We start from the raw sequence: 53,816 nt of genomic DNA, 5'->3' as shown, positions 1-53,816 counted from the left end.
GATCTGCTGCTGCTGGACGAGCCGCTGTCGGCGCTTGACGGCGGGCGCCGCGACGAGGTGATGCGCCTGCTGGAAGAGCTGCGGGCGACGACCTCGACGCCGATGATCTATATTTCGCACGCGGCCGAAGAGATCCGCCGCCTTGCCGACAGCGTGGTGACACTGCGCGGCGGACGGGTGGTGGCCGACTGCGCCGCTGGGCCGTCGCCCTGCGGCGGGCGCCGGGTGGCCGGGGCGGTACGATGGGTCTAGCAAGCCCGCGCCCCCGCGTCTGCGCGGCCGCTCGCCGGGCGGTAAAACGTGCTAGGCTGATGCCATGGAGATGATCGTCGCCCAGCGTCAGACCCAAGGTCTGGCCATGACTGCGAAAATGCAGGCTGCCTTGCGCATCCTGCAGATGACCAATCTCGATCTCTCCGCCCATCTCGCCGAGCAGGCGCTGGAAAATCCCTGCCTCGAGGTCACAATGCCCGATGCCGCACCGCCCCTGCCCACGGGCGTGGCCGGCGGTGCCCGCGCGCAGGATTGGGACGAGATCGCCGCGCTGGAAAGCGGCAAGCCCAGCCTTTACGCCCATGTCGCCGACCAGATCGCGCTGGCCTTTCCCGATGACGGCCCGCGCCGCGTCGCTATGGTCTTTGTCGAGGCGCTGGAGCCCACGGGATGGCTGGGCACGCCGGTCGAGGCGGTTGCCGCCTCCGCCCGGGTGGCGGTGCCGGTGGCCGAGGCGGTGCTGACGCGCCTGCATCAGCTTGAGCCTGCGGGGCTCTTCGCCCGCAGCCTGGCCGAATGCCTGAAATTGCAGGCCGAGGACAAGGGCCTGCTGACGTGGGAGCTTTCGGTCATCCTCGACAACCTCGCGCTGATCGCCGAGGGCCGGATCGACGACCTGGCCGAGATGTGCGACGGCACGCCGGCCGATGTGCGCGCCGCGCTGGCCGCGATCCGCGGGCTCGACCCCAAGCCGGGGCTTGCCTTTGCCGCCGCCGAGGCGCCGATCCTGCCGCCCGACCTGCGCGTTGTGCGCCGCGCCGATGGCTGGACGGTGGAGGTGAATCGCGGCAGCCTGCCCAGCTTGCGGATCCGCGAGGGGGCATTGACCTGGGCCGATGCCGAGGCGCTGGCCTATATGCGGCGGGCGCGCTCGTCCGCGCGCTGGCTGAAGCGGGCGATCGAGCGGCGGCAAGCCACGCTGCTGGCCACCGCCGCAGTACTGGTGCGCCACCAGGCGGCGTTTCTCGACGGCGGGCCGCGCCACCTGCGCCCGCTGACCGCCGAGGCCGTGGCCGAAGAACTGGAGCTGCACCCCAGCACGATCAGCCGCGCCGTGGCCGACCGGCTGATCGAGACGCCGCGGGGCACGCTGCCGCTCAGGGTGTTTTTCAGCCGCGCCGTCGCGCCGGGAAATGCCGAGGGCCCCTCGCAGGACGCTGCCATGGCGCTGGTGGGCGATATCGTGGCCGGCGAGGACCGGTCCAAGCCTCTCAGCGACGCGGCCATCGTGAAAAAGGCCACCGCGGCCGGTGTCCCGCTGGCCCGCCGGACCGTTGCGAAATACCGCGATCTCCTGGGGATACCGTCGTCCTATGACCGACGGCAGGCGGCGGCGTTGACGGCCTGAGCGTCAGAGGTGCCGCTCGATGATGCGGCCCAGATCCACCCGTGCGCCCAGCCGGCTGGCCAGCAGGTAGACGCCGCCGAACTTGCGCTGCATGAACAGCGTGTCCATCGGCGGGATGTGCCAGAAATCGCGGTCGGCGCCCAGCTCCATGCCCGCGTCGCGCATCCGCATCGCCAGGTCGTTTTGCGAGAAGTCGAAGACGCCGGGGCGGCGCAGCGGCTCCATCGACATCTCGAACATGTCGATCATCGTGTTCTGGTGCCGGGGCTTGGCGGTCTCGTCGAAAAAGCCGATTCCCATGATCGCTGCGCGCACCGCCTCGCGGTCGCCCTCCAGCCCAGCCCGCATCAGCCGGCTGAAGCCCTCGGAGATCTCCGGTGCGAATTCGCGCGTCGCGCCGAAGTCGAGCAGCAAGATCCGGCCGGTGTCCGGGTCGTAGCGGTAATTGGCGAAATTCGGGTCGGTCTGCATCAGCCGGAATTCGAACAACTCGCGGAACAAAAGCTCGATGAGGTGGGTCATCACCCGGTCGCGGGTGCCCTGGGGGGCGTCGTGCAGCGACTCAACCGGCACGCCCTCGACATAGGACATCGCCAGCACGTCGCGTGTGGTGAAATCGGCGTGCCGGCTGGGCACGACGAATTCGGGCGCGTCCGCCAGAAGCGAGGCGAAGCGTTCCAGGTAGTGCCCCTCGCGCTGGTAGTCGGCCTCTTCGTGCAACTGGCGCCTGGCCTCGTCCAGCATCGGCGCGATGTCCAGCTCTTTCGGCAGCACGCCGGACAGGCGCATCAGCGAGGCGACATTGCCCACGTCGCTGTCGATGCTGCGGCGCACGCCGGGGTACTGGATCTTGATCGCCAGGTCGCGCCCGTCCTTGGTCTGCGCCCGGTGGACCTGCCCGATCGAGGCCGCGGCGATCGGCCGGACGTTGAATTTTGAAAACCGTTTCAGCCAGTCGTCGCCCCAATTGGCGTTCAGCACGGTCTTGAGCTGGCTGGCAGGCATGTAATGGGCATCGGCCCTGAGCCGACCGAGGATTTCGGCGAGTTCCGGGGGCAGCATGTCGCCCGCATCCATCGAAATCAGCTGGCCCACCTTCATCGCCGCCCCGCGCATATGGGCCAGCCTGTCGGCCAGCTTGGCCGCGTTGGCCGGCGTCAGCACCAGATCCGACATGTTGGGCCGCTTGCCCTGGGCCATCTGGCGCGCGCCGTTCAGCGCCACGCCGCCGGCAATGTTCGAGGCGAGCCCCCCGAACCGCGCCAGCCGCGAAATGCGGCTGCTGGGAACGGGCAACGGGCGGGAGGAGTGTTTTTCCTGGGTCACGGGGGCGCGGGCTCTTGCTGAGGGGCGGACGAAAACGCTTGGCGGGGGCCGACAGCCCCCGCCTTGCAACGTCAGGTAGGTGCGCCCCCGCCCCACGACAATGTCGCAATGGTCGCAGGGCGGTTTCGGATCACGCCAGCAGGTCGAACACCTCGCCGCCGATCTCGATGTTCAGGCTGTCCTGCCCGCCGCCATCGACCAGCGCCCAGACGATCAGACCCGCAGGACGGTAGACGACGAACGCCTCCTGCACGTCGTCATCGCCCGACCGCCCGGTTTCGGGCGACGAGGTATGGGTGAACTGGACGTTGAAGTCGTCGGCCGAGGCCGTGGCATCGCCGAAGAGCAGCACGTCGCCCTCGGCGGCGGTGTAGTCCTGCACCCAGTCCGAGCCGTGGTTGGCGATGCCGAGGTGGTAAAAGCTGTCGGCCCCTGCGCCCCCGTTGATCCGGTCGTAGCCGAAGCCCCCGTTGACGAAATCGTCGCCGTCGCCGCCGAAGACGAGGTCGGACAGCGCCGAGCCGGTGATCACGTCGTTGCCGGCCTGCCCGCGCAGGTCGTCGGCGCCGAAGCCGCCGGCGATGGTGTCGTTGCCGCCCATGCCGAAGACAAGGTCGTTGCCATAGCCCGCGTCGATGCTGTCGTCGCCCGCGCCGCCGTAGATCTCGTCGCGCCGGTCGGCAGAGGTTGCGCCGCCCTCGATCGTGTCGTCGCCGTCGCCGCCGTTGATGAAATCGGTGCCGTCACCGCCCTCGATGGTGTCGTCGCCGCCATTGCCGATCAGCGTGTCGGCCCCGCCGAGGCCGCGGATCGTGTCCGGCCCGTCGCCGCCCTCCAGCTCGTCATCGCCGGGCGTGCCTGTCAGGGTCTCGCCGATCGTGCCGCCCCCGGCCAGTTCCGAGGCGGTGACGGTGCGGTCGGCGAATTCGAAGCTTTCGACTTCGGCCACGTTGTCGGTGCCCAGCGCCGAGGTGAGGATAAAGGCGTCGCCGTCCTGTGACACCTCGACATCGGCGAGGTCGATATCGAACACGGCGGTGTCGTCGCCTGCCCCGCCGCGGATGAAATCGTCGCCGCCGCCGCCTTCGATCCTGTCGTTGCCGGCGTCGCCGTACAGCCCTTCGCCAAAGGTGTCGCCGCCGCGGATCGTGTCGTCGCCGTCGCCGCCGTTGACGTAGTAGGTAAAGCTATCCGACGCGGTGATGTCGTCGTCGCCGCCATTGCCGTAAACGATGCCCCAGGGCGCATCGACGCCCGCCGCGTCACCCTCGGGCATGACGATGGTCTCGGCCTCGTCGGTGCCGGCCACGGTGACGTCGAACCGATCGATGGCGTCGAGGTCGGTGACGACCTGAAGCGTGCCGATCTCGTCGAAATCCTCGGTGTACCAACTTACCTGCTCGATGCCGAAATCGCCTGCGTCGTCCTGGTGGATGATTGTAGTGTGGCCGTAGGTGGTTTCGCGCACCAGCGTGTCGCCACGGTTGACGAAGGTCAGCGCGTCGCGGCCCGGGTGGTCGATCACCTCCAGCGTGTCGAACCCGCCGGAATCGAAGATGTTCACGGTGTTCTCGGTGATGCCGTCGATGGTGTAGTAATCGTCGCCCTCGCCGCCATCCAGGGTGTCGTCGCCGCCGTGGCCCCGGAAATAATTGTCGCCATCGGTGCCCGAAATGTCGTCGTCGAACTCGGTGCCGCGCACCCCTTCGATGGAGATCAGCGTGTCGCTGTCGCCGAACCCGTCGGTCGCGGTGCCCGCGGCCAGGTCGACGGTGATGCCGGCGGTGGCGCCCGCGGTGTCGTCGCGGTCATAGCGGGCCACGTCAAACCCGCCGCGCCCGTCGAGGATGTCGTCGCCGGCACGGCCGATCAGCTGATTGTCGCCGTCGTCGCCGCGCAACTCGTCGTCGTATTCGCCGCCGCGGGCGCGCTCGATCGATATCAGCGTGTCGGTGCCGCCATCGCCATCGGATGCGGTGCCTGCGGCCAGATCGACCGTCACGGACCCGCCGGCACCCGAATAGCTGACCTGATCAAGGTCGTCACCGCCATCGACCGTGTCATCGCCGGCGCCGGGTTCGATGTAGTCGAAGCCCGCACCGCCCTCGAGCCTGTCGTCGCCGTCACCGCCGATGAGTGAATCGTTTCCGCCTTCGCCGCGCAGGCGCACGCCGACATGGCTGCCGGTAATGCTGTCGTCGAACCGGGTGCCGCGAATGTCCTCGATGCCGGAAAACGTGTCGGTGTCGCCGAACCCGTCGGTCGCGGTGCCGGCGATCATGTCGACCACGACCCCGGCCTCGCCGCCGTAAGCCGCGTCGTTGTTGTAGCGCAGCGAATCCCAGCCGTCGCCGCCATTGATCACGTCATCGCCCGCCAGCGGCGCCCAGAGTTCGCCATTGCCGGTCGAGGCGCCGCCGGTAAAGGTGTCGCTGTCCGGGGTGCCCTCGAAATAGTGGGTGTAGGTGAAGGTGTCGTTGATCAGACCCGGATTTCCCGAGGTCACCGTGCCGCTGCCATTGCCGCTTGTGATCGTGACGGTGATCCCGCCGGTGCCTTCGAGATCGGCATAGGAGATGTCGATCCCTTCGCCATCGCCGTAGATCGCCGAATTGCCGAGGATCGTGTTGTTGCCGAAGCCGGGGCGGATGTAGTCGCCGAAGCCCTCGGTCGTGCTGTCGCCTTCGGAGGCGTCGAGCGTGTCGTCGCCGTCGCCGCCGCGCAGATCATCGCGCCCGGTGCCGCCGTCGATCTGGTCGTTGCCTTCCAGCCCTTGGATGAAATCGTCTTCCGGCGTGCCGTTCAGAATGTCGTTGCCTTCGGTTCCAAGAATATCGGCCATAAAACTGTCCCCCGAAATGAACCGGTATTTGCTACCGTTGGTTTAGGTTTTGAAAAGTAACCGATTCTTTTTTCTGCGCCAAACTGTCGCACATTGTTGCCGCGCGAACGTGAAGCGACCCCCACCGCCCGGCCGCGTCGACCCTTCCAAAACCGAACCGGGCGGTTTAGTCATCGGAATGTCCTCCGACCCCGCAACCGTCGGAAGGGAGTCGCATGAACCGTCGCTATTTCATTCTTCTGGTCCTCGTCGCGTTGGTCGCTGGCGGTGCGCTGCTGTGGCGCGAGGCGCAGAACGGCGCGGTGCCCGAGGGGTTTGCCCTGTCCAACGGCCGGATCGAGGCCGAGCGGGTGGACGTGGCCACCCAGTTTGCCGGGCGGCTGGCCGAGATCATGGTGCGCGAAGGCGATATGGTCGAGGCGGGGCAGGACCTCGCCCGGCTCGATTCCAAGCAGCTTCAGGCCCAGCTGCGCGAGGCCGAGGCCGGCGTGCGCGCCGCCGAGCAGGGGTTGGCCGAGGCCCGCGCCGTGCTGGCGGAACGCCAAAGCGCGCTGACCTTTGCCCGGCAGGAACTGCACCGGGCCGAGACCCTGGGCGAGCGCGGCTACGCGCCCGGAGAGACGGTGGACATGCGCCGGTCGGAGCTGGCCTCGGCAGAGGCGGCGGTCGCGTCAGCGGAGGCCGGGATCGCCACGGCCGAGGCCAGGATCGAAGCGGCGCGGGCCACCGTGGACCGGCTGAACGCCGACCTGGCGGATTATTCCCTGGCCGCGCCGCGCGCGGGGCGCGTGCAATACGTGCTGGCCAAAACCGGCGAGGTGCTGCCGGCCGGGGCCAAGGTGGTGACGTTGCTCGACCTCACGGACGTGTCGATGACCGTCTATTTGCCCACCTCCGCCGCCGGACGTCTGGCTTACGGCGCCGAGGCGCGGCTGATCTTCGATGCCGCACCGCAATTCGTGGTTCCGGCCAGCGTCACCTTCGTGGCGAGCGAGGCGCAGTTTACCCCGAAATACGTCGAGACGGCGGAAGAGCGCGAAAACCTGACGTTTCGGGTCAAGCTGACAATCGCGCCCGAGATATTGGCCGTCTATCGCAACGTGGTGAAAAGCGGCGTGCCCGGCGTGGCCTATGTGCGTGTCGACCCCTCGGCCGACTGGCCGGCCGAGCTGGCCGTGAACCTGCCCGATGGCGGCTGAGCCGGTCGCCGAAGCCGCCGGGCTGAGCCACCGCTACGGCGCAAAGGCGGCGCTGAGCGACGTTTCCCTCACGCTGCCGGCCGGCCGAATGGTCGGGCTGATCGGGCCCGACGGGGTGGGCAAATCTACCCTGCTGGGCCTTTTGGCGGGGGTGCGGCGGCTGCAGGCGGGCCGGTTACAGGTCCTGGGGGGCGATATCGCCGAGGCCGCCCACCGCCGGGCGGTGCTGCCGCGCATCGCCTACATGCCACAGGGTTTGGGCCGCAACCTTTACCCCACGCTGTCGGTGCGCGAGAACCTCGACTTTTTCGGGCGGCTGTTCGGGCAGGGGCCCGACGAACGCGCCTGGCGCATCGACGAGTTGTTGGCCGGCACCGGGCTTTCGCCCTTTCCCGACCGCCCGGCCGGGCAGCTTTCGGGCGGCATGAAGCAAAAGCTCGCGCTCTGCTGCGCGCTGATCCACGACCCCGACCTGCTTGTCCTCGACGAGCCCACCACCGGTGTCGATCCACTGTCGCGCCGCCAGTTCTGGGATCTCATCGCCCGTATCCGCGCCCGCCGCCCGGGGATGAGCGTGGCCACCGCCACCGCCTATATGTCCGAGGCCGAGGGGTTCGAGCACCTGATCGCAATGGACGCGGGCAGGGTGCTGGCCTCTGGCGGCCCGGCGGATATCAAGTCCCAGACCGGGGCCGACACGCTGGAAGCCGCCTTTATCGCGCTTCTGCCCGAGGATCGGCGCGACGGGCATCAGGGTGTGGTTCTGCCGCCCCGGCCGTCCGACGGCCACGTACCGGCGATCGAGGCCGAGGGGCTGACCAAGCGGTTCGGCGATTTCACCGCTGTCGATCATGTGGATTTCCGCATCGAAAAGGGCGAGATCTTCGGTTTTCTCGGCTCGAACGGGTGCGGCAAGACGACCACGATGAAGATGCTCACCGGCCTGCTGCACCCCTCAGAAGGTCGGGCGCGGTTGTTCGGCAAGCCGGTAAAGAGCGGCGATCTGTCGATCCGGCGGCGGGTCGGGTACATGTCGCAATCCTTCTCGCTCTATTCCGAACTGACGGTGCGGCAGAACCTGATGCTGCATGCCCAGCTTTTTCAGCTTGCGACCGCCGAGCGCGCCCCGCGCGTGGCCGAACTGCTGGACCGGTTCGACCTTGTCGGCGTGGCCCACCAGCGCGCGCCCAACCTGCCGCTGGGGGTGCGCCAGCGGCTGCAACTGGCCGTCGCGGTGCTGCACCGGCCCGAGATGCTGATCCTCGACGAGCCCACCAGCGGGGTCGACCCGGTGGCGCGCGACCGGTTCTGGGAGCTGTTGATCGAGCTTTCGCGCCGCGACGGGGTGACGATTTTCATCTCGACCCATTTCATGAACGAAGCCGAGCGCTGCGACCGCATCTCGCTGATGCATGCGGGGCGGGTGCTGGCCATGGGCCCGCCCGGCCGGCTGTGCGAGGAAATCGGCGTGCCAAGCCTGGAAGAGGCGTTCATCGCCCACCTCGAAAAGGAGGCCGAAGACGCGGCGCCCGAGCCCGATGTGCCGCGCACCGCCGCTGACACGGCCCGCCGGCCCGCCCGCGCAGTCTTTTCGCCGTCCCGCGCCTGGGCGTTCGCGCGGCGCGAGGCGACCGAGCTGATGCGCGACCGCATCCGCCTGGCCTTTGCGCTGATCGGGCCGATGGTGCTGATGCTGGCCATGGGTTACGGCATCTCGTTCGATGTCGAGAACCTGCGCTACGGCGTGCTCGACCAGGACCAAAGCCGCGAAAGCCGCGGCTTTCTGCGCCAGCTGTCAAGTTCGCGTTACTTCGATGAACAGGCGCCGATTGCCAGCCTGTCTGCCGTCGATACGCGGCTGAAACGCGGCGACATGACCATGGCGGTGATCGTGCCCCCCGGCTTTGGCCGCGACCTGCTGGCCGCTCGGGGCCCGGAGGTGGCGATCTGGCTCGACGGGGCCAACACCGTGCGGGCCGAGACCGCGAGGCGCTACGCCGAGGCGGCGTTCCAGGATTTCCTGATCGAGCTTTCCCAGGACGAGACGGGCATCACGCCCCGGCCGTCGGCCGCCGAGATCGCGCCGCGCTTTCGCTACAACCAGGCCTTCGTGTCGGCGCAGGCGATCCCGCCCGGGGTGCTGATGTTGATGCTGATGATGATCCCGACGATGATGACCGCGCTCAGCATCGTGCGGGAAAAGGAAATCGGGTCTATCACCAATTTCTCGGCGGCGCCCGTGGGCAAGATGGAGTTCCTAACAGGCAAGCAGCTCCCCTATGTCGCGGTGGCGATGGTCAGTTTCGCCCTGTTGCTGGCGATGCTCGGCGCGGTTTTCGGGCTGGGGATCAAGGGCGACCCGCTGGCGCTGGTCGCCGGCGTGGCGCTTTACGTCACGGCGGCGACGGGCTTTGGCCTGGTCATCTCCAGCTTCGTGCGGTCGCAGATCGCCGCGATCTTCGGCAGCGCGATCATCGTGGTGATCCCGGCGGTCAATTTCTCGGGAATGCTTTACCCGGTTGCGACCATGCAGGGCCCGGCCGCGATTGTCGGCCACGCCTTTCCAACGCTCTACTTCCAGCGCATCAGCACCGGCGTGTTCAACAAGGGCCTGGGCCTCGGTGATCTGTGGACGAACCACCTGGTGCTGTTCGGCTTTTGCGCGGTGTTCTGGGCGCTGGCGGCGGTGTTGCTGCGCAAGCAGGAGGCCTGAGTATGCTGCGCGCGCTGCACAACATCTTTCGCCTTGGCATCAAGGAGCTTTTCAGCCTTGCCCGCGACCCGGTTCTGGTGGTGCTGATCCTCTATACCTTCACCGTTGCGGTGGCCGTGGTGTCCAAGGGGGTGCAGACCGAGGTGCGCAACGCCGCCATCGCCATCGTCGACGAAGACCGCTCTTCGGTTTCCGCGCGGTTGCGCGGGGCGTTCCTGCCGCCCTATTTCCAGCCGCCGCAGCTGATCGGTTACGAAGAGATGGACCGGCTGCTCGACTCGGGCAGGGTGAGTTTTGTTCTGGTCATCCCCGAAGGGTTCGAGCGCGATCTGCTGACCGATCGTGCGCCGGTGCTGCAACTGAACGTGGATGCCACGGCGATGACCCTGGCCGGCAACGGCACGGCCTATGTTCAGCGTATCGTGCAAGAGGAAATCGCAAGGTTCCTGTCGCGCGCCGAGGCCACGACGGACTATCCAGCCTCCATCGTGCCCCGGGCGCGTTTCAACCCCAACCTCCATTCGGTGTGGTTCCTGGCCGTCAACCAGGTGATCAACAATGTCAGTATCCTGGCCGTGGTGCTGTCGGGCGCGGCGGTGATCCGCGAGCGCGAGCATGGCACGATCGAGCATCTGCTGGTCATGCCGGTCACCTCGCTGGAGATCATGCTGTCCAAGGTCTGGGCCAACGGGCTGGTCATCGTGTTCGCCGCGGTGGCCTCGCTCTTTGCGGTGGTGCAGGGGGCTTTGGGCGTGCCGGTGCCCGGCTCTCTGGCGGTGTTTGCGCTGGGCGCGGCGGTCTATCTCTTCGCCGCCACGTCGCTGGGGATCATGCTGTCGACGATCGCGACGACGATGCCGCAATTCGGGCTGCTGGCGATTCCGGTTTTCATGATCCTGTTCCTGCTGTCGGGCGGGATCACGCCGCTGGAGGCGATGCCCGACGGGCTGAGGCTTGCCATGCAGGCCTCGCCCGCCAGCCATTTCACGGCGTTTTCGCAGGCGGTGCTATATCGGGGGGCGGGGCTTTCGCTGGTCTGGCCGCAGCTTCTGGCGATGGCGGGGATCGGCGCGGCGTTCTTCGCCTTCGCGCTGATGCGGTTCCGCGCGACGATGGCGGCGGTGCGGTAGGGTCTTGCGCATGGCTGCCCGGCGCAAAAGCCGGGCGGGGCGACTGATCGGTGCGCCACATAACGGCGACCGCCTAATCGGGCTCCACCTGCACGTCGAGCAGCGCCAGCCGCCCGTCGGCCACCGCGGCCAGCCCGTCGGCGATGGCCGCGTCCAGCTCTTCTGCCCGCTCAACCCGCCGCGCCCAGGCACGGCTGGCCTGGGCCGTCTGGCAAAAATCGGGGCTGGGGGCGAGGCCGGTCAGCGGCATCGCGTTGGTCTTGGCCGCCATGCCCTCGGGGTAGAGCTGGGCCACCGAGGCGCGCACGGCGCCCCATTCGGCGTTGTTGACCACCACGACCAGCAAGGCGAGGCCCAGCGCCTCGGCGATCTGGTGGCAGGCGGTGGGGTTGGCAAAGATATAGCTGCCATCGCCCATGGTGGCGACCACCACGCGGTCCGGGGCGGCCAGCTTGGCCCCCATCGCGGCTGGAAACGCCCAGCCGAGCCCGCCTGAATGCGGCTCCTGGAACCAGCTTCGATGCGTCCGGCGGGGCAGGGCGGATAGTGGCACGCCGAGTTCGGAAAAGACGGTGGTCTCGTCGTCCAGCGCGTGGCCCAGCGCCGCGGCCACCTGGGCCTTGGTCAGCCGGCCCGGCGAAGGTGCCGCGGGCACGGGACGGGCGGCGAGGCGGGCGCGGCGCGCTTCGGCGGTGGAGCCTGGTGGCCGGTCCGCCATGGCGCCGATCAGGGCGGGCAGGGCGGCGGCCGTCTCGCCGGCAATGGCCAGATCGGCGGGAAAGCTGCGCATCGGAAACCGCGCGAAAAGCGGGTCCGGCCCGAGTTGGATGACCTTGGCGCCGGGCGCCAACGGGTGCTTGTCGGGCCACCAGGGGGCCAGCGCGTTGACCACCAGCACCACGTCGGCGTCGGCGAGGTACGGGCCCGGATCGGCGCCGACATGGCACGGGTGATCCGTGGCGATGGCCAGATGGGTGGCCCACCACGAGGCGACGGGCATCGCCCAGTCCGACGCCCATTGCCCGAAGGCGGCAAAGGCCGCGGCGCTGCCGCAGCCGCGCTGGGCGATGACCAGCGGGCGTTGGGCGCTTGCCAGCCAATCGGCAGCGGTCCTCAGCGCGGCGGGGTCGGGGGCGACCCCGGCGGGACGCAGCGTGGGCGGCGCGGCGACGGCCTCGGCGGGCAATTCCTCGCACAAGACCTCGCGCGGCAGCGACAGGTAGACGGGGCCCTTGGGCGTGGACTGGGCAATCGCGTGAGCGCGGTCGAGAACCGGCCCGATCTGCTCGGGGAAGCGCAGTTCGTAGTCCCATTTGCAGGCCTCGCGCACCAGCGCGGCCTGGTCGAACATCTCCTGCCCCCAGCCGATCGGCACCGTGCGCGCGCCGAAGCGGCCGCCCTCGGCAACCGGGGTGCGTCCCGACATCAGGATCATCGGCACATGCTCGCAGGCCGCGTTGATCGCCCCGATGGCGCCGTTGGCCAGCCCGACATTGGTGTGCAGCATCACCGCCTGGGGCCGGCCGGTCATCAGCCACACGCCGTGGGCCATGCCCATCGCCGCGTGTTCGTGCGGGCAGGCGATGGCGCGCGGCAGGCGCTGCCCATCGGCCATGGCGCGGGCGAGCCCCTCGATGATCGGCGGGAAATCCGTGCCGGAATTGACAAAGACGTAATCGACCCCCAGCGCGCCCAGCCGGGGAAAGATCGCCGACCCCGCGGTGATTTGCGCCATCGCCCTAGCCCCCCAGCACGCGCGGCAGCCACAGTGTGAGCGCCGGGAAGGCAAGGATCAGCGTCACGCGCACCAGTTCGGCACCGAAGAAGGGCATTACGCCCTTGAAGGTCTCGATCATGGGCGTGTCGCGGGCCAGCGCCGAGATAACGAAGACATTCATGCCCACCGGCGGCGTTATCAGCCCCAGTTCCACCACGACAAGGGCGAGGATGCCGAACCAGATCTTCAGGTCGTCGGTGCTCATCCCATAGCCCGCGCCCTCGGCCATCTGGTAGAGGCCGCCGTTGATCTCGACCAGCACCGGCCAGAAGAACGGGATAACGAGCAGGATCATCGACAGGCTGTCCATCAGGCAGCCCAGCAGGATCAGCGCCAGCAAGAGCAAAACCATCACCGTCATGGGTGCCATCCCCGAGGCGACGATCCATTCGGCCGTGGCCTGGGGCAGCCCGACGCGGGACATGAAGATCTTCATCAGCTCCGCGCCCAGCAGGATCAGGTAGATCATCCCCGTGGTCGAGGCGGTTTCCAACAGCGAGTCGCGCATCGCGCCGAGGCCCAGCCGGCCGCGCAGGGTGCCGTAGAGCCAGACCAGGAACACGCCTACCGCCGCGCCAGGCGTGGGGTTGTAAAAGCCGCCGTAGATGCCGCCCAGCACGATCGCGAAGATCGCCAGCACCGGCATCACCCCGATGGTGGCCGCGCGGAACTCGGCCCCGTCCAGCGCCCCTGTCGCCGGCCCCGCCGAGGGGCGGATCGTCACGTAGGCCGCGATGGTCAGCAGAAACAGGATCACCGCCAGCGCGCCGGGCAGCATCGCGGCCATGAACATGGTCACGATGTTGGCCTCGACGATGATCGCATAGATGATCAGAACGACCGAGGGCGGGATCAGGATGCCCAGCACCCCGCCGGCGGCCAGCGTCCCGGTGGCCAGCGCGCCGGAGTAGTTGTAGCGTTTCAGCTCGGGCAGGGCGACCTTGCCCATGGTCGACGCCGTGGCCAGCGACGAGCCGCAGACCGCGCCGAAGCCCGCGCAGGCGGCAATGGCCGCCATCGCGGTGCCGCCCCGCATCCAGCCAAGCCAGGCATTGCCCGCCCTGAACAGCGCGCTCGACAGTCCCGCCTTTGACGCGATGGCGCCCATCAGCACGAACATCGGCACGACGCTGAGGTCGTAGATCGAGAACTGCCCGTAGGCCAGCGTCTTGAGCTGGTTCAACATCAGTGCCGGGCCGTTGACCAGCGCGATGCCGATGCCGCCCACCAGGATCATTGCGTAGGCGATGGGCATCCGCAGCGCGATCAGGACGATCAGCACGACAAGCCCGCCTAGCCCCATGGACAGGGCGTCAATCATTGCGGTCTCCGTCGATGCGCCCCTCGGCGGCCTCGATCAGGGTCATCGCCGCGGCAAGTGCCAGAAGGCCCAGCGAGACGAGGATCGGCACGAACGCGGTCCAGATCGGGAACTGCAATATCGTCGTGGTGTAGCCGTATTCGCGCTGGTCCCCCATGCCCAGCCACATGCGCCACAGCAACAACAGCGCAAAGAGCAGCGCCACGGCCGAGGCGGCCAGCCGGAACCGGGCGATCCAGCGCGGGGCCGCGCCCATGGTGAAGATGTCGGCGGTGACGTTCTTGCCGGTCAACTGGCAATAGGGCAGGAAGGCGAAGGCGGCGATGCCCACGCCCACCTGGGTCATCTCGAAATCGCCCGGGAAGGGTTTCCAGATAACGCCGCCGATCACCGACAGCACGTTCATGGCCACCACGGCAAGCAGCAAGACACCGCCCAAAACCGCCCATGCGGTGATCATGTACGCGGCCACCGCGGCGACCCCGCGGCGGCGCTCGGCGGCGGACGGCGCCATTCAGCGGCTGCCGTGCTCTTCGATCAGCGCGCGGGCCTTTTCGACCAGCGCGGCGCCGTCGATCCCCTTGCCCGAGACCTCGTCGATCCAGCGTTCGACCACGGGCTCAAGCGCGGTGCGGAAGGCGGCGGTCTCTTCCTCGCTCAGCACGATATGTTCGTTGCCGGCCTTGGTGGCCAGCCCGATGCCGAAATCTTCGGTCGACCGCCAGACCTCGCCCACCTTTTTCAGCCAGTCCGGCCCCGAGGCATCGCGAAAGGCCTTTTGCACATCTTCGGGCAGGCTGTCCCAGCGGGCCTTGTTCATGGAAACCTGAAAGGTGGTGGTGCCGAACCGTGCCTGGTCGGCGCCCTCGATCTGGTATTCGGTCTGCTCCTGGATCTTGAGCGGCGGGATGATCTCGAACGGGATCAGCGCGCCATCGACCACGCCCTTTTGCAGGGCCTGCGGCAGTTCGGGCACCGGCATGGCGACGGGCGTGGCCCCCAGCGCCTCGAGAACCCATGCGCCGGTGCGGGTGGGGATGCGCATCTTCTTTCCCGCCAGGTCGGCCGGGCTGCGCACGGGCGTGTTGCGCATATGGATCGCCTGGCCCGAATGGACATGCAGGAACATCACCTCGACGCCCTTGTATTCCTCTGCCAGGTCGCTTTCGAACATGTCGTAGAGCGCGAGGTTGGCGGCCACCGGGTCGTTGACGTAGACGAAGGGCAACTCCATCACCTCGGTGCGCGGGAACAGGCCAGGGGTATACCCGTTCACCGTCCAGACCAGATCGACCACGCCGTCGCGCACCTGGTTGATCAGTTCCGGCGGGCGGCCGCCCAGCGTCATCGACGGGAAGATCTCGATCTTCACCTTGCCGCCGGCGTTCTCTTCGACCTGCCGGGCCCAGGGCGCCAGCATCTCGCTATGGGACGGCGCCTTGGCGCCGAGGAAGTGGTGCAGTTTGAACGTGTACTCCTGTGCCGAGGCGGCGGTGCCGGTCAGTGCCAGGATGCCCGTGGCCAGTGCAGCCTTCAGGATCGTGCGTCTCATAACGTTTCCTCCCTGTCTGAGACTTTTCGCCTACCATACGGGTTTTGACGCCCCTGCCTAGGGCCTCAGTCCGAGCGTTTCAGTCGGTTTTATGCAAAGCGCACAGCGTGATGCAGCGGCAGGCGGCGGTGGCGCTCGCCCGTCAGAGCGAACAGCGCATTGGCCAGCGCCGGGGCGGCGGGGGGCGTTGCGGGCTCGCCCACGCCGGCGGGCTTGCCGCCGCTTTGAAGGATGCAGGTCTCGATGGCGGGAAGCTGTCCGAGGCGCAGTTCGCGGGAGCTGTCGAAATTGGCTTGTTCGACGGCGCCGCCGGCCAGCGTGATCTCGCCGTAGATCGCGGCCGAAAGACCGAAAAGCGCGCCAGAGACGATCTGCGCCTCGACGATGCCCGGGTCGAGGGCGCGGCCCACGTCCATGGCGCAGCAAAGCCGTTCGAGGCGGATGCCGGCCTCGGTCCGGCAAATTTCGACAACCTGCGCAGTGGGGGCCCCGAAAGACCAGCAGAACGCCACCCCGCGGGCATGGCCGGGCGGGGGCGGTGTGCCCCAGCCGGCGATTTCGGCGGCCCTCTCCAGCACCTTGGCGGCGCGTGCGCTTTCGCCCCGCATCAGGTTCAGCCGCATCTCGACCGGGTCCAGCCCGGCGGCGGCGGCGATTTCGTCAAGGAAGCTTTCCAGAAAGAAGGTGTTGTGCGAATAGCCCACCGAGCGCCACGACCCCACCGGGATGCCGATATCGGCCCGATAGCCGCGAGCGCGAAAATCCGCGATCGCGTAGGGCTGGTCGAAGGCGCCCTCCAGCAACATCTTGTCGGGGCCGGGCGGCACGTAGCCGACCACCCGCCGGGCCTGTTCGGCCAAGACCGAAGGCCCGGCGATATCGAGGCTCAGCGCCGCGGGACCGCTTGCCCCCGCTTGCCCCCGCAGCCGGGCGATCATGGCGGGGCGGTAGAAGTCATGGGACATATCCTCTGCCCGGCTCCAGGCGAGGCAGACCGGGCGGCCGGGCACGGCGCGGGCCAGCCGCGCGGCCTGGTCGGAAAAGTCGAACTCGGCCCGCCGCCCGAAACCGCCGCCCATCGGGGTGACATGCAGCGTCACGTCGCGGGGCTTGAGGCCGACGGCCCTGGCCGCCCTTTCGCGCGCCAGCAGCGGCGCCTGGGTGCCGGCCCAGAGCGTCAGGCGTCCATCGCCGTAAAGCGCCGTGGCGGTCATCGGCTCCATCGTGGCATGGGCGAGATAGGGGACACGGTATTCGGCCTCGATAGGCTTTTCGGCGCCAAGCGCGGCCTCGACATCGCCGCGCCGGCCCAGCGTGACAGTCGGGCGCCGGTCGAAGGCCGCCGCGATGGCGCCGAAGGCGGCGTCGGTGTCGGCCGGGCCGCTGGCCGGGCCCCAATCGGGTGCCAACGCCCGCGCGGCGCGCATCGCCGTCCAGGTGTCTCGGGCGATGACACCGACACCGGCGCCAATCTCGACGACCTTCACCACCCCCGGTATCGCCAGCGCGGGCCCGGCGTCGACGCCCCGCAGCGTGCCGCCGAAATGCGGGCACATCCGCACCGTGGCAAACAGCATCCCCTCGGCGCGGATGTCGCCGGCATAGCGGGTGCGGCCATGCACCTTGTCGGCCATGTCGGGCCGGGGCAGGGCGCGGCCCAGCAGGCGCCAGTCGCGGCTGGGTTTGAGCCGTGGCCGGCGCGGCGGGCGCTGCTTCGCCGCCGCCGCGGCCAGTGCGGCGTAAGGCAGGCGCGTGCCGTCCGGGGCGACCACCGCGCCGTCCTGGGTGCGCAGGGTCTCGGGCGGCTGGCCCAGGCGCCTTGCGGCCGCGGCCACCAGCATCGCCCGCGCCGCGGCGCCGGCCCTGCGCATGCGCAGATAGGCGTCGCGCGTCGAGGTCGACCCGCCGGTGATCTGCATGCCCATCAGCCGCCCCGTCACGCGCATCGCGCCGGCGGCCCACCGGGTGAGCCGTGTCTCACGATAGGCGGCAAAGGGCAGACCCGCCACCAGCAACGCGCCGTTGGCATAGCTCCGCGAGGGGGCGCCGTGGGCCACCGAGAAGCTGCCCCAGTCGAGGTCCATCTCCTCGGCCACCAGCGCGGCCAGCGTCGTCTGCACACCCTGGCCCATCTCGGCGCGGGGCACGATCACCGTGATCGTCTCGCCATCGATCTCGACATAGGGTGTCAGGCGCACCACAACTCAGCCCTCGCGCAGTTGCCGGGCGGCATGGTGGATCGCGGCGCGGATGCGCGGGCCGGTGCCGCAGCGGCAGATATGCCCGGCCATGGCGGCGTCGATCTCGGCATCGGTGGGGCTGTCGGTGCGGGCCAGAAGGGCCGCCGCCGCCATCACGTGGCCCGGCTGGCAATAGCCGCATTGCGCCACCTGATGCGCAATCCAGGCATCCTGCACCGGGCCGGCGGCCAGCCCCTCGATGGTGGTCACCTCGGCGCTGACCTTGCCTACGGGCAGTTGGCACGCGGCCACCGCCCGGCCCGCCACATGTACCGTGCACGCCCCGCACAGCCCCGTGCCGCAGCCATATTTGGTGCCGGTCAGACCGAGGACATCGCGCAGCACCCACAAGAGCGGCATCGCGGGGTCGGCGTCGACGCGGTGGCGTGTGCCGTTGACCGTTATCTGCATGGGCCGCCTTGCCTCTCGGCGTGTCGGGGGTGGTTCAGCCGTCGGCGGGCGGGTCGCCGGCCGCCTCTTGCCTGTCGGCCAGCACCAGCGCGAGGATCAGCGCGCCCAGATAGCCGTAGAACCCGGCCGCAACGCCGGTGGTCAGCATCGGTGGCAGCACCGTGGAAACGAGGTAGAGAACGACCTCCGCCGCGATCCCCGCCACCGCGGCCAGCAGCGCGGCGGCCAGCAGCGTCTCAAGGTAGGTGCCCTGGAACGCGCGCCACGCGGCGCGCGGCCCCATCGTGTCGCCCAGCGCCGCGGTGCGCAGCATTGGCGAGAACCGCAATAGCAGCGCGCCGAGGGCGAGGGCGACCAATGGCAGCCCGGCCGCGCCGGCCACCATGCTGGGCAGCGCCAGCGGCAACAGGCGCGTCAGCACCCTGGTATGGACGGGCGTCCAGGGCCAGAGCCGCGCGTCGGGCACGTCTGCCAGCGTCCGCGCCAGCGCGGTGAAAAGCAAAACGCCGGGGACCATCAGGAGCACCGGCACCAGCAGGAAGAAGGCCATCGCGCGCGGCGAGGTGGCCACGGGGCCCGCCACCACGAACGCCTCGCCCGGCAGAACTGCCGCCAGCGCGCCTGCGATCAGTGCCACGGGAAGGAACGGCAGCAGGCCGAGGGTCAAGAGCCGCGCCCGGCCGGTCAGGCGGCGCAGGCTCCTCGTGACCATCTCCAGCGCGTTGGGCAGGAGGTCGGCAACTGAATGATCGGCACTCATGGCGGTGTCCCTTTCATCTGGCGAGGCCCGGGGCGGGTTTAGCCTAGCGGGCCGGCGGTCGAAAGGGCAGGGGGCAGCGGCGTGGCGCGACGAATAGCCTGAACGAAAAAGGGCGCCCGGTGACGGGCGCCCTTAAGATCGGTCGAGGGGCGGTTTACGCCAGGGCGATGTTGGTCGCGCTCTCGCGGCCGTCGCGGCCGGCCTCGATGTCGAAGGTCACTTTCTGGTTGTCGGCGAGCGTGCGCAGGCCGGCGCGCTCCAGCGCGGTGATGTGCACGAACACATCCTTGCTGCTGCCATCGGGGGCAATGAAGCCGTAACCTTTAGTTTCGTTGAACCATTTCACGGTGCCAGTGGCCATCCGTCGTCTCCTAGTTTCATGCCACTCGCGGAAGTGCAGCGGCCCGGCTCTGTCAGTCGTCGATCGAGGTAACTGACAGCCGTTTGAAGGGAGACAGTGGTCGAAAGTCGTAACGTCGCGCACCTATACTTGGGGGCTTTGCCGAGTCGTTGCAAGAAAAATCGGCGGAGTTTTCCCCGGCCGGGCGCGTTGAAGGCGCGCATAGAATACCGACAGGAAGAGCAAACAGGCGCGAAACGGCATCGCCGCCACCCGAAAGAAGCCGACAAACAATCCCCGCCGAAAAAGCGGCGCTCTACGGACCGGGCGATGATCTGAACCCTGGTGCGGGGCGGTCCGTTCTGCCGCGCGGGCGGCAGGGCGAGATCGCCCTTGCCGACATCCGCGGCATGGGCGGCGTTGGCCTGTTCGACACCGGATTCGATCTTGGACACGGTCCCCTCCTCGATGTCCTGCTGGGAGGGGACCGGGGAGCCACGTGTTCCAAACGGAGGGCCGGCCCGTGCCAACGGGTCGCGCCGAGCCGCCTGACGGGGGAGACAGAAGATTGCCAGACCGGCGCGAAGGGCGGATACTGGAACTATAATAATGGGAGGGAATGATAAATGGCGATCTTCGAGAAGATGCATGCAGCGGTGGCGAACAACGACGCCGAGGCGTACCTGGACCTTTACGGCGACGACGCCGTTTTCGTGCGCCACCAGACGGGCGCGACCATGGGCAAGCCGCAATTTGCAGAGATGATCCGCAAGATGATGGCCTCGGACAAGATGAACATGGGCGACCGGCGCTGCATCTACGAGAACGACGACATCCTCGTGGTGCATTCCATCAACGACTACCCCGACGGCACGCGCGAGGCGGTGCTGATGGCCATGACCCTGAAGGACGGCAAGATCGACCGGGTCGAGACCGGGGCGACGCCGCTGTCGAAATAGGCGACCGCCGATATTCGGTGCCTGTGAGCTGACCGCCCTTGGTTGGGTCGGTCGGGTTCGTGGTGTGGTGCGTTGGTAGCCATCCTAGACACCCCCCGTCGCGTGGATGCTGCACATGATCGTCCATGGCCGCAAGATGGAGGCGCTGCACGTCCCCGACGCTTGGCACATCCTGCCCGAGATCTATCCGCAGAAACCCAGGAAGGTGAAGATCACGCTGACGCTGGAGGAACCGGTGGCGAAATTCTATCGCGCCAACGGGCGGGGCTACCAGGCGCTGATCAACGACGTGCTGAACCTCAGGCGCAGCTGCGGCTGGCCAAGGTGATCGAGGGGCTGGAGGACAAGGGGCCGAGCGGGGAGCCGGTTTGAGGGGGTAGACAACGAGCCCCTTGACTAATCTCGCGGCCCTCGCCGAAGTCGACGCAAGAAGGCGTTATAAGCGCCAAGGAGCTTGAGTTTTCTATCAAGATATGTTGCGGAGGCCGAAATGCAAAAAACGAAAGCGTAGAACAAATAGGGATCTATCGCACGGCCAGACTTTACTATCCCAAAATACATGAGATTGGAGACAAATAAAACCGCCAACACGACGCCGCTAACGGCCGCTAAGTGCGCAACTCGTTCTCGCCGATCAAGACTATTGCAGGAATCGCTGGGGTAAGACTTCAAGGAAAAAAAGCTTCCGACTCCTGCACCAAGCCCTGAAAGCGACAAGGCTGTGATGAATTCGTAAAACCCGAGCAGCTGGGGCCCCTTAATGAGCCATGGAATTAGCGCCGCTGCCCCAGCGGCTCGCAGAGTCGGAGGTATCATTGCGAGCTTTGTATGGAGTAGTCTGCGCCAATAATTACTCCACTCGCAAGAGTGTAAGCTGAAAGGGTCTCGCCGAACTGACCATCCAATAATATTTGAATTCGGGCGGTGTCTTGAAGCAATATGGTAGCATCCTGTGTGCCGCCAAAATCTCTGTTCTCTACATAACCCAGATCAAATAAAATATCTCCAAGAGTGCCAATAGAAATTGTGCCCGCGAACACCTCGATCGACGCCCCCAACTCCTCTTGCGATAAGGAGGTTCCACGGAACGAGATTAGTGAAGCATCCGTACCATCGGTAGCACGAAGAGAAACAGTAATTTGCTGATCCGCCCCTTCAAAGAGAAACTCAGACTCTCCGACCGGATAGGGAAGTCCTTCAGGGTCACGGGAGAATACTCTAAGCTCAGATATCCACTTTCCAGCAAATTGCAGCAGGCTTCGCTTACAAAAACCGTCCCGGGTTTGAGAGCCGGCAGGGCAATAGGTAAATGTTGGAACGTCGTCCGTTGACCATGTTCTAGTCGAAACCGTCGATTGCTCTTTGATCATTTCAGAGTGCACAACGGGGTAATCAGTTTTTTGAACGCAATAATCTGCCGGCAAGGGCCCTTTGGCATCAGCGCCAAATCGGGCGCCTGACCAAAAGAACGTGCTTGGCGTTGCGCCTTGGTTGCAAACCTCATAGACCGCGCGGTTTTTATCTGCCTTTGCTGATGAAAAATGATGGCCGCTCGTTGAGTGTTCAAGCACTTCTTTTACTTCAAAAGCTTGAACTGACGGGGCAGCGGACACAAAGGTCAACAAAATTGCTAATGTTTGTTTCATGATACCCTCTGACACCGAAAGAGCGGCCGGCTACTAGGTTACCGCGCGAACTTCTTGTACTTCACCCGCTTCGGCTCCACCGAGTCCGGGCCGAGGCGGCGGATCTTGTCTTCCTCATAGGCCTCGAAATTGCCCTCGAACCATTCGACATGGGCTTCGCCCTCGAACGCTAGAATATGCGTGCAGAGCCGATCAAGAAAAAATCGGTCGTGGGAGATGATCACGGCGCAGCCTGCGAAATCCTCCAGCGCGGCTTCCAGCGCCTGCAGGGTTTCCACGTCGAGGTCGTTGGTGGGTTCGTCCAGCAGCAGCACGTTGCCGCCGGACTTCAACAGCTTGGCCATGTGGACGCGGTTGCGCTCGCCCCCCGACAACAGCCCCACCTTTTTCTGCTGGTCGCCGCCCTTGAAGTTGAAGGCCGAGCAATAGGCGCGGGAGTTCACCTCGGCATCGCCCAAGACCACGATGTCGAGCCCGTCGGAAATTTCCTCCCACACGGTCTTGTCGCCGTCGAGTGCGTCGCGGGACTGGTCGACATAGGAAAGGCTCACGGTGTCGCCGAACTCGATGCTGCCCTCGTCGGGCTGTTCCTGCCCGGTGAGCATGCGGAACAGGGTGGATTTGCCCGCGCCGTTGGGGCCGATCACGCCGACGATGCCGCCGGGCGGCAGCGCGAAGGACAGATCCTCGATCAGCAGCCGGTCGCCGTAGCCCTTTTTCAGCCCCTCGACCTCGATCACGCGGCCGCCGAGGCGCGGGCCGTTGGGGATGATGATCTGGGCGCGGGAAAGTTTCTCGCGCTCGGACTGGCCGGCCATTTCCTCATAGGCCTGGATCCGGGCCTTGGATTTGGCCTGGCGGGCCTTTTGCCCGGCGCGGATCCAGTCGAGCTCGCGTTCGAGCTGTTTCTGCTTGGCCTTGTCCTCTCGCGCCTCCTGCGCCATCCGCTTGGCCTTTTGTTCCAGCCAGGCGGAATAGTTGCCCTCGTAGGGGATACCGCGGCCGCGGTCCAACTCCAGAATCCAGCCGGTGATGTCGTCGAGGAAATAGCGGTCGTGGGTGACGATCAGGATGGTGCCCTTGTAGTCGATCAGGTGTTGCTGCAGCCAGGCCACCGTTTCGGCGTCGAGGTGGTTGGTCGGCTCGTCGAGCAGCAGCATCTCGGGCGCGTCCAGCAGGAGCTGGCAGAGCGCGACGCGGCGGCGTTCGCCGCCCGACAGGCTGTCGACCGGGGCGTCGTCGGGGGGGCAGCGCAGCGCCTCCATCGCGACGTCGATCTGGCTGTCGAGGTCCCAGAGGTTCTGCGCGTCGATCTCGTCCTGCAGCGCGGTCATCTCTTCCATCAGCTCGTCGGAATACTCCTCGGCCACCTTCATCGCGATCTCGTTGAAGCGGTCGAGCTTCTCCTTCTTCGCGGCGACGCCCAGCATGACGTTTTCGCGCACGGTGAGCTTTTCGTCGAGCTGCGGCTCTTGCGGCAGGTATCCGACGCGGGCGCCCTTGGCGGCCCAGGCCTCGCCGGAGAAGTCCTTGTCCCAGCCGGCCATGATGCGCAGCAGCGTGGACTTGCCCGCGCCGTTGACGCCGACGACCCCGATCTTGACCCCCGGCAGGAAGTTCAAGCGAATGTTTTCAAAACATTTCTTGCCGCCCGGATAGGTCTTGGAAACGCCATCCATGTGGTAGACATATTGGTACGAAGCCATGCGCCGGCGCCCCTCGTGAGTTGTCAGGTATCTGGATTGCGCATATAGAACGCGCCGCACCTGCATGCAACGCGGGGTTTGGGGAGGGCCGGTGGGCACGCTTTTCATTCATATCGGCCACGACAAGACCGGGTCGAGCTACCTGCAGGCCTATCTTGCCCGCAATGCAGATGCGCTGGGGGCGCGGGGTATCCTCTATCCCGGCCGGACGCGCGCCATGGCGCGGGCTGCGGCAGGCGGCGTAAGTTCCGGAAACGGGCGGTTTTTCGAGGCGCCGGAGGCGCTGGAGGCGGCGGCGCGCGAGCGGGCGGGGCGCGACGTTCTGCTCAGTTACGAGGGGTTTTTCAACGCGCTCAACGCGCGGCCCGGCGAGACACTGGCGCGGTTTCAGTCCTGGCGCTCGGCGCTCGGGCTCGACGAAATCAGAGTGCTGCTTTTTACGCGCAATCCGGTGGGCCATGCGGCGTCTGCCTATCAGCAGATGGTGAAATCGGGAAAGGTGCGCCATGCTCCGGACCGCTATTTCCTGAACTACCGCCGCCCGCAACAGGTCTGGAAGGTGATGGGAAGGGTGGGCGCCGCGCCGGGGGTTACACTCGATCTGCGCAACTACGACGCTTGCCGAGCCGATCTTCTGGGAGAGCTGTCGCGATGGCTGGGGCTGGCCGATTTTGACTGGGCCGCGCCGCCGGTCGAGCAGGTGAACCGGTCTATGACGGCGGCGGAAATCAGGCTGTTGCTGGCGCTGAACCGGGTTCTGCCGCGGGCCAGCCTGATCGTCGCGAACGGGTTTGCCGAGGCGATGCCGGGGCTTGCATCCACTCGGGCGCTACCCGGGCGCGGCGTGCAAAAGAAGATGATCGACGCCAATGCCGATGCGATCGCGCGTGTGAATGCCCGCATGCCAGACCCGGCTCAACGCTATCGAGTCGACTATGCCGACCCCGGGGACGCAGGCGCCGGGCGCGGGCTGAGCCTGCGTCATTACCTGGTGATGGCCGGGTGCCTCAGCGCGCTGCCCGTCCGCGCCGCGGCCGCGGCACTGGGCCGGGCGTGAGGGGCGCGGCATGATCCGGGCGGGGCTGCCGCGCGCCGCTGCGGGAATGTCGGTCGGGCTGCTGGGCGGGTCGTTCGACCCGGCCCATCCCGGCCATGTGCATATCACGCGCCAGGCGCTGAGACGCTTTGCGCTGGACCGCGTGTGGTGGCTGGTCAGCCCCGGCAACCCGCTGAAGACCGAGGGGCCGGCGCCGCTGGGCCGGCGGCTCGAAGCGGCGGCGGCGCTGATGTCTCATCCCCGCGTCTGCATCACCGATCTCGAGGCCCGCATCGGTACCCGCTACACCGCGGCGACGCTGGGCCGGCTCCAGATGCTTTATCCGGAGGTGCGCTTTGTCTGGCTGATGGGGGCGGACAACCTGACCGGGTTCCACCGCTGGGACCGCTGGGAATGGATCATGGAGAACGTGCCCATCGGCGTGATCGCGCGGCCGGGTCAAGGCATCGCTGCGCGGCGGTCGAAGGCGGCGCTGCGATACGCCAATGCCCAGTTGCCGGGTCGGGCGTCGTTCACGCTGGCGGGGCAGGCGGCGCCAGCCTGGTGCTATGTCAACGTGCCGATGGTCGATATCTCGTCGTCCGAGATCCGCGCCCGCGGCGACTGGCGGCGCTAGCCGCCTTGCACGGCGTTCAGAAGGCTTGTGCCGAGAGCCTTGCGAGAACTCTTCAGACGCATTCCCGGCGGGGGGCTAGCCGCGCGCAAGTGCCCTGTCGATCAGCGCTACCGTCTCGTCGATGCCGTAAAGCGCGACAAACCCGCCGAAGCGCGGACCCTGGCTGGCGCCCAGCAGCACCTCGTAAAGCGCCTTGAACCAATCCCGCAGCGGCTCGAACCCGTGGTCCTTGCCCACCGCGAAGACCAGCGTTTGCAATTCTTCGGCGTCGAGCCCGCCATCCCAGGCGCGCAGCCTCTGGGCCAGATCCTCGATCGCCGCGCGTTCCTTTTCGTCCGGTGCGCGGACCTGGCGGTGCGGGGCCACGAAATCGCGGAAATAGCGCACCGCGAACTCTGCCGCCTGGTCGAGGTCGGGGTGGGTGTCGGGGCTGGCCTCGGGGGCGTAGCGCCTGATGAAGCCCCAGAGCCCGGTCTTGTCCTCTGCACCGGCCACAGAGGCGAGGTTCAGCAGCATCGCGAAGGACACGACCATGTGGCTTTGCGGCGGCTGGCCGTTATGGATGTGCCAGACCGGGTTGTTGATCTGCGCGGCCACGTCCTGATCGGGGAAGGCGCGCAACTGCTGGTGATATTCGTCCACCGCCTTGGGGATCACGTCCCACCACAGCCGCTTGGCGGTCTTGGGTTTCTGGAACATGAAATAGAACAGGCTTTCGGTCGAGGCGTAGGTGAGCCATTCGTCGATGGAAAGACCGTTGCCCTTGGATTTCGAGATCTTCTCGCCGTTCTCGTCGAGGAACAGCTCGTAGGTGAAATGCTCGGGCTTCTTGCCGCCCAGGATCTCGCAGATCCGGTCGTAAATCGGGGTGTTGGTGGAATGGTCCTTGCCGTACATCTCGAAATCGACGTCGAGCGCGGCCCATCGTGCGCCGAAATCGGGCTTCCATTGCAGTTTCACGTTGCCGCCGGTGACGGGTAACGTCCATTCTCGGCCCTCTTCGTCGTCGAAGGTGACGGTGTGGTTTTCCGCGTCGACGTGTTTCATCGGCACGTAAAGCACGCGGCCGGTTTCGGGGTGCAGCGGCAAAAAGATCGAATAGGTCTGCTGGCGTTCCTCACGGAGCGATTTCAGCATCACCTGCATGACATCGTCATAGCGTTCGGCGGCGCGCTTCAGCACCTCGTCGAACTGGCCGGATTTGTAGAAATCGGTGGCCGAGTAGAACTCGTACTCGAAGCCGAACGTGTCGAGAAACCGGCGCAGCATCGCGTTGTTGTGGTGGCCAAAGCTCTCGTACTCGCCGAACGGGTCGGGGACGGAGGTCAGCGGGCGCTGCAAATGGTCGCGCAGCATCTCGGGGCTGGGCACGTTGTCGGGCACCTTGCGCATGCCGTCCATGTCGTCGGAAAAGCAGATCAGCCGCGTCGGGATGTCGCTGATCGCCTCGAAGGCGCGGCGGATCATGGTGGTGCGGGCGACCTCGCCGAAGGTGCCGATATGGGGCAGGCCGGAGGGTCCGTAGCCTGTTTCGAACAGCACATAGCCCTTGTCGGCCGCGCCCCGCTCGGCCCGTTTGAGCAGTTTGCGCGCCTCTTCAAAGGGCCAGGCCTTGGATTTCATCGCCGCATCGCGCAGTTCGGACATCTCAAACGCTCTCAGAAGGGTCGGGCTGTCTGCCCGTCAAGCTCCGTGTCCTATTGCCCGCCCGGGCCCGCGTCAATATTCTGCGCCGCGACAGTCCTTTTTCGGAGCCGCGCCACGTGACACCCCGCCCCAATCCGCTTACCGCCCAGGACAGCCTGGTGGCGATCATGATCGCCGTGTCCGCCTCGGACGAGAACATCCGCACCGCGGAACTGGTGACGATCGAGCGGATCGTGAACCACCTGCCGGTCTTTGCCGACTACGATCAGGACCGCATTCGACCTGTCGCCCAGACAGTGCTGGAACTGTTCGAGGAATATGACGGGCTCGACGCGCTGTTCGGGCTGGTGCGCGACGCGCTGCCGGACAAGCTGGCCGAAACCGCCTATGCCATGGCCTGCGACGTGGCCGCGGCCGACGGCAAGCTGGGCGACGCGGAGCTGCGGCTGCTCGAGGAAATCCGCTACGAGTTGAATATCGACCGGCTGGCCGGCGCCGCGATCGAGCGGGCCGCCCGGGCGCGGCACATGGTGCTGTGACCGGCGCCATCGCGCCCGGCCTGCCGGACCGGTTCTGGCCCTTCGCCGATGCCTTCGTCGCGGGGGCCACGGTGGTGATCGACCGGCCCCGGGGCAGCCGCCACCCGCGCTTTCCCCAGATCGTCTATCCGCTCGATTACGGGTATCTCGACGGGACGACCGCGATCGACGGCGACGGCGTCGACCTCTGGCGCGGCAGCCTGGCCGGCGCGCGGGTCGAGGCGGTGCTGGCCTCGATGGACCTGACCAAGCGCGACGCCGAGCTGAAGCTCTTGCTCGGGTGCACCCCGGCGGAGATGGAAACGATCATGGCCTTTCATAACCAGAGCGAGTTCATGGCCGCGGCGCTATTGCCGCGACCGGCCGGAATTTGAGCCGCCCGGCGGACAGGCAGGGCATTTGCGCTATCTGCCTGCCGAAGGAGGCACGCTATGCGCAAATTGATGACAGCCCTCGTCTGCCTTCTGGCGACCGCGCCGGGTATGGCAGAGGCCGGGCAGATCGCCTTCGCCGAGGGGTGGAAAGAGCAACGGTTCTCGCTTTTGTCGAGCAACGACTACGCGCTCGACGGTGACAGTCTCGGCGTGCGGTCGGATGGCACCGTGTCGCTTTTGTGGACGGCGCTGCCGCGCGATATGTGGCAGGGACGGCGGGCGTCATGGGAATGGGCGGTCGAGCGGTCCGTGCCGGCGACCGATCTGACGCGCAGGGGCGGGGACGACCGGAACCTTTCGCTCTATTTTCTTTTCCTGCCCGAAGCGGCGGCGCTGGAGGCGCGGGGCAAGGGTGTGCGCGCCCTTTTGGACAACCCGCAGGCGCGTGTGCTGATGTATGTCTGGGGCGGCGCCCATCCGCGGGGACAGGTCCTGCCCAGCCCCTATCTTGGCGCGCGGGGGCGCAGCGTCATCCAACGTCAGGCGGGCACCGGGGCCGCCGCCGAGCGCGTCGATCTGCGGCGCGATCACCGCCGTGCGTTTGGCGAGCCGCCCCAGAGCCTGGTGGGCGTCGCCGTGTCGTCGGACAGCGACGATACGGGCACACGCGTGTTGGCGCGGATCGCGGACCTGCGGGTCGAGTAGCTGCGGGCGGGCGCCCCGGTCTACCCGTAAAGCGCCAGCCACCGCTTGATCAGGTCACTCTGCAACGTCCGGGCCCGTCCCACCCAGGCACGCCCGCCTTCGGGGCGTTCGCGCTCGGCCGGTACCAGGCTGGCGCGGCGTGCAGGATCGGCGGTGAAGATGGCAAAAGCCAGATCCGGGCCGGACGGGGCGCGGATATACCCCGCCAGTGCCGACACGAAATTGAGCGTGCCGGTCTTGGCGCGGATCTCGACCGGATGGGCGCGCATCGGCCGGCCCTGGTCATCGCGCAGCGCGATCGTCTTCAACAGCGGGCGCAGCGGGCCGTCGGGGCCGACCTGTGCCAGCGCGCGCACCATTTCGGCCGCCGACAGGCGCGAGGCATCGCCCAGCCCGGAATGGTCGACGAAGCGCGCCTTGTGGGCGCCGAGGCGCGTCTCCATCCAGCCGGCCATCGCGTCGCCCGACGCGTCAAGCGATAGCGCGGGCAGGCTGCGCGCGCGGGTGGCGGTCAGCCCCACGGCCTCGGCGGTCATGTTGGTCGAGTATTTCAGCATGTCGCGCAGGATGTCGGGCAGCGGGGCGCTTGCGTGGCGGGCCAGCGCCGTGCCGCCGGGCAGCCTGTCGGCCGCCTCGGGGCGGGGCAGGGCAATGCCGTGGGCCCGCGCGAGGGTCTGGAAGACCTCGGCGGTGTAAAGCGCCGGGCGCCGGACCGGCAACCAGCGCGCCCCGCCCTTGCCCAGTGCGCCACGCGCGACGGTCCATTCGTCGACACCGCCCTTGCTTGAATAGGTGTAGACGGGGGCGGCGCGGTTGACGACCTGCATCCGCGCGACGCTGACCTCCGGGCGGTATCGCTGGGCGCGTGCGTCCATGGTCACCGCGTAGCCGCCAGACCCGCGGCGCCACTCGAAATGCACCCGGTTGAAATTGAGGTTCAGCCCGCAGATTGCCGGGTTGTAGCCGACATGAGGTGGTTGGCCGGGGTCGATTGCCGCGACCGAGGGCAGGGCTCCTGCGTAATAGCGAAACCGCCCGGCCACCTCGCGCAGCCCGGCGGCGTGCAGCTGCGCGGCGAGATCGGCCAGCATGTCGGTGTCCAGCGTCGGATCGCCGCCGCCCACCAGGACCAGGTCACCATCGAGCCGCCCGCCCGACACCGGCCCGGTGGCGATCACCTGGGTGGTGAAGCGGTAGGCGGGCCCCAGCGCCTCAAGCCCATAAAGCGCGGTGAGCGCCTTGGTGACCGAGGCCGGCGGCAGGCCCAGAAGCGGGTTTTTCGCCTCGAGGATCTCGCCGGTCCGGGCATCGGCGACGGCGTAGCCGATCTTGCCGCTGAGCCGGGCCTTGGCGATCAGCGCTGCGGCATCGGGGGCGGCGGCGTTTTGCAGACCGGCGGGGCGGGGCGCCGGGCGCGGCGCCTGCAGCGGCGCATTGGCCAGTGCGCCCTGTGCCGCACCGGCCCCAAGCGCGGCCAGAACCCAGCGCCGTGAAAGGTTTGTGCCCCTGTTCGCCATTGCGCGAACTCAAGCAAATCCAGCCGTGTCGGGCAAGCCTCTGTCGCGGTTGCGCGGTCGAAATGGGCGCCGATCGGGTGCGTTCAGGCCACAGCCTTGCGCCAGTCGCGCCACCAGCCCTTCCAGCGGTGAGCGATGGCCTTGGCGGGGCGCGAAAACAGGCGGGTGCCAAGATCGCGCGCCTCGTCCTCCAACTCTGCCTGTCGGGCGGCGGCCAGCCGGTCGAAGCGTGCGCGGGCGTCGGCATCGATCGGAAGGTCTGCGGCGCCGGCGATATGGGCGCGCAGCACCGCCAGGTCGTGATGCGCGCCCAGCAACTCGCCCAGGTCGCGCGCCTTGGCGGCGCGGTCTTTCAGCACCTTGGGCCGCAGCCGGCGCAAGAGCTTGGTGTGGTACCAGTGCGCCTTCACCCGTTTGCGCCAGTCGTGGATATCCTCGTCGCTGGCGCGGTCATGTACGAGCCGCAGGTCGCGCCGCGCCGCGCCAAAGGTCTTTTCGATACCGGGTTTCAGCGCCTTGAATCCTTTTTCGGTCAGCCGCCAATGTTTGACCCGCTTGCGCAGGGCCACCAGTTCGGCGCGGAACCGCGCGAGATCGTCATCGCTATGGGCGTTTTCGGCGGCGTGGTCGCGTGCGGCGGCGAGGTAGGTGCGGATCGTGGCGAAGCCGCCGGAATGGGTGGCCTCCATCAGCTTGTCGAACGTCTCTACCCGTGCCTCGCTGTCGCGCAGGGCAGACAGGCCGCGCGCAGCATCGCGGATCGCGGCGTTTTCGGCGGCGTAGCCGGGAAAGGCGTGGCGGACGAGGCGGATCAGCGCGCGCAACCGCTTGGCCCGCTTGCGCACCTGATGCACCTTTTCGGGCTGCGGCATGTCGGGGTCGTCGATCTCGGCAAGGGCGCGGTCGATCTCTTCGGTGGCGATGCGGCGCAGCGCGGCCTGGACGGAGCGGTCCTTTCGGCTGAGCGCGTAGGCCATCGTGTCATCTCCTCTTCGCGGGATACCGACCGGCTATTGTGAACCGGGGCGGGGCCGCGTGCGTAAAAGTTAACATACACATACAAAGCTCGGATTTGGAGGCAGCATGCGCCGCATATTGTTGGGTTTTTTCACCGCCCTCGCATTGGGCGGTGCGGTCGCGGCCCAGGGCGACGGCGACGCGCAAGAGGTGATCGACGCCCAGATCGAGGCCTTTCTGCGCGACGATGTCGCCGAAGCCTTTACCTACGCCTCACCCGGCATCAGGCGTCTTTTCGGAACGGCCGAGAATTTCGGGGCGATGGTGCGGCAGGGCTATCCGATGGTCTGGCGCCCGGCCGAGCGGCGGTATCTGCAAAGCGAAGGCGCGGGCACCCAGCAACGCCAGATCGTGCAGATCGTCGATGCCGAGGGTCGGCTGCATCTGCTGGAATACGACATGATCGCGACCGAACGCGGCTGGCGCATCGACGGGGTGCGCATTCTGCAGGCGCCAGATCTGGGCGTCTGAGCGTACGGTCGCACAACCTCTGATTATCTTCTCAAGCGTAGACCGCTTTCCCAAGGCGGGCCGGTGGCCGGCCATGGATCACGACGCGCAAGGGGATATCGGATGAACAAGGCGATTACCGAAGGGCTGAATCTGATGCCGCCGTCCTTTGCCGAGGGGCTGGACGTGTGGTCGCGCGAGGACGGCACGCCGGGCACGGACACCTACGAGGGCGCGGCCGACGCGGCGCTGGTGCCGGCGGACGCCGACTTCGCAGGCTGCCTGGAACTGGCCAAGACCGAAACGGTGCAGAAGCTGCGCCACATGGGGCAGACACCCATTCTGCCGGGCTGTTACCTGCGGGTGCGCGCGCGGGTGAAGGCGGTCAGCGGCAACCTGCCGTCGGTGCGCATCGCCGCATGGGCGGGCGATGCCGGGGGCGATCATGTGAGCGGGCTGACCGAGACCGGCCCGTCGGTGACACTGACCAGCTATGGCAAGGTGTTCGAGGTCAGCGCGATCATCGGCACAGGCCTTCGCGGCGGGGTGGACATGGCCTGGGGCACGGCGCCGGCCTTTGCCCATGTCGGGCTCGACCTGACGGGGCCCAATGGCGGGGTCGTGCGGGTCGACGATATCGAGGTCGAGGACGTCACCTCGGTCTTTTTGCGCGACATGATGGACTGGGTCGATGTGCGCGATTACGGCGCCATCGGTGACGGGGCGACCGACGACAGCGCCGCGTTCGAGGCGGCTGATGCTGCCGCGGGCGGGCGCTCGGTCATGGTTTCGGCGGGCGATTATTGGCTGGCCCAGCATGTGACCTTCGAAAACCCGGTACGGTTCGAGGGTACCGTGTCGATGCCCGCAGACAGGCGGCTGACGCTGACCCGCAATTTCGATCTGCCCAGCTATATCGACGCCTTCGGCGACGAAGTCGAGGCGTTCCGCCGGGCCGTGGCGGTGCTGTTCAACTTCTCCGACCACGAAAGCCTGGACATGAAGGGACGCCGGGTAGAGCTGGACGGCCCCATCGACATCCAGGCGGCGGTGGCCAACAAGGACACGTTCTCGCAGCGCCGGGTGATCCGCAACGGCCAGTTTCGTGCCGATGCCGGCAGCGCGTGGGACACCGAGATCGTGGCGTCGCAGGCCAGCTATTCGACGTCGAACCCGACCGAGTTGACCGCCGTCGACAACATCGCCAGCATTCCTGTCGGCGCGCTGGTCGAGGGGCTGGGCGTGGGCCGCGAAGTCTACGTGCGGGCCAAGAACACGGGCGCCGGCACCCTGACGCTAAGCCAGCCGCTCTTCGCCGCGGCGGGCACCCAGACCTACACCTTCCGACGCTTCAAATACGTTCTCGATTTCAGCGGTTTCGCGTTGCTCGACAAGTTCGTTCTGGACGATATCGAGTTCCTCTGCGACGGCGAGGCCAGCGCGGTCATGCTGCCCCAGGAGGGGCAGATCTTCCACATCCGCGACTGTTTCATCACCAAGCCGAAGGATCGCGGCATAACCTCGGTCGGGGGCGGATGCTATGCGATGCATGTGGACCGCTGCCAGTTCATCTCGAACGAGCAGGCGCTGCGCGCCCAGGACCGCACCACCATCGCGATGAATGTCAACTCCAACGACGCCAAGATCCGCGACAACCGTGTGGTGCGGTTTCTGCATTTCGCGGTGATGAACGGCTCGGGTCACATGATCGCCAATAACCACTGGTTTCAGGGAGATACCGAGACCGACGGTCTGCGAACCGCGGGCCTGGTGCTGACCCAACCCAACGTCAAGACGACGATCACCGGGAATTACATCGACAACAGTTTCGTCGAGTGGACCAACGAACATGACGCGCGTCCCGACTTTTCCGACGAGTATTCCTTTGGCGGGCTTACGGTGACGGGCAACATCTTTACCGTCAACGACGCGGCGGCCTGGTTCCGATGGTTCGTGATCAAGCCGCACGGGACGGGGCATTTCCTGCACGGGCTGACACTGTCTGACAACTGCTTCAAATCGCTCAACGGCGATGTCGACCGGATCGACCGGGTGGACACCACCTATGCTGATCTCGACATGGGGATGGCGCGCAACGTCAACATCGTGGCCAACACCTTCAACGGGGTCGACCAGATCGTGTCGAACCCGGTGACATTGCAGGTCGACCAGAACACCGACATGCGCAACTGGACGCTGAATTTCGGCGGTTACCTTCCCTTCGGCGGCTGGGCGCGGAACGTGACCGCAATCGTCGCCGAAAACCAGATCAGCGATGCCGGCGGCGGCACGGTGGCGGCCATGCCCTATGCAAGGGTCGAGCAGGGGACGAACCGTAACCAGGTGATCCTGACCTGGCCCGATCCCTGCCGCGGGCGGGTGAACGTCACGGTGCGGATGGATAACCCCGTCTAGCGGCGGATCTCAGGCGATCAGAACCGCGCCGGTCATCATGCCGGCGGTCCGGCCCGAGGCCAGCAGTTTCTCGGCCAGCACCAGGACGGCAAGCAGGATGATCCAGTAAAGGTTCATCACCCCGCCGAAGAACAGAAGTGCTATCAGGCTCCAGCAGCAGCAAATGCAGTATCGCCCGTGATCAAGGCCCATGCGCAGCGCCCCGGCGGCCCCGGGGCGCCAATGCCGTGCGAAATAGCCCTTGGGATTGCGACAATGGCGCAGGCAAGTCTGCTTGATCGGAGTGACTGGTAGATCCCCGCCGCCAGCAACAGCACCGCCGCGAACAGCGCGTTGGTGCTGTTCATCATCATCGGCGACAAAAGGCCGGCCCTTACGAACCTGTATTGCAGGGCGACCGCCAGCAGACTGAAACCGCCCCAGGCCAGCAGGTAGGCCAGCAGGAACACCATTGTCCGCCTTGATGGCCACTGCCGCCCATGGCCATGTCCATCGCGCCTTCGCCCGGCCCCTGCGACGCGCAGAGCGCCAAGGAGAGCGAGGGCATCTCTGCCGCCGTTATCGGTATCCCCGCGCCCTTCAGGATGTAAAGCCAGCTGAGCCCGAACGCGACGGCGATCAGCGCGAGGACGGTGGCGCGGTCGAAGCCGAGCGCGCGCAGAAACGGTGAAAAGGGGCGGCTCATGGCGCCAGTTCGGCGGGTATCTCCGGCGCGACTGCTCGGGCCCGTATTTCTTGCCGTCGCGCCCCCAGGGCGACATGGGCCATCGAGCCGTCGTTGCGGTTGAGGTCGAATTCCGATGTGCCTGTGCGCTCGGCAAAACGCGCCGCGCCTTGGGCCTCGTGAAACACCCAGCCGTCGGGCAGAACGGTGCGGACGGGTTGCTCTTGGTCGGTCACCGGGTGCGGATCGGCTCGTGGTGGGTTTCCACGATCACGCGGGCGATCTGGAACATGGTGCCCGGCGGCTGATCCTCTCCGGTCAGGATGAATAGAACCTCGTCGCCCTGTTCGCCGGTGATCGCGGGTTCGGGGATCGGACGCATAGACCCCTCGCCGCGGTGGATCGCCCGCGGGAAATAGCAGGTCGCCGGCGCCTTCATACTGTCTTTCGACAGGACGTGCTCAGGCGAAATCGGCCGCGCTCAGGCCATAGGCCTTGCCGAAGCCACCATTCAGCAGCGCGCGGTGGGGCACCAGCCGGACAAAGCTGAAATCGGCGAAATCGACATATAGCTGTGCCTTCGGGTGGCTCAGCAGGTAGTCCTCGCGCAAGGCGGCGTGATCGGCGGTCGAGCGGGGCACGAAATGGGCGCGGGCCTGAAGCGTGATCCGCGGATAGGTTAGCGGGTCACCCTTGGGACCCGGCTCTCCCAGCAGCAACGAACAGGCGGAATTGGCGCGCAGCGCGGCGGTGTGGGCCGACAACTCCGAGACCAGGGTAAGCGGCTGGCCCGCGGCGTCGGCCCCCACCGCGACGCGCGAGACGAAAGGGTCGCCCGTCTCCGGGTCGAGCACCCCCAGCGCGCCGAACCGCGCGCCGGCGATCAGGCTGCGCGCCAGTTTTCGTGCCGCGTCGTCGGTCGGCAATAGGGGTGTCCTGACGCTCATGGCGGCATCATGCACCCGCGGCTGCGGTTTGCCTAGGGTTGCGTCTGCGGCGGCGGCAGGGTTACCTCGGCGCCGAAAGATGGGAGGACATCATGGGACCTAAGATTCTTCTGGCCGCGGCGTTGGCGCTGACGGCCATTCCGGCCGCGGCAGAAGACCTGGAGGTCAATATCCGCAAGGACAGGCCCACGGTGACCGTCCAGACGCCCTCGGGCCCGGTCGAGATCCGGCGCATTCAGGACACGGACCACGAGGTGACGGGTGAATGGGCGCGCACCTCTCGTGCCTGCCCGCCCTTCTGCATCCAGCCAATGACCCCCGCGCCGGGGGTCGAGACCATCGGCGAGCTGGAATTGCTCGACATGCTGGAAAACCCCGATGTCACGGTGATCGACAGCCGCACCTTGCCATGGTTCGAAAAGGGCTCGATCCCCGGTGCGGTGAACATCCCCTACACGCAGATCATCGACCATTTGGCGGTACTGGGATGCGAGCCCGATTTCGATGGATGGGATTGCGAGAATGCGCAAGAGGTGGCGCTGTTCTGCAACGGGTTGTGGTGCGGCCAGTCGCCCACGGCGATCAGGAACATGATCGAGGCGGGCTATCCGGCCGCGCGCATCCATTACTATCGCGGCGGGATGCAAAGCTGGCGCGTGCTGGGGCTGACGGTGACAGGGCCCGGGGAATAGGGCCATAGGTCTTGAATGGCGGCTCGGTGCCCTCGGCTCGTGTCCGGGGCCAGCGGCGAAACGCGGCTGACCGCTGCTTTCGCTTGGCGTACGCCGATCCGCTGACGCCCGCCTCTCCTGCGCCTAGAACGCGACCCAGGTACCGAGTTTCACCCCGACCCTCGTGTCGCCTAGCGCGGCAGCGGTCAGCCCCAGTTCCAGATGGCCGTGCCGGCCCACCCGTTGGACAAGGCTGGGGGCGAGGCGCAGATAGGGCGCGGCGCCCGGATAATCACCGGTCTGGATCTGCAGGATCAGCATTCGCCCAGGGCGGGGTTTCAACCCCAGCGTTGTATCGGCCTTGAGCGCCGTCTCGGCGCTTTCCACCCGGTGTTCGGCGTAGCTTTCCACCCCGGCCCAGCCGGGCCCCCAACGGGTGTTCAGCCCCATTCCCCATGAAAGCCCCGGGCGCAGCACCGGCTCGGCCCGCCGGCCCGCCCGTCCACGCGCGCCAAGCCCCAGTTCCGCGGCAACGCGGTGCCGCCCCGCGCCCCGGTCGAGCGATCGGCGCAGATAGGCGATCGCCGTCCACGACCCCGCGTCGCGGGCATGCCCGGCATCCAGTCCCAGCGTCAGGCGCGGGCCGAGCCCGTATTCGGCGTAGAGGCCGGCATAGCTGTCGGGTGTGCCGCCCCGCTGGCCGGGGTCGGCGGAATGTGCCTGGCTGAAAGACAGAAACGCCTGCCCCTCGCCGCGCGGCCATGCCCCGGCATGGGCGCCCGGCGCGCCCAGCAGCAGCATGAGAACCAGACAGATCACCCGCATCGCGCCTTCCTTTGCGGGCCAGCGTGCTGCTGAACCGGTTAACCTTTCGTTAACCAGAGCCGCTTTGCGGGAAGGGACGTGCAAATCCGCCCGCCCCATGCCATGCTGCGCGGCAGCATTCCGCAAAAAAGGTGGGACATGGCAGGGCGCATCATCACCATCGCGCAGCAGAAGGGCGGCTCGGGCAAGACCACGCTCGCGGCCAATCTGGCGGTTGCCTATGCGCGCCAGGGGCTGAAAGTGGCGGTGATCGACACCGACCCCCAGGGCAGCCTCGGGCGCTGGTTCATGACCCGTCTCGAACGGCTGGGCGCGCCGGATATCGAGTTTTCCACCGCCTCGGCATGGGGCGTGGGCTATGAGACCGGGAAATATGCCGGCAGCCATGACATCGTGCTGGTCGACACGCCGCCCAAGGCCGACAGCGATTTGCGCCCGGCGCTACGCGCGGCCAGCCTGGTGCTGGTCCCGGTGGCGGCCAGCCACGTCGACCTCTGGGCGACCGAGGGCGTGCTCGACCTCGCGCGGCGCGAGGGGCGCGCGGCGATGGTGGTGTTGAACCGCACCCGCGCGGGCACGCGGCTGGGCGCCGAAGTGGCCGAGAAGGCCGGCGCGATGGAAGCGGCGCTGGCGGTGGCGCAGCTCGCCCACCGGGTGAGCTATGCCGAGACGCTGGGCCAGGGCCTGGGCGTGCTCGAGGCGGCGCGCAAGGGCCCTGCCGCGGCCGAGATCGCGGCGCTGGCCGAGGAGGTCGCCGCCGCCCTCGCCGCATGATTTGCGTCAAGGCGCACGACCGCGCCCGGTGGCAGGATGCACCTCGAAAGAGGGAGCAACGGCAATGTACAAGACCATTTTGGTGCCCATCGCGCTGGATCACGACGCCCATGCCGCCGAGGTGCTGGCCATCGCCCGGGCGCTGCGGGCCGAGGGCGGCAGGATAACCGCGCTGACCGTGGTGGAGGAGATCCCCGCCTATGTCGCGCAATACCTGCCCGAGGGGCAGGAGTCCAAGACCCGCGACGAGGTGCGCTCGGGCATCTCGGCGCTGTTGGAAGGCGCCGGCGATGTCGAGGCGCGGGTGGTCAGCGGCCATGCCGGCGTGACCATCGTCGATTATGCCGCGCGTCACGATGTCGACTTGATCGTGATGGCCTCGCACCGGCCCGGTCTGCAGGATTACTTCCTCGGTTCCACCGCCGCGCGGGTGGTGCGCCATGCCCCCTGTTCGGTGCATGTTCTGCGCTGAGAGGTCCCATACGAGTCGGAGAGAAAGACGCCATGCCCACCATTTCCAAGAACGCCGAGCTGCAGACGGTGATCACCACGTTCGATGTGACGCCAGGCACCTGCCAGGATCTGCTTGACGAGCTGGCCGATGCCTATACCCACTTCATCTCGAAACAGCCCGGCTTCATCGGCGCGGGGCTGCATGTGAACGACGCCCAGACCCGCATCGCCAACTACTCGCAATGGGAAAAGCGCGAGGATTTCCAGGCGATGCTGCGCTCTGACGAGATGCGCGCGCGCAACCGGCGCATCGCGGAACTGTGCAAAAGCTTCGAGCCGGTGATGTACGATGTCTTCGGCGCCTTCAACTGAGGCTGGACGGGCGCGCCGCGGGGCTTAGGTAGGGGCGCGAAGGAGCCCCGCCCATGCTGCCGCCCGAAAACGTGCAGGACTATCCCCGCCCGCCCGCTCTGGAACCCGCCGGCGCGCGGCTGCGGGTGATGTTCGGCGGCGCGGTGATTGCCGATACGACGCGCGGCCTGCGGGTGCTGGAAACCCACCACGCGCCCACCTATTACTTCCCGCCCGGCGACATCGCCGAGGGGGCGCTCAGCCCCTGCCGGGGGTCGAGCCTTTGCGAATGGAAGGGGCGGGCGGCCTATTTCGACGTGCTGTCCGCCGGACAGACCGCGCGAAAGGCAGCGTGGACCTGCCCCAAGCCCACGCGCCGCTTCTCCGATCTGGCCGGCTACGTGGCTTTTTACGCCGGCCCGATGGAGGCCTGTTTCGTGGGCGAGGAAGCGGTGATCCCCCAGCCCGGCGATTTCTACGGCGGCTGGGTGACGGCGAATTTGCATGGCATCGTCAAGGGCGGGCCGGGCACGTTGGGATGGTAACCCCTATTTGCCGTAAAGCGCCCGCAACTCCACCTTGGCCTGCTCCAGCACCGCGCGCTGCGCGGGGTCGAGGCCGTGCCCCGCCCGGTTGATATAGAAGGTCAGCATCGACATGGCCGATTGCAGCGGCGTGCCCTTGCGGTTGGGGCTCTCCTCGGCCGCGCGCTTCAGTTCCGCGGCGATCCGCTTGGGGTCGTCCCAAGTGAAGAGGCCTTCGTCGAGGTCGAGCGCGTGGCTGGTCTGGGTGACATGCTGCGACCAGCGATGGGAGTCTTTCTCGGGCATGGGGAGAGCATAGCCCGTAGGGTGGGTGAAACCCACCATCCGCCGCGCGATGCGGTGGGTTCGCACCCACCCTACGCCTGTCCGATCCGCCGGTTCAGATCGTCGGCGAAGCGCCTCATTGCCGCTCGGTCGCGGCCGAGATAGAAGCCCGAGGCGAGCGCCCGCCCGTCGCGCCGCCAGTCGATTTTCAGGACCGGCCGACCGAGGATCCACTGCCCCGCATGGGCGGTGACGAGCGAGGCGCCCCGCATCGCGCCCCAGGGGATGACGACCTCGTCTTCCAGCAACAGCCGCTTGAACCGCAGCCCGTGGGCATCGAGCGTCAGATGCCCGTTGCCCCGCGCGAAATACCCCTTCGCCCGGTCCCGCCGCCACCAGCGCCCGCCGATGGTCGTACCGAGGTAATTGCCCTGTTTCATCGGGGGCTCCTTTTGGCGGTGTCTTGGGGGGATATGGGGAGGGGGTGTGCGGGTCGGAAGGGCTCGGGTCGAAGCGGTGTAGGGTGGGTGTGAACCCACCACGGCGAGGGCGTCGGATTGGGTGCGGTGGGTTGGCACCCACCCTACGGTTGCTTCACGCCTCATTGTTCCTTGTTGAAAATGGAAGAAGTATGCAATCTTTCATAAGGGCTTCAGCGACTTCTCCAGGGTCTGATGATAGAGTATCTATTTCCATAATCCATTTCGGGTGAGAAACCATAATTTTTGCTGCTTGAGAAAGTGCTTGGCCAATTCCGCCATGAGATCGCACGCTTTCGGAAAATCTACTTTGAAATTCATCCCATGAAAATTCTTTGCTATCAATGCGTAAGTCCTTTACCAGTTTCACCTTAACATTTCTTTGCGAGTAGTTGTTCAGGAAGCCATGAACCCACTGATCTCGTGCATACCTAACTGTCAATTGTAGGTCGGTCGAAACCAGAGAAAGCAACTTGCCTGCGAATTGCGCTTTTACTGCAAGTATCTCACCATTCATGCCTAGAGTGTCAAAGCCCTTTTGCCTGGCCTCGTCTACGAGCCGTGGTAAGCCTCTCTCACTGGCCTCGAAAATATCGTAAAGTGAGCAGAAGTATATTGAGAAGGCTTGAGCGCGCAATTCTTGGTCGTCTGTTGTGGTTGGGTCCAAGAAAAATCTGCCCCAAGCCCGCAAGGGTATTGTTGCCCCACTCACAAGTTGAGCCATGCCGTGAGAAATTCTCACTTTCTCTTTAGAATCTTCAGGCCCCATTTGACAGCTTATCTCCTCCCCCTCTTCCCGCCGCGCTGCCCGGCGCGCCCCGCCGTCGACCGCCCCTTGGTCCCCACGGCGCTTTCCACCGCCTCTTCCACCGCCGATTGCCGCGCCAGCGGGTCGTCGGAAATCGCCAGGTCCACCGCCTCCAACCGCTTGATTTCATCGCGCAGCCGCGCGGCCTCTTCGAATTCCAGGTTCTCGGCGGCCTTGCGCATGTCGGCGCGCAGCCCGTCGAGGTGCGCCTCCAGGTTGGCGCCGTGCATGGGCTTGTCGATCTGCGCGGTCACCCGGTTCATGTCGACATCGCCCTGGTAGAGACCCGCCAGAATATCTTCGACGTTCTTCTTCACCGTCGCGGGGGTGATACCGTGTTCCTGGTTGTAGGCGATTTGCTTTTCCCGGCGGCGGTCGGTCTCTCGCAGGGCGCGCTCCATGCTGCCGGTGATGCGGTCGGCATACATGATCACCCGGCCGTCGACGTTTCGCGCCGCCCGGCCGATGGTCTGGATCAGCGAGGTTTCCGAGCGCAGGAAGCCCTCCTTGTCCGCGTCCAGAATGGCCACCAACCCGCATTCGGGGATATCCAGCCCCTCGCGCAGCAGGTTGATGCCCACCAGCACATCGAAGGCGCCCAGCCGCAGGTCGCGCAGGATCTCTATCCGCTCGATCGTGTCGATGTCGGAATGCATGTAGCGCACGCGGATGCCCTGTTCGTGCAGGTATTCGGTCAGGTCCTCGGCCATGCGCTTGGTCAGCACCGTGCAAAGCGTGCGATACCCCGCGGCGGCGACCCTGCGCACCTCGTCCAGCAGGTCGTCCACCTGCATCTCGACCGGGCGGATTTCCACCTGCGGGTCCAAGAGGCCCGTGGGGCGGATCACCTGTTCGGTGAAGACGCCGCCGGTCTGCTCCATCTCCCACGGGCCCGGCGTGGCCGAGACGAAGACCGACTGCGGGCGCATCGCGTCCCATTCCTCGAATTTCAGCGGGCGGTTGTCCATGCACGACGGCAGGCGAAAGCCGTGTTCGGCCAGCGTGAACTTGCGCCGGTAATCGCCCCGGTACATGCCGCCGATCTGGGGCACCGAAACGTGGCTTTCGTCGGCGAAGACGATGGCATGGTCGGGGATGAATTCGAAAAGGGTGGGGGGCGGCTCTCCGGGGGCGCGGCCGGTCAGGTAGCGCGAGTAGTTCTCGATGCCGTTGCAGACGCCGGTGGCTTCCAGCATCTCCAGGTCGAAATTGGTGCGCTGTTCCAGCCGCTGGGCCTCCAGCAGCTTGCCCTCGGCCACCAGTTGGTCCAGCCGCTGGCGCAGCTCTTTCTTGATCTGCTGGATGGCCTGCTGCATCGTCGGCTTGGGCGTGACGTAGTGCGAATTGGCGTAGACGCGGATACGGTCGAAGGTGTCGGTCTTTTGCCCCGTCAGCGGGTCGAACTCGGTGATGCCCTCCAGCTCGTCGCCGAAAAACGACAGCCGCCAGGCGCGGTCTTCGAGGTGGGCGGGCCAGAGCTCCAGCACGTCGCCGCGCACGCGAAAGCTGCCGCGCTGAAAGGCCTGGTCGTTGCGGCGGTATTGCTGGGCCACCAGGTCGGCGATGATCTTGCGCTGGTCGTAGTCGTTGCCGGCGATCAGGTCTTGCGTCATCGCGCCGTAGGTCTCGACGCTGCCGATGCCGTAGATGCACGAGACCGAGGCCACGATGATCACGTCGTCGCGCTCCAGAAGCGCCCGTGTCGCCGAATGGCGCATCCGGTCGATCTGCTCGTTGATCTGCGATTCCTTCTCGATGAAGGTGTCCGAGCGCGGAACGTAGGCTTCGGGCTGATAATAGTCGTAATAGCTGACGAAATATTCCACCGCGTTTTCAGGGAAGAACCTCTTGAACTCGCCGTAGAGCTGGGCGGCCAGCGTCTTGTTGGGCGCAAGGATGATGGCCGGGCGCTGGGTTTCTTCGATCAGCTTGGCCATGGTAAAGGTTTTGCCCGTGCCGGTGGCGCCCAGAAGCACCTGCTCGCGCTCGCCGGCGGTCACGCCCCGGGCCAGCTCGGCGATCGCCGTGGGCTGGTCGCCGGAGGGCGAAAACTCGGTATGCATGACGAAACGCTTGCCGCCCTCCAGTTTTTCCCGCTCGCGGACAGGGGGCGCTGCGGCGGTGAGCGCGGAGGGTTCGGTGGAATAGGGCATGATCGGTCCTTGGTTGCCTCGATGAATGTAATGCGCCATGGGGCGGCCCGCCAGAGAGCACGCCAACCTTCGCCGCCCCCGTGGACATTGTTCGAGCCGCGGCCCCGTGGTACCATCGCGCCTAGCCAATTTGCTTTCAGGGAGTTTTCGGATGTCGATTTTTCGTCCCGCCCTGGCCGTGCTTGTCGCGCTGGCAACGCCGCTTTCCGCGCAGGCCGCCACCACGCTTTACACCGATGTCGCCAGCTTCACCGCAGGCACCGGTGCCACGGCCCAGCCCGCTCTGCCCTTCGTCGGGGTGTTTACGGGCAGCGAGACCGTGGGCGATCTGACCTTCACCAACGTCTCTGGCAACACAATCATCAACGACACCACCTGGTCGACGCTGATCCCGGGCCGCGAGGTGGCGATCAGCGGGCGCGAGGACCTGGATATCGGCTTTGCCGCGCCGCTGTCGGCGTTCGGCTTCTACGCGCATGAGCCGAGTACCTCGACCGGCGTCACAGACGGATGCAACACGACCTGTGTGCCGTCGCTCTTTTCGCTGACGCTCTACTCCGGTGCGGCCACGGTGGGCTCGGTCGCGTTCAACATCCCCGACGATACGCTCGCCTTCTTCGGGCTCTCCTCCACCCTTGCGTTCGACAGGGTGGAACTGCGCGAGACCACGGGCACCGCGGACAACGAATTCTTCGGCGGGTTCTACACCGCACCGGCGCAGGTTCCGGTGCCGCCGGCGGCACCGCTTCTGGCCATGGCGCTGGGCGGCCTCGCCCTGCTGCGCCGGCGCTGAGGGCATCGACGCCCCCCGGCGCACGTATCTCGCCTGGGTTTCGGCATCGCGGTAGTCCCGCGGCATGCAGGCTCTGCTTGCACTGAACGCGCCGAGCTTTCATATATTGCCCAGCAAGATCTCGGGGAGGACGGAGACAGCCATGCGCGCCCGCATCTACCAGCCTGCGAAGACCGCTATGCAGTCCGGCACTGCAAAGACCCATCATTGGGTACTGGAATTCGCCCCGGCTTCGCCGCGCGAGGTCGACCCGCTGATGGGCTGGACCAGTTCTGCCGACACCCAGGCCCAGGTTCGCCTGCGGTTCGAAACCCGGGAGGCTGCGCTGGACTACGCGCGCGAGCACGGCATCGACGCCCAGGTCTTCGAGCCCAAGACGCGCAAGCCGAACATCCGCCCGGGCGGCTATGGTGAGAATTTCGCCACAAACCGCCGCGCGGCATGGACCCACTGAAACGCTTGAAACCGGTGGCGGCGGGGGGCACAACACGCCAAGCGGCCCCGTAGCTCAACTGGATAGAGCAGGCGACTTCTAATCGCCAGGTTGAGGGTTCAAGTCCTTCCGGGGTCGCCAGGCCATCCGATCGCCGCGCCGACCGCCGATCCCGCCTATCCCGACGCCCACGCCACCAGCCCGATGACGCCGAAAAGCACCGGCTGGTGCAGCAGGTAAACCGCCAGGCTGTGCCGGCCCGGCCAAGCCAGCAGGTGCACCGGCAGCGCCGATGGCCAGCCGGGCTCGATTCCGGCGGGCGGGACGGCCTTTGCCAGTGCCATGCCTGCCAAAAACGCCGAGAGCCAGGGGACGAGCGGCACGAAATCGACCGATGGCCGCACCGCAGCGCTGAGCCCCGTCCAGGCCAGCCATGGCGAGGTAAAGAGCGCGCGGCCCAACGTGGCGTCGGCGATGACGACCGCCAGCGCCGCGGCTGCGACCAGCCATGCCGGCATCCGCAGAAACACCAGGCCGATCACGCTGGCGCCGGCGATGGCGTGCAATATGCCGAAATAGATGAATCGCGAGGGCAGCGCCGCATAGGTGACGAGCGAGATGATGCAGGCCGCCCCGGCGATCCGGATCAGGCGCTTGACCCATGCCCTTGCGCGGAACCGGTTTTGGTAGGCGACGACGAAGCTGACGCCGGAGATGAACAGGAACGACCCGGCGACGATACGGGCAAAGACCGCCCAGCCGCCGGTCAGCGTGGTTCCCGCATCGACGAACCCGAAGAATTCGAGGTCATGGGCAAAGTGAAAGACGACCATGCCCAACAACGCGGTCGAGCGCGCGAGGTCGATCCACTGCAGCCGCGGCCGGCTTTCGGTGCCCAAGGGCCTGGTGCCGGGCGCGTCCGCGTTGTCGTGCGCAGGCAACATCTAGGTGCAGTCTCCCGGCTTGCCGCCGCGGCGGCGGCGTTTGGCGGCGCTGATGCGCGTCTCGGGGATCCTTGCGTTTTCAAAGGGGCCTGTCGAGGTGCGATCGGCGCGGGACCGGCGCCTGGCCCGTTGCGGCCCGCGGGGTGCCCTGCCCGCCAAGGCGGGGGCCTACCCGGCGGCCCCCGGCGCGGTGCAGGGCGCGCGAGAGGCCCGCGTCAGGTCGGTCGTTCTCCGCCGCCCAGCACCTTGGGCGCGACCAGTGGCCAGACAGTGACGAGGGTTGCGGCCAGTAGCATGAATTCCAGCGTGTAGACGAAGAAGTAAGGCGTCGCCGCGCCGAAGAGGTTGCCGATGGGCAGTTGCAGGATGACATCGCGCATCACGCCGCCCAGCGCGATGCCCCCGCCCGCGGCGGTGGCCTGCACGGCGCCCCACGCGCCCAGCGCCAGGCCGACCTGTTCCTTGGGCGCGGCGCGCATCGTGCCGGTCAGCGTGCCGTGGCCGAAGAGCCCCGCGCCGAACCCGGCCAGCAGCGTGCCGAGCACGAAGATTGCGGGCGATTGCCAGGGGGCCGACATGGTGATCGCGGCAAAGGCCGGCAGGCCCACCAGCGCGCCCCAGCCGGCCATCACCATCGGGTCGGCGCCGCGGCTGAGCACACGCGATGCCAAGGCGAACCCCAGCAGACTGCCGCCGGCCAGCGTGGCCGTCAGCTTGGTCGTGGCGGCCACGCTCAGGCCCAGAACCTGCCCGCCATAGGGTTCCAGCAGCACGTCGGCCAGGCCGAAGCCCATCGTCCCCAGCCCGATCGCAACCAGCAGGCGCGTCGCCCGCGTGTCGCGGACGAACATCTTCCAGGCGTCGGTGAATTCCACGTCGTCGTCGCGCCGCATCGCCCGCGCCCGATCGCGCGATTCCATCTTCCACAGGGCGGTGACGTTCAGGATCAGCGTCATCACCGCCGCGCCCTGCACCACCTTGATCAGCTTGGCGTGGTAGAAATTTTCGAGCATCACGCCGAAGACCAGCGCGCTGACGATCATGCCGACGAGCAGCATGACATACATCAGCCCAACCACGTTGGGCTGCTGATCGCGCGGGGCAAGGTCGGTGGCCAGCGCCAGCCCGACGGTCTGCACCGTGTGCATGCCGGCGCCGACCAGCAGGAAGGACAGGCCCGCGCTGGAATAGCCCAGCCACAGCGGCGCGCCCTCGGCCGGGCCCTGGCCCGACAGAACGATCAACGCGAAGGGCATGATCGCAAAGCCGCCCCATTGCAGCAGCGTGCCCTTCCATATGTACGGCACCCGCCGCCAGCCGAGGGCGGATTTATGGGTGTCGGACTTGAACCCGATGATCGCCCGGAACGGCGCGAACAGCATCGGCAGCGAGATCATCACGCCAACCAGCGTTGCCGGCACCTCCAGCTCGACGATCATAACCCGGTTCAGCGTGCCCACCAGCAGCACCAGCGCCATGCCGACCGAGACCTGGAACAGCGACAGCCGCAGCAGGCGGCCGAGCGGCAGGGTCTCGCTGGCGGCTTCGGCAAAGGGCATATACCGAACGCCCGCCGCGGCCACTTGCTGGATGGCCATCTTGGTGAATCGAGTCATGGGATCTGCTCTCCGGGTAACGCGGCGCGTTGGCCGCCCGCCATTGCGGCCCCGGTCACGCCCGATTTCCGGTCGTGGCGCAAGATGTCGTCGGGGCGGGGAGGCTGGGCCGGCCCTCTGCAAGAGGCAAACGAAGGCCAGAGCCAATGGGCCCCGGCCTTCGCGCGATCTGTGACATGCACAGACTTATGCTTCGACGATGCCGTGGGCCGTTCAGGCCGTCGACTTTTCGGCTTGCACGTCGATCATGGCGGCCTCTTCGACCATGGCGCCGCCATTGTGGTACTCGTACATCCAGTCGGTGTTCATCACGAGAGCGACGTGAACCAGGAACGAGCTGATGGCGACGGCGGCCAGAAACACCGGCACACCGACGGTCGGGCTAACAACGAGCCAAACTTTTGCGTTATTCATAAGTCAGGTCCTTTCTTTAGCCCAGCCACGGAGTGGCAACAGCGGCGAGGAAGTGCGCCAGCAGAGCGATCGCACCGAACACGCGGGTGCCATCGATAAGCTGCTTATGGACTTCTTCAGCTTCGGCAAGCGTCAGGCCGGTCGGCCAGACTTTGTCAGGATCGTCAGACATGTTGTCGTCTCCCCAATATGGTTTTCGACTTTGATCGTGCAAACCCTGCACGCGGGCGTCGACAAAGCGAGCCTGGAAACGAAGCGCCTAGGGCGCCCGGACCGCAGACCCGGCATCGTCACCAGTCAAAGATGTCACAAGAAGTTGACGAAGGCAATGTCAGGCAAACGTTACACCGGCAAAAATCATGCGACATTTCGATCCGGCGATGGGCCGGTCGGTGGGGCTGAGGCGGCTGTTTTCTCTTTAATTTTTGGTTCGGCGCGATCGGTGGGCGGCAAAGGCGCGCAGGGCGGGCGGGGGCATATGTGCAGCCCGCCTTTCCGCTGCACAGCAGAATCGCGCGCGCCTGCGGGCCGGACGCACCGCCGCCCGGGCGAATCCGTCCGGGCAGGCCCGGCTGCCGCTCTGTGGCAAGCTGACGCAAGCGGATCGGGGGTGCGCCGAAACCGGGCGTTTCCGCGACATCCGCGCGCCGCGCGCGCCATGTGCGACGAGGCTTCCTCTTGAAATGCGGCGGGAAATATGAGGCCTTGCGCACACGACGATGTGAATTCGCCGTTCGATCCGCTCCGGCAACGACCGAGATACGGGGCCACGACCGTGCGCATGCAATAGCCCTAAGGAGGACTCATGACCAATTATCCCTGGGACAACTACCCGAAACTCACCACGAAAAGCACCATCATGACCGATGTGGACTTCGCCAGCACGAGCTCGACTCCGTTCTCCGACATGTTCGGCTGGGCGCTGCTGTCGGACCGCAAGCCGAAAGTGGACCTGATGACCGAAGAGCCGACCCCGTTGTCGGCCCGCTTCGGCTGGGACGTCCTGTCCGACCGCAAGCCGAGCGTCGAGCTGATGACCGACAACCCCACGCCCCTGTCCAGGCAGATGGGCTGGGAACTGCTGGCCGAGGATAAGTAAGCGAAGGCCGGGCGACGGGCGCCGTCGCCAGGGCGGTACGGCCCGCGCGGCGGCCTGTCGGTCGCCGTGGGGCCAACGACTGGCAAGCGCCGGAAACGGTGCGCGTGTCTGTCGTTTCAGCGCGAAAGCCATCTGAAACCGGGGGCAGGGGCTTTCGCCGACAGGCTTGTGCCGCCCATTGTCGCTGTGCAGCGGGTGATCCCTGCGACGGCCGTCCGCTGGGGCGGCCGTTTGCCATTTGCAGCCAGGCCGCGCCGCGCGGCGCCTCGGTGACCTCGCTCACTCATCCCGCCGACAGCCAGTGGTCTGACGAAGCGCCCGAAGGTGGCCGGCGTTACCGAAAGACGATCACGTTGCGCCGGGCGGCGCCGGATTTGGTGTCGGCGATCGCCTCGTTGATCTGGTCGAGGCTCCAGCGCCCCGAAACCAGTTCGTCGAGTTTAAGCCGCCCCTGGCGGTAGAGGTCGACGATCCACGGGATGTCGCGGGTCAGGACCGTGTCGCCCATCATCGAGCCGGTCATCGTCTGCCCGGTGCGCGCCAGGATGAAGGGTTCGTAGGCGGCCGTCTGCCCCGAATGGGGCATTCCCACCGCCACCATTCGCCCGCCCGGCGCCAGGTAGCGCGGTGCGGTCTGGTAGGCCGGCGCGGCGCCCACGGTGACCAGCACCGCGTCGGCCGCCCGGCCCGCGGCGCGCGCCGCCGCCCGCCACGGCTTGGGATCGGTCGCCAGCACCCCGTCGGTCGCGCCGAACGCCCGCGCCACGGCGAGCTTTTCCTCGCTTATGTCCACTGCGATCACCCGTGCGGCCCCGGCCAGCCGTGCGCCCTGGATCGCGTTCAGCCCCACGCCGCCCGCACCGATCACCACCGCCACCTCGCCGGGGCGGATGCGCGCGGTGTTGACCGCGGCGCCCAGCCCGGTGATCACCCCGCAGGAGATCAGGCAGGCCGCGTCGAGGGCCATGTCGTCGGGCAGCACCGCGCATTGGCTGACATCGACCACCACGCGCTCGGCGAAGGCGCCGCAATCGAGGCCCTGCAGGATCGGGCTGCCGTCGGCGGCCGAGAGCGGCCCGGCCTCTTCGTCGGTCCTGGTGATGCAAAGCACGGGCTTGCCGGAGGCGCAGCTCACGCAATGGCCGCAGGCCCGGATCAGCGTCACCAGCACGGCATCGCCCGGCGCGACCCCTTGCACGCCGGGGCCCACGCTGGCCACGTGGCCGGCGGCTTCGTGCCCGTAGACGGCGGGCAGCATTCCGCCCCAGGCGCCCTCGGCGAGCGAGATGTCGGAATGGCAGACCGCGCAGGCTGCCAACTCGACCTCCACCTCGCCGGGGCCGGGCGCGCGCAATCGCACCTCCTCGACGTTGAGCGGTGCGTTGAAGGCGTGGCAGACGGCGGCGCGGATGGTTTGCATGGGTGGGTTCCCTCGGGGTCGCTAGGGGCAGGCTGTGGTTCAGGCCGGGCGCCGGGCGCGCGGTCGGGCGGCGAAGACCATGCCGCAGACGACCATCACGGCCGCCGACAGCACGAAGGGCGCCCCGGGCATCGTGACGGGCGCGGCGGGCTGGCTGAAGGCATAAAAGATCTGCGTCATCACCAGCGGCGAGACGATCATCGCCACCGAACGAAGCGAACTGACCGTGCCCTGCAACTCGCCCTGCTGGTTGTCGCCTGCCGCTTTCGACATGATCGCCAGAAGGGCGGGGGTGACGACGGCGCCCAGGGCGATCATCGGGGTCAAGACCAGCACGGCAGTGCCGTTTTCGATCAGCGCGATGGCGACGAAGGCCGCAAAATTGTAACCCAGCCCGTACCATACGGTGTTGCGCTCGCCCAGCACGCGCAGGATGACCCGGATCAGCCCGCCCTGCACGGCGGCCACGCCCACGCCGAACATCGCAAGCGAAATGCCGATGGTGCCCGGCGACCAGCCAAAGCGGTACTGGGTGAAATAGGCCCAGATCGCCGGGTAGATGAACATGGCGAATTCGTAGAGGAAGAACAGCAACAAGAGCGGCCGGACGCCCGGCAGGTCGCCCATCGCGCGGAAGGCGCCCAGCGGGTTGGCGCGGCGCCAGTCGAACGGGCGGCGGATGCGGTCGGTCACCGTTTCGGGCAGGACGAAATAGCCGAAGACCAGATTCGCGGCGGCGAGCGCCGCGGCGGCCCAGAACGGCGCCCGCGGCCCCAGCTCGCCCAGAAACCCGCCGATCAGCGGCCCGATCACGAAGCCAACGCCGAATGACGCCCCGACGAGGCCAAAACGCGCGGCCTTCTGCTCGGGGCGCGAGATGTCGGCGATGAAGGCGCTGGCGGTCGACTGGGTCGAGGCGGTGACGCCCCCCACGATCCGTGCCGCCAGGAGCAGCCAGATCGAACCGGCCAAAGCCATCACGACGTAATCCAGCGCCATGGTGGCAAGCGAGATCAAAAGGACCGGCCGCCGCCCGAAACGGTCGGACAGGTTGCCGATCAGCGGCCCGCAGATGAACTGCATCACCGCGAAACAGGTCATCAGGATGCCGCCCCAAACCGCCGCGTCCGACACGTTTACGCCTTCGACGTCCCGGATCAGCTCGGGCATCACCGGCAGGATCAGCCCGATGCCCACGGCATCCAGCGCCAGCGTGATCAGGATGAATACCAGCGGCAGGCGGTGGGCGCGGTCGGTCATCGGGCGGGGTCCCGGAAGTTGGGTGCCAAAGGCTTAGCCGTGGCCTGCACCGTGTTCAAACCCCTTTCACCGCCGCGACGAAACGCGCGGCCTGCTCCGGCGCCTCGCCCATCTGCGCCTGCGGCGTGAAGAGCGCGCCCCAATCGGTGCCGGGCCAGTCGCGCGCGGCGAGCCGTGCCAGCGGCGTGCCGGTGTCGCGCGCCTCTTGCGCCAGCCCCTTGGCCTTGGCCTGGGCATCGGGGCGGGGCATCTGCCCGGCCAACGCAAAGCTCAACGCCTCGGCATAGGCCAGCCCGGTGCCGTCGTCGATATGGGCGGCCATGGCGCTTGGCTGGGGCTCGATGGCCGGGACCAGCGCCTCGGCCACGGCCAGACCGCGCGCCGCGCCCATCACGATCTGCGGCAGGCTGAGCCATTCCACCAGATACGCCGCCGCATCGCGCTGCTGGCGGTGGGCCAGCGCGCCCTGCATGTTGGCGTTGAGCCCCACGAGGTGACGCGCCAGCGCGCACAGCACCGAGGGCGCGATCGGGTTTTGCTTGTGCGGCAGGGTGGACGATCCGCCCGCGCCCGCCAGCCGCACCTCGCCCGTGTCAGACTGGGCCAGCAGTACCAGATCCTCACCGATCTTGCCGAGGCTGCCGGCAAGGCCGGTCAGCCATCCCGAGAGTTCCCCGAGGGTGTCGCGCCCGGTGTGCCACACGTCGCCGGGGTCGCTCAGCCCCAGCGCCTCGGCCAGGCCCGCACGCACCTCGGGGCCTTTCTCGCCCATCGCCGACAGCGTGCCCGCCGCGCCGAAGAGGCTGACGCGCAAGAGCCGCGGGCGCAGTTCGGCCAGCCGGTCGCGGTGGCGGATCAGCGGCCAGCCCCAGCTTGCGACCACCGCGCCGAAACTGGTGGGCGTCGCCGTCTGGCTGAGGGTCCGGGCGGCCATGGGCTGTTGCGCGTGGGCGTCGGCCAGGGCGGCCAGCGCGGCCAGAACGGCCGAAAGCCGCGTTTCGATCACCGTCAGCGCCTGGCGCAGGCGCAAGACCAGCGCGGTGTCGATGATGTCCTGGCTGGTCGCGCCCCAATGGACGTATTGCCCGTGTTCGGGCGCCTCCATCGCCTTGCGGAAGGCAGCCACCAGCGCGGGCACCGGCACCGCGCTGAGCCCGGTCTCGGGGGCCAGCCCGCCCGGGTCGACCTGCAACTCCATCGAGGCGCGGTGGATGAACGCGCCGCTGATTTCGGGGATCACGCCCATCTGCCCCTGCACCTTGGCCAGCGCCCCCTCGACCAGCAGCATGGCGCGCACTTCGGCGCTGTCGGTGAACAGCCGCCCGATCTCGGCATCGTGGAACAGGTCGCGGTAAAGCGTGCTGTCGAAGGGGCTGGTGGCCATTACGCCGCCCTGAGCCCCAGCATGTCGCGCGCCTCGGCCCAGGTTGCCACGGGGCGCTCGTATTTCTCGCAAAGCTTCACCGCGCGCTCGACCAAGGCGGCGTTCGACGGCGCCAGCGTCTCGCGGTCGAGGCGCACGTTGTCTTCCAGCCCGGTGCGCGTGTGCCCGCCCGCCGCGATGGACCATTCGTTGACCCTGATCTGGTTCGGCCCGATCCCGGCGCCGCACCATTCGGCATCGGGGGCGATGCGCTTGAGCGTCTCGATGAAGAAATCGAAGCTGGGCTTGTCCGCGGGCATGGCGTTCTTCACCCCCATCACGAACTGCACGTAAAGCGGTTTTGCGATCCGCCCGTCTTCGCTCATCCTCGCGGCCTGGAAGATGTGGCTGAGGTCGAAGGCCTCGATCTCGGGCTTCACATCGTAGCTCAGCATCTCTGAGGCCAGCCAGTCGACGAGGTCCGGCGGGTTTTCGTAGACGCGCGTGGGGAAGTTGTTGGAGCCGACCGACAGCGAGGCCATGTCGGGCCGCAAGGGCAGCATGCCGCCCCGTTCCGTGCCCGCGCCCGACCGGCCGCCGGTGGAAAGCTGCACGATCATGCCGGTGCAGTGCTTTTGGATGCCCTCCATCAGGCGGGCGAATTTCTCGGGGTCCGAGGTGGGCGTCTGGTCGTCCTTGCGCACGTGGCAATGGGCGATGGAGGCACCCGCCTCGAATGCGGCGTGCACGCTTTCCACCTGTTCGTCGATGGTGATCGGGACCGCGGGGTTGTCCTCCTTGCGGGGGACCGACCCGGTGATGGCGACGCAGATGATGCAGGGCTTGGTCATGGGGTCTCGGCGATCTTGCTCAGGATATGGGCCAGCTTTTCGGGCTGGGCGAAGAAGGGCGAGTGGCCGCACTCCATCTCGTGGATGCAGTCGGCGGGCCAATCGCGTGTCATGTCGGTCTGCGCGTCAATGGGAATCGCCCGGTCGGCCCTACAGCGGATGTAATGGCGGGGCAGGCCGGCGGGCAGGGCAGCGGCGGGCGCCGTGCTGGGCGCGGTGGGCTGCGGGGTCAGGTGTGCGCGGGCATAATCGACGGTGCCGGGGGGGCAGTCGTGGTAGAAGAGCCCCTCCAGCGCGGCTGCGTCGAAGGTCGAGGTCTTGCGGTCGGCGCTCATCACCATGGCCGACAACAGGTCGTCGCAGCCGTAGCGCGCGCGCAGGTCGCGCGCCGACTCGCCCTCGTTCGGGGCCCAGCCGGTGAGGTAGACCAGTGCCGCGATCTTTGCGGGCGCCGCGGCGGCGGCGGCGGTGACCGTGGCCCCGCCCAGCGAATGGCCGACCAGGATCACCGGCGCGTCGATGGCCGACAGCACCGCGTCGCGGCAGTCCTCCAGCGTGACCGTTTCGGGCGGCGTGGGGTCCAGCCCCGCGGCGGGCAGGTCGATGGCGTGGGCCACGTGGCCCGCCGCGGCCAGCGGGGGCAGCACGTCGCGCCAGCACCACGCCCCGTGGCAGGCGCCGTGCACCAGCAGAAAGCGCGCCATGTGCGGAGCCTCAGACATGGCCGATCTCCTTCAGGAATCCGGCCAGGACCTCGGCGTATTCGCCCGGTTTTTCCACGCAGGGCAGGTGCCCCGCGCCGCGGACCA

At 67.1% G+C, this 53,816-nt stretch carries 55 protein-coding genes, 1 tRNA gene and 1 pseudogene (2 of these 57 cut by a window edge); 23 read left to right on the top strand and 34 right to left on the bottom strand.

Annotated features, from left to right (window positions below; all coding sequences use genetic code 11):
• Both Ga0609869_RS16500 and rpoN read left to right on the top strand, forming a co-directional pair.
• On the top strand, positions 1 to 252 hold the final stretch of the coding sequence (locus Ga0609869_RS16500) for an ATP-binding cassette domain-containing protein (RefSeq protein ID WP_125403581.1). It extends 441 nt beyond the left edge of the window; 252 of the gene's 693 nt are visible here — the last part of the coding sequence; its start codon lies off the left edge, out of view; the stop codon is at positions 250 to 252.
• Between the two features lie 64 nt (positions 253 to 316).
• Positions 317 to 1,621, top strand: a complete 1,305-nt coding sequence (gene rpoN / locus Ga0609869_RS16495) for an RNA polymerase factor sigma-54 (protein ID WP_125403580.1) — start codon at positions 317 to 319, stop codon at positions 1,619 to 1,621.
• Positions 1,622 to 1,624: 3 nt separating this feature from the next.
• On the opposite strand, the gene Ga0609869_RS16490 is transcribed toward rpoN, so the two are convergent.
• Both Ga0609869_RS16490 and Ga0609869_RS16485 read right to left on the bottom strand, forming a co-directional pair.
• Complete coding sequence (locus tag Ga0609869_RS16490; protein WP_125403579.1) at positions 1,625 to 2,947, bottom strand: ABC1 kinase family protein; 1,323 nt, start codon at positions 2,945 to 2,947, stop codon at positions 1,625 to 1,627.
• 130 nt (positions 2,948 to 3,077) lie between these two features.
• The gene (locus Ga0609869_RS16485) at positions 3,078 to 5,789 is read right to left on the bottom strand and encodes a calcium-binding protein (protein ID WP_369022876.1); all 2,712 of its coding nucleotides are present in this window, start codon (positions 5,787 to 5,789) and stop codon (positions 3,078 to 3,080) included.
• 215 nt (positions 5,790 to 6,004) lie between these two features.
• Between Ga0609869_RS16485 and Ga0609869_RS16480 the strand changes: the two genes are divergently transcribed.
• The 3 genes from Ga0609869_RS16480 to Ga0609869_RS16470 are packed head-to-tail and all read left to right on the top strand — an operon-like array spanning position 6,005 to position 10,831.
• Positions 6,005 to 6,988, top strand: coding sequence for an HlyD family secretion protein (locus Ga0609869_RS16480; RefSeq protein WP_125404475.1), 984 nt, complete (start codon positions 6,005 to 6,007; stop codon positions 6,986 to 6,988).
• Complete coding sequence (gene rbbA, locus Ga0609869_RS16475; RefSeq protein ID WP_125404477.1) at positions 6,978 to 9,701, top strand: ribosome-associated ATPase/putative transporter RbbA; 2,724 nt, start codon at positions 6,978 to 6,980, stop codon at positions 9,699 to 9,701. Before Ga0609869_RS16480 ends, rbbA begins: the two co-directional genes overlap by 11 nt.
• A gap of 2 nt (positions 9,702 to 9,703) precedes the next feature.
• Positions 9,704 to 10,831 (top strand): ABC transporter permease, encoded by a 1,128-nt coding sequence (locus Ga0609869_RS16470; protein ID WP_125404479.1) that lies wholly within the window; start codon positions 9,704 to 9,706, stop codon positions 10,829 to 10,831.
• 73 nt (positions 10,832 to 10,904) lie between these two features.
• Here Ga0609869_RS16470 and Ga0609869_RS16465 read toward each other — a convergent pair whose 3' ends face one another.
• The 8 genes from Ga0609869_RS16465 to Ga0609869_RS16430 form a co-directional block, all read right to left on the bottom strand.
• Complete coding sequence (locus Ga0609869_RS16465; protein WP_125404481.1) at positions 10,905 to 12,566, bottom strand: thiamine pyrophosphate-requiring protein; 1,662 nt, start codon at positions 12,564 to 12,566, stop codon at positions 10,905 to 10,907.
• Between the two features lie 4 nt (positions 12,567 to 12,570).
• A complete protein-coding gene (locus Ga0609869_RS16460; RefSeq protein ID WP_125404483.1) occupies positions 12,571 to 13,929 on the bottom strand; it encodes a TRAP transporter large permease in 1,359 nt (452 codons plus the stop codon).
• Positions 13,922 to 14,443: a TRAP transporter small permease gene (locus Ga0609869_RS16455; RefSeq protein WP_125404485.1), complete on the bottom strand. Its 522-nt coding sequence runs from the start codon at positions 14,441 to 14,443 to the stop codon at positions 13,922 to 13,924. Before Ga0609869_RS16455 ends, Ga0609869_RS16460 begins: the two co-directional genes overlap by 8 nt.
• Positions 14,444 to 15,481, bottom strand: a complete 1,038-nt coding sequence (locus Ga0609869_RS16450; RefSeq protein WP_125404487.1) for a TRAP transporter substrate-binding protein — start codon at positions 15,479 to 15,481, stop codon at positions 14,444 to 14,446.
• An 89-nt stretch (positions 15,482 to 15,570) separates the two neighbouring features.
• Complete coding sequence (locus Ga0609869_RS16445) at positions 15,571 to 17,679, bottom strand: molybdopterin cofactor-binding domain-containing protein (RefSeq protein WP_125404489.1); 2,109 nt, start codon at positions 17,677 to 17,679, stop codon at positions 15,571 to 15,573.
• A 6-nt stretch (positions 17,680 to 17,685) separates the two neighbouring features.
• Positions 17,686 to 18,132, bottom strand: a complete 447-nt coding sequence (locus Ga0609869_RS16440) for a (2Fe-2S)-binding protein (protein WP_125404491.1) — start codon at positions 18,130 to 18,132, stop codon at positions 17,686 to 17,688.
• Between the two features lie 34 nt (positions 18,133 to 18,166).
• Complete coding sequence (locus Ga0609869_RS16435) at positions 18,167 to 18,892, bottom strand: hypothetical protein (protein WP_125404492.1); 726 nt, start codon at positions 18,890 to 18,892, stop codon at positions 18,167 to 18,169.
• Between the two features lie 154 nt (positions 18,893 to 19,046).
• Entirely contained in the window at positions 19,047 to 19,253 is a 207-nt protein-coding gene (locus Ga0609869_RS16430) for a cold-shock protein (protein WP_125404494.1), read from the bottom strand.
• Between the two features lie 605 nt (positions 19,254 to 19,858).
• Here Ga0609869_RS16430 and Ga0609869_RS16425 point away from each other — a divergent pair.
• Positions 19,859 to 20,191, top strand: a complete 333-nt coding sequence (locus Ga0609869_RS16425; protein ID WP_125404496.1) for a nuclear transport factor 2 family protein — start codon at positions 19,859 to 19,861, stop codon at positions 20,189 to 20,191.
• Positions 20,192 to 20,297: 106 nt separating this feature from the next.
• The gene (locus Ga0609869_RS16420) at positions 20,298 to 20,519 is read left to right on the top strand and encodes a BrnA antitoxin family protein (protein ID WP_125404498.1); all 222 of its coding nucleotides are present in this window, start codon (positions 20,298 to 20,300) and stop codon (positions 20,517 to 20,519) included.
• 484 nt (positions 20,520 to 21,003) lie between these two features.
• On the opposite strand, the gene Ga0609869_RS16415 is transcribed toward Ga0609869_RS16420, so the two are convergent.
• A complete protein-coding gene (locus Ga0609869_RS16415; RefSeq protein ID WP_125404500.1) occupies positions 21,004 to 21,837 on the bottom strand; it encodes a hypothetical protein in 834 nt (277 codons plus the stop codon).
• Between the two features lie 38 nt (positions 21,838 to 21,875).
• Positions 21,876 to 23,543, bottom strand: a complete 1,668-nt coding sequence (ettA, locus tag Ga0609869_RS16410; RefSeq protein WP_125404502.1) for an energy-dependent translational throttle protein EttA — start codon at positions 23,541 to 23,543, stop codon at positions 21,876 to 21,878.
• 64 nt (positions 23,544 to 23,607) lie between these two features.
• On the opposite strand from ettA, the gene Ga0609869_RS16405 reads away from it, so the two are divergent.
• Both Ga0609869_RS16405 and Ga0609869_RS16400 read left to right on the top strand, forming a co-directional pair.
• Positions 23,608 to 24,600, top strand: a complete 993-nt coding sequence (locus Ga0609869_RS16405) for a hypothetical protein (protein WP_125404503.1) — start codon at positions 23,608 to 23,610, stop codon at positions 24,598 to 24,600.
• A 13-nt stretch (positions 24,601 to 24,613) separates the two neighbouring features.
• Positions 24,614 to 25,216, top strand: coding sequence for a nicotinate-nucleotide adenylyltransferase (locus tag Ga0609869_RS16400; RefSeq protein WP_170168805.1), 603 nt, complete (start codon positions 24,614 to 24,616; stop codon positions 25,214 to 25,216).
• 75 nt (positions 25,217 to 25,291) lie between these two features.
• On the opposite strand, the gene Ga0609869_RS16395 is transcribed toward Ga0609869_RS16400, so the two are convergent.
• Positions 25,292 to 26,863, bottom strand: coding sequence for a lysine--tRNA ligase (locus Ga0609869_RS16395; RefSeq protein WP_125404506.1), 1,572 nt, complete (start codon positions 26,861 to 26,863; stop codon positions 25,292 to 25,294).
• 116 nt (positions 26,864 to 26,979) lie between these two features.
• On the opposite strand from Ga0609869_RS16395, the gene Ga0609869_RS16390 reads away from it, so the two are divergent.
• Genes Ga0609869_RS16390 through Ga0609869_RS16380 form a run of 3 tightly spaced genes read left to right on the top strand, consistent with a single transcriptional unit; the run spans position 26,980 to position 28,481 of the window.
• Positions 26,980 to 27,402, top strand: a complete 423-nt coding sequence (locus tag Ga0609869_RS16390; RefSeq protein WP_125404508.1) for a tellurite resistance TerB family protein — start codon at positions 26,980 to 26,982, stop codon at positions 27,400 to 27,402.
• On the top strand, positions 27,399 to 27,776 hold the full coding sequence (locus Ga0609869_RS16385; RefSeq protein ID WP_211336799.1) for a hypothetical protein: 378 nt from the start codon (positions 27,399 to 27,401) through the stop codon (positions 27,774 to 27,776). Before Ga0609869_RS16390 ends, Ga0609869_RS16385 begins: the two co-directional genes overlap by 4 nt.
• A 57-nt stretch (positions 27,777 to 27,833) precedes the next feature.
• Complete coding sequence (locus Ga0609869_RS16380; protein ID WP_125404510.1) at positions 27,834 to 28,481, top strand: DUF3047 domain-containing protein; 648 nt, start codon at positions 27,834 to 27,836, stop codon at positions 28,479 to 28,481.
• A 20-nt stretch (positions 28,482 to 28,501) separates the two neighbouring features.
• Here the strand turns inward: Ga0609869_RS16380 and dacB are convergent, their stop codons facing one another.
• Both dacB and Ga0609869_RS16370 read right to left on the bottom strand, forming a co-directional pair.
• Positions 28,502 to 29,998, bottom strand: coding sequence for a D-alanyl-D-alanine carboxypeptidase/D-alanyl-D-alanine endopeptidase (gene dacB, locus Ga0609869_RS16375; protein WP_125404511.1), 1,497 nt, complete (start codon positions 29,996 to 29,998; stop codon positions 28,502 to 28,504).
• Positions 29,999 to 30,081: 83 nt separating this feature from the next.
• A complete protein-coding gene (locus tag Ga0609869_RS16370; RefSeq protein ID WP_125404513.1) occupies positions 30,082 to 30,975 on the bottom strand; it encodes a CHAD domain-containing protein in 894 nt (297 codons plus the stop codon).
• A 106-nt stretch (positions 30,976 to 31,081) separates the two neighbouring features.
• Here Ga0609869_RS16370 and Ga0609869_RS16365 point away from each other — a divergent pair, with 106 nt between their 5' ends.
• Both Ga0609869_RS16365 and Ga0609869_RS16360 read left to right on the top strand, forming a co-directional pair.
• Entirely contained in the window at positions 31,082 to 31,486 is a 405-nt protein-coding gene (locus Ga0609869_RS16365) for a DUF4864 domain-containing protein (protein WP_125404515.1), read from the top strand.
• Positions 31,487 to 31,588: 102 nt separating this feature from the next.
• Positions 31,589 to 33,880 carry a glycosyl hydrolase family 28-related protein gene (locus tag Ga0609869_RS16360; protein ID WP_125404517.1) on the top strand — a complete coding sequence of 764 codons (2,292 nt, stop codon included), beginning with the start codon at positions 31,589 to 31,591 and terminating at the stop codon, positions 33,878 to 33,880.
• Positions 33,881 to 33,889: 9 nt separating this feature from the next.
• Here Ga0609869_RS16360 and Ga0609869_RS16355 read toward each other — a convergent pair.
• From Ga0609869_RS16355 to Ga0609869_RS16340, 4 genes and pseudogenes are all read right to left on the bottom strand, one after another.
• Positions 33,890 to 34,332: pseudogene (locus tag Ga0609869_RS16355) on the bottom strand (DUF2182 domain-containing protein).
• Between the two features lie 229 nt (positions 34,333 to 34,561).
• Positions 34,562 to 34,780, bottom strand: a complete 219-nt coding sequence (locus Ga0609869_RS16350; protein WP_125404520.1) for a hypothetical protein — start codon at positions 34,778 to 34,780, stop codon at positions 34,562 to 34,564.
• Positions 34,777 to 34,983 carry a hypothetical protein gene (locus tag Ga0609869_RS16345; RefSeq protein ID WP_125404522.1) on the bottom strand — a complete coding sequence of 69 codons (207 nt, stop codon included), beginning with the start codon at positions 34,981 to 34,983 and terminating at the stop codon, positions 34,777 to 34,779. The genes Ga0609869_RS16350 and Ga0609869_RS16345 overlap by 4 nt, the downstream gene beginning before the upstream one ends.
• A gap of 22 nt (positions 34,984 to 35,005) precedes the next feature.
• Entirely contained in the window at positions 35,006 to 35,491 is a 486-nt protein-coding gene (locus Ga0609869_RS16340; RefSeq protein WP_125404524.1) for a HugZ family pyridoxamine 5'-phosphate oxidase, read from the bottom strand.
• 92 nt (positions 35,492 to 35,583) lie between these two features.
• On the opposite strand from Ga0609869_RS16340, the gene Ga0609869_RS16335 reads away from it, so the two are divergent.
• Entirely contained in the window at positions 35,584 to 36,183 is a 600-nt protein-coding gene (locus Ga0609869_RS16335) for a rhodanese-like domain-containing protein (RefSeq protein ID WP_125404526.1), read from the top strand.
• A 123-nt stretch (positions 36,184 to 36,306) separates the two neighbouring features.
• On the opposite strand, the gene Ga0609869_RS16330 is transcribed toward Ga0609869_RS16335, so the two are convergent.
• Positions 36,307 to 36,987, bottom strand: coding sequence for a hypothetical protein (locus Ga0609869_RS16330; protein WP_125404528.1), 681 nt, complete (start codon positions 36,985 to 36,987; stop codon positions 36,307 to 36,309).
• A 138-nt stretch (positions 36,988 to 37,125) separates the two neighbouring features.
• Between Ga0609869_RS16330 and parA the strand changes: the two genes are divergently transcribed.
• From parA to Ga0609869_RS16310, 4 genes are all read left to right on the top strand, one after another.
• Positions 37,126 to 37,761 (top strand): ParA family partition ATPase, encoded by a 636-nt coding sequence (gene parA, locus Ga0609869_RS16325; protein ID WP_125404529.1) that lies wholly within the window; start codon positions 37,126 to 37,128, stop codon positions 37,759 to 37,761.
• A 64-nt stretch (positions 37,762 to 37,825) separates the two neighbouring features.
• Positions 37,826 to 38,233 (top strand): universal stress protein, encoded by a 408-nt coding sequence (locus Ga0609869_RS16320; RefSeq protein ID WP_125404531.1) that lies wholly within the window; start codon positions 37,826 to 37,828, stop codon positions 38,231 to 38,233.
• Positions 38,234 to 38,265: 32 nt separating this feature from the next.
• Complete coding sequence (locus Ga0609869_RS16315; RefSeq protein ID WP_125404533.1) at positions 38,266 to 38,586, top strand: antibiotic biosynthesis monooxygenase family protein; 321 nt, start codon at positions 38,266 to 38,268, stop codon at positions 38,584 to 38,586.
• A 53-nt stretch (positions 38,587 to 38,639) separates the two neighbouring features.
• Positions 38,640 to 39,110, top strand: coding sequence for a DUF427 domain-containing protein (locus tag Ga0609869_RS16310; protein ID WP_125404535.1), 471 nt, complete (start codon positions 38,640 to 38,642; stop codon positions 39,108 to 39,110).
• 3 nt (positions 39,111 to 39,113) lie between these two features.
• Here Ga0609869_RS16310 and Ga0609869_RS16305 read toward each other — a convergent pair whose 3' ends face one another.
• The 4 genes from Ga0609869_RS16305 to uvrB all read right to left on the bottom strand — a co-directional run bounded on the left by Ga0609869_RS16305 (position 39,114) and on the right by uvrB (position 42,814).
• Positions 39,114 to 39,395 (bottom strand): DUF3175 domain-containing protein, encoded by a 282-nt coding sequence (locus tag Ga0609869_RS16305; RefSeq protein WP_125404536.1) that lies wholly within the window; start codon positions 39,393 to 39,395, stop codon positions 39,114 to 39,116.
• Between the two features lie 71 nt (positions 39,396 to 39,466).
• Positions 39,467 to 39,979, bottom strand: coding sequence for a PH-like domain-containing protein (locus Ga0609869_RS16300; protein WP_438826887.1), 513 nt, complete (start codon positions 39,977 to 39,979; stop codon positions 39,467 to 39,469).
• Entirely contained in the window at positions 39,969 to 40,622 is a 654-nt protein-coding gene (locus Ga0609869_RS16295; RefSeq protein WP_125404540.1) for a hypothetical protein, read from the bottom strand. The genes Ga0609869_RS16300 and Ga0609869_RS16295 overlap by 11 nt, the downstream gene beginning before the upstream one ends.
• Before the next feature lie 8 nt (positions 40,623 to 40,630).
• Positions 40,631 to 42,814, bottom strand: coding sequence for an excinuclease ABC subunit UvrB (gene uvrB, locus Ga0609869_RS16290; protein ID WP_125404541.1), 2,184 nt, complete (start codon positions 42,812 to 42,814; stop codon positions 40,631 to 40,633).
• Positions 42,815 to 42,965: 151 nt separating this feature from the next.
• On the opposite strand from uvrB, the gene Ga0609869_RS16285 reads away from it, so the two are divergent.
• The 3 genes from Ga0609869_RS16285 to Ga0609869_RS16275 all read left to right on the top strand — a co-directional run bounded on the left by Ga0609869_RS16285 (position 42,966) and on the right by Ga0609869_RS16275 (position 44,181).
• Positions 42,966 to 43,607, top strand: coding sequence for a VPLPA-CTERM sorting domain-containing protein (locus Ga0609869_RS16285; RefSeq protein WP_125404543.1), 642 nt, complete (start codon positions 42,966 to 42,968; stop codon positions 43,605 to 43,607).
• Positions 43,608 to 43,749: 142 nt separating this feature from the next.
• Positions 43,750 to 44,061, top strand: coding sequence for an ETC complex I subunit (locus tag Ga0609869_RS16280; protein WP_125404545.1), 312 nt, complete (start codon positions 43,750 to 43,752; stop codon positions 44,059 to 44,061).
• 43 nt (positions 44,062 to 44,104) lie between these two features.
• Positions 44,105 to 44,181, top strand: a tRNA-Arg gene (locus Ga0609869_RS16275).
• 35 nt (positions 44,182 to 44,216) lie between these two features.
• On the opposite strand, the gene Ga0609869_RS16270 is transcribed toward Ga0609869_RS16275, so the two are convergent.
• From Ga0609869_RS16270 to pufB, 4 genes are all read right to left on the bottom strand, one after another.
• Positions 44,217 to 44,984: a heparan-alpha-glucosaminide N-acetyltransferase gene (locus Ga0609869_RS16270; RefSeq protein WP_125404547.1), complete on the bottom strand. Its 768-nt coding sequence runs from the start codon at positions 44,982 to 44,984 to the stop codon at positions 44,217 to 44,219.
• Positions 44,985 to 45,199: 215 nt separating this feature from the next.
• Positions 45,200 to 46,600 carry a PucC family protein gene (locus Ga0609869_RS16265; RefSeq protein ID WP_125404548.1) on the bottom strand — a complete coding sequence of 467 codons (1,401 nt, stop codon included), beginning with the start codon at positions 46,598 to 46,600 and terminating at the stop codon, positions 45,200 to 45,202.
• Between the two features lie 213 nt (positions 46,601 to 46,813).
• A complete protein-coding gene (locus Ga0609869_RS16260; RefSeq protein ID WP_125404550.1) occupies positions 46,814 to 47,014 on the bottom strand; it encodes a light-harvesting protein in 201 nt (66 codons plus the stop codon).
• 16 nt (positions 47,015 to 47,030) lie between these two features.
• Positions 47,031 to 47,186 (bottom strand): light-harvesting antenna LH1, beta subunit, encoded by a 156-nt coding sequence (gene pufB, locus Ga0609869_RS16255; protein WP_125404552.1) that lies wholly within the window; start codon positions 47,184 to 47,186, stop codon positions 47,031 to 47,033.
• 633 nt (positions 47,187 to 47,819) lie between these two features.
• Between pufB and Ga0609869_RS16250 the strand changes: the two genes are divergently transcribed.
• Positions 47,820 to 48,113, top strand: a complete 294-nt coding sequence (locus Ga0609869_RS16250; protein WP_125404554.1) for a hypothetical protein — start codon at positions 47,820 to 47,822, stop codon at positions 48,111 to 48,113.
• A 334-nt stretch (positions 48,114 to 48,447) separates the two neighbouring features.
• On the opposite strand, the gene Ga0609869_RS16245 is transcribed toward Ga0609869_RS16250, so the two are convergent.
• The 6 genes in view from Ga0609869_RS16245 to pcaD are tightly spaced (at most 55 nt apart) and all read right to left on the bottom strand, a layout consistent with a single transcriptional unit that may run on beyond the window.
• Entirely contained in the window at positions 48,448 to 49,533 is a 1,086-nt protein-coding gene (locus Ga0609869_RS16245; protein WP_125404556.1) for a Zn-dependent alcohol dehydrogenase, read from the bottom strand.
• 39 nt (positions 49,534 to 49,572) lie between these two features.
• Entirely contained in the window at positions 49,573 to 50,793 is a 1,221-nt protein-coding gene (locus tag Ga0609869_RS16240; RefSeq protein ID WP_125404558.1) for a TCR/Tet family MFS transporter, read from the bottom strand.
• A gap of 55 nt (positions 50,794 to 50,848) precedes the next feature.
• A complete protein-coding gene (locus tag Ga0609869_RS16235) occupies positions 50,849 to 52,177 on the bottom strand; it encodes a lyase family protein (RefSeq protein ID WP_125404560.1) in 1,329 nt (442 codons plus the stop codon).
• A complete protein-coding gene (locus tag Ga0609869_RS16230; protein ID WP_125404561.1) occupies positions 52,177 to 53,007 on the bottom strand; it encodes a 3-oxoadipate:acetyl-CoA acetyltransferase in 831 nt (276 codons plus the stop codon). Before Ga0609869_RS16230 ends, Ga0609869_RS16235 begins: the two co-directional genes overlap by 1 nt.
• Positions 53,004 to 53,729 (bottom strand): alpha/beta fold hydrolase, encoded by a 726-nt coding sequence (locus tag Ga0609869_RS16225; RefSeq protein ID WP_125404563.1) that lies wholly within the window; start codon positions 53,727 to 53,729, stop codon positions 53,004 to 53,006. The genes Ga0609869_RS16230 and Ga0609869_RS16225 overlap by 4 nt, the downstream gene beginning before the upstream one ends.
• Positions 53,722 to 53,816, bottom strand: partial view of a 3-oxoadipate enol-lactonase gene (pcaD, locus tag Ga0609869_RS16220; protein WP_125404565.1) — the final stretch only. The gene runs 694 nt beyond the window's last position; the window shows 95 of its 789 coding nt (coding positions 695-789); its start codon lies off the right edge, out of view — the gene reads right to left on this strand; its stop codon occupies positions 53,722 to 53,724. Before pcaD ends, Ga0609869_RS16225 begins: the two co-directional genes overlap by 8 nt.

It is taken from the genome of Rhodovulum iodosum (assembly GCF_041020385.1).
GTDB lineage: Bacteria > Pseudomonadota > Alphaproteobacteria > Rhodobacterales > Rhodobacteraceae > Rhodovulum > Rhodovulum iodosum.
The sequence above is the reverse complement of the archived record's forward strand: the minus strand, read 5'-3'. Positions and strand labels throughout refer to the sequence as shown.

Excerpts from the sequence above, each read along its gene's own strand:
- rpoN (WP_125403580.1), top strand. The coding sequence starts at position 317 with ATGGAGATGATCGTCGCCCAGCGTCAGACCCAAGGTCTGGCCATGACT.
- Ga0609869_RS16485 (WP_369022876.1), bottom strand. The coding sequence starts at position 5,789 with ATGGCCGATATTCTTGGAACCGAAGGCAACGACATTCTGAACGGCACG.
- Ga0609869_RS16480 (WP_125404475.1), top strand. The coding sequence starts at position 6,005 with ATGAACCGTCGCTATTTCATTCTTCTGGTCCTCGTCGCGTTGGTCGCT.
- rbbA (WP_125404477.1), top strand. The coding sequence starts at position 6,978 with ATGGCGGCTGAGCCGGTCGCCGAAGCCGCCGGGCTGAGCCACCGCTAC.
- Ga0609869_RS16470 (WP_125404479.1), top strand. The coding sequence starts at position 9,704 with ATGCTGCGCGCGCTGCACAACATCTTTCGCCTTGGCATCAAGGAGCTT.
- Ga0609869_RS16465 (WP_125404481.1), bottom strand. The coding sequence starts at position 12,566 with ATGGCGCAAATCACCGCGGGGTCGGCGATCTTTCCCCGGCTGGGCGCG.
- Ga0609869_RS16460 (WP_125404483.1), bottom strand. The coding sequence starts at position 13,929 with ATGATTGACGCCCTGTCCATGGGGCTAGGCGGGCTTGTCGTGCTGATC.
- Ga0609869_RS16455 (WP_125404485.1), bottom strand. The coding sequence starts at position 14,443 with ATGGCGCCGTCCGCCGCCGAGCGCCGCCGCGGGGTCGCCGCGGTGGCC.
- Ga0609869_RS16450 (WP_125404487.1), bottom strand. The coding sequence starts at position 15,481 with ATGAGACGCACGATCCTGAAGGCTGCACTGGCCACGGGCATCCTGGCA.
- Ga0609869_RS16440 (WP_125404491.1), bottom strand. The coding sequence starts at position 18,132 with ATGCAGATAACGGTCAACGGCACACGCCACCGCGTCGACGCCGACCCC.
- Ga0609869_RS16435 (WP_125404492.1), bottom strand. The coding sequence starts at position 18,892 with ATGAGTGCCGATCATTCAGTTGCCGACCTCCTGCCCAACGCGCTGGAG.
- Ga0609869_RS16430 (WP_125404494.1), bottom strand. The coding sequence starts at position 19,253 with ATGGCCACTGGCACCGTGAAATGGTTCAACGAAACTAAAGGTTACGGC.
- Ga0609869_RS16425 (WP_125404496.1), top strand. The coding sequence starts at position 19,859 with ATGGCGATCTTCGAGAAGATGCATGCAGCGGTGGCGAACAACGACGCC.
- Ga0609869_RS16420 (WP_125404498.1), top strand. The coding sequence starts at position 20,298 with ATGCTGCACATGATCGTCCATGGCCGCAAGATGGAGGCGCTGCACGTC.
- Ga0609869_RS16415 (WP_125404500.1), bottom strand. The coding sequence starts at position 21,837 with ATGAAACAAACATTAGCAATTTTGTTGACCTTTGTGTCCGCTGCCCCG.
- ettA (WP_125404502.1), bottom strand. The coding sequence starts at position 23,543 with ATGGCTTCGTACCAATATGTCTACCACATGGATGGCGTTTCCAAGACC.
- Ga0609869_RS16405 (WP_125404503.1), top strand. The coding sequence starts at position 23,608 with ATGCAACGCGGGGTTTGGGGAGGGCCGGTGGGCACGCTTTTCATTCAT.
- Ga0609869_RS16395 (WP_125404506.1), bottom strand. The coding sequence starts at position 26,863 with ATGTCCGAACTGCGCGATGCGGCGATGAAATCCAAGGCCTGGCCCTTT.
- Ga0609869_RS16380 (WP_125404510.1), top strand. The coding sequence starts at position 27,834 with ATGCGCAAATTGATGACAGCCCTCGTCTGCCTTCTGGCGACCGCGCCG.
- dacB (WP_125404511.1), bottom strand. The coding sequence starts at position 29,998 with ATGGCGAACAGGGGCACAAACCTTTCACGGCGCTGGGTTCTGGCCGCG.
- Ga0609869_RS16370 (WP_125404513.1), bottom strand. The coding sequence starts at position 30,975 with ATGGCCTACGCGCTCAGCCGAAAGGACCGCTCCGTCCAGGCCGCGCTG.
- Ga0609869_RS16365 (WP_125404515.1), top strand. The coding sequence starts at position 31,082 with ATGCGCCGCATATTGTTGGGTTTTTTCACCGCCCTCGCATTGGGCGGT.
- Ga0609869_RS16360 (WP_125404517.1), top strand. The coding sequence starts at position 31,589 with ATGAACAAGGCGATTACCGAAGGGCTGAATCTGATGCCGCCGTCCTTT.
- Ga0609869_RS16345 (WP_125404522.1), bottom strand. The coding sequence starts at position 34,983 with ATGAAGGCGCCGGCGACCTGCTATTTCCCGCGGGCGATCCACCGCGGC.
- Ga0609869_RS16340 (WP_125404524.1), bottom strand. The coding sequence starts at position 35,491 with ATGAGCGTCAGGACACCCCTATTGCCGACCGACGACGCGGCACGAAAA.
- Ga0609869_RS16335 (WP_125404526.1), top strand. The coding sequence starts at position 35,584 with ATGGGACCTAAGATTCTTCTGGCCGCGGCGTTGGCGCTGACGGCCATT.
- Ga0609869_RS16330 (WP_125404528.1), bottom strand. The coding sequence starts at position 36,987 with ATGCGGGTGATCTGTCTGGTTCTCATGCTGCTGCTGGGCGCGCCGGGC.
- parA (WP_125404529.1), top strand. The coding sequence starts at position 37,126 with ATGGCAGGGCGCATCATCACCATCGCGCAGCAGAAGGGCGGCTCGGGC.
- Ga0609869_RS16320 (WP_125404531.1), top strand. The coding sequence starts at position 37,826 with ATGTACAAGACCATTTTGGTGCCCATCGCGCTGGATCACGACGCCCAT.
- Ga0609869_RS16315 (WP_125404533.1), top strand. The coding sequence starts at position 38,266 with ATGCCCACCATTTCCAAGAACGCCGAGCTGCAGACGGTGATCACCACG.
- Ga0609869_RS16310 (WP_125404535.1), top strand. The coding sequence starts at position 38,640 with ATGCTGCCGCCCGAAAACGTGCAGGACTATCCCCGCCCGCCCGCTCTG.
- Ga0609869_RS16305 (WP_125404536.1), bottom strand. The coding sequence starts at position 39,395 with ATGCCCGAGAAAGACTCCCATCGCTGGTCGCAGCATGTCACCCAGACC.
- Ga0609869_RS16300 (WP_438826887.1), bottom strand. The coding sequence starts at position 39,979 with ATGAGGCGTGAAGCAACCGTAGGGTGGGTGCCAACCCACCGCACCCAA.
- Ga0609869_RS16295 (WP_125404540.1), bottom strand. The coding sequence starts at position 40,622 with ATGGGGCCTGAAGATTCTAAAGAGAAAGTGAGAATTTCTCACGGCATG.
- uvrB (WP_125404541.1), bottom strand. The coding sequence starts at position 42,814 with ATGCCCTATTCCACCGAACCCTCCGCGCTCACCGCCGCAGCGCCCCCT.
- Ga0609869_RS16285 (WP_125404543.1), top strand. The coding sequence starts at position 42,966 with ATGTCGATTTTTCGTCCCGCCCTGGCCGTGCTTGTCGCGCTGGCAACG.
- Ga0609869_RS16280 (WP_125404545.1), top strand. The coding sequence starts at position 43,750 with ATGCGCGCCCGCATCTACCAGCCTGCGAAGACCGCTATGCAGTCCGGC.
- Ga0609869_RS16270 (WP_125404547.1), bottom strand. The coding sequence starts at position 44,984 with ATGTTGCCTGCGCACGACAACGCGGACGCGCCCGGCACCAGGCCCTTG.
- Ga0609869_RS16265 (WP_125404548.1), bottom strand. The coding sequence starts at position 46,600 with ATGACTCGATTCACCAAGATGGCCATCCAGCAAGTGGCCGCGGCGGGC.
- Ga0609869_RS16260 (WP_125404550.1), bottom strand. The coding sequence starts at position 47,014 with ATGAATAACGCAAAAGTTTGGCTCGTTGTTAGCCCGACCGTCGGTGTG.
- pufB (WP_125404552.1), bottom strand. The coding sequence starts at position 47,186 with ATGTCTGACGATCCTGACAAAGTCTGGCCGACCGGCCTGACGCTTGCC.
- Ga0609869_RS16250 (WP_125404554.1), top strand. The coding sequence starts at position 47,820 with ATGACCAATTATCCCTGGGACAACTACCCGAAACTCACCACGAAAAGC.
- Ga0609869_RS16245 (WP_125404556.1), bottom strand. The coding sequence starts at position 49,533 with ATGCAAACCATCCGCGCCGCCGTCTGCCACGCCTTCAACGCACCGCTC.
- Ga0609869_RS16240 (WP_125404558.1), bottom strand. The coding sequence starts at position 50,793 with ATGACCGACCGCGCCCACCGCCTGCCGCTGGTATTCATCCTGATCACG.
- Ga0609869_RS16235 (WP_125404560.1), bottom strand. The coding sequence starts at position 52,177 with ATGGCCACCAGCCCCTTCGACAGCACGCTTTACCGCGACCTGTTCCAC.
- Ga0609869_RS16230 (WP_125404561.1), bottom strand. The coding sequence starts at position 53,007 with ATGACCAAGCCCTGCATCATCTGCGTCGCCATCACCGGGTCGGTCCCC.
- Ga0609869_RS16225 (WP_125404563.1), bottom strand. The coding sequence starts at position 53,729 with ATGTCTGAGGCTCCGCACATGGCGCGCTTTCTGCTGGTGCACGGCGCC.